At 58.0% G+C, this 57,671-nt stretch carries 49 protein-coding genes (2 of these 49 running past the window's edge); 36 read left to right on the top strand and 13 right to left on the bottom strand.

Going from position 1 to position 57,671, the window contains the following annotated elements; all coding sequences use genetic code 11:
- From PD282_RS20460 to PD282_RS20445, 4 genes are all read right to left on the bottom strand, one after another.
- Positions 1-795, bottom strand: the 5' portion of a protein-coding gene (locus PD282_RS20460; RefSeq protein ID WP_274652693.1) for a phosphotransferase. Its footprint begins 111 nt before the window's first position; 795 of the gene's 906 nt are visible here — the first part of the coding sequence; the start codon lies at positions 793-795; the stop codon falls past the left edge of the window.
- Between the two features lie 479 nt (positions 796-1,274).
- The gene (locus PD282_RS20455; RefSeq protein ID WP_274652691.1) at positions 1,275-2,594 is read right to left on the bottom strand and encodes a hypothetical protein; all 1,320 of its coding nucleotides are present in this window, start codon (positions 2,592-2,594) and stop codon (positions 1,275-1,277) included.
- A 447-nt stretch (positions 2,595-3,041) separates the two neighbouring features.
- Positions 3,042-4,313 carry a nickel pincer cofactor-dependent isomerase, group 22 gene (locus tag PD282_RS20450; RefSeq protein WP_274652689.1) on the bottom strand — a complete coding sequence of 424 codons (1,272 nt, stop codon included), beginning with the start codon at positions 4,311-4,313 and terminating at the stop codon, positions 3,042-3,044.
- Between the two features lie 124 nt (positions 4,314-4,437).
- Positions 4,438-4,998: a cysteine hydrolase family protein gene (locus tag PD282_RS20445; protein WP_274655386.1), complete on the bottom strand. Its 561-nt coding sequence runs from the start codon at positions 4,996-4,998 to the stop codon at positions 4,438-4,440.
- Between the two features lie 178 nt (positions 4,999-5,176).
- Here PD282_RS20445 and PD282_RS20440 point away from each other — a divergent pair, with 178 nt between their 5' ends.
- Complete coding sequence (locus tag PD282_RS20440) at positions 5,177-5,605, top strand: DUF2243 domain-containing protein (protein WP_274652687.1); 429 nt, start codon at positions 5,177-5,179, stop codon at positions 5,603-5,605.
- 133 nt (positions 5,606-5,738) lie between these two features.
- On the opposite strand, the gene PD282_RS20435 is transcribed toward PD282_RS20440, so the two are convergent.
- On the bottom strand, positions 5,739-6,905 hold the full coding sequence (locus PD282_RS20435) for a hypothetical protein (protein ID WP_274652685.1): 1,167 nt from the start codon (positions 6,903-6,905) through the stop codon (positions 5,739-5,741).
- 415 nt (positions 6,906-7,320) lie between these two features.
- Here PD282_RS20435 and PD282_RS20430 point away from each other — a divergent pair, with 415 nt between their 5' ends.
- The 10 genes from PD282_RS20430 (at position 7,321) to PD282_RS20385 (ending at position 18,267) form a co-directional block, all read left to right on the top strand.
- Positions 7,321-9,630: a helix-turn-helix domain-containing protein gene (locus PD282_RS20430; RefSeq protein WP_274652683.1), complete on the top strand. Its 2,310-nt coding sequence runs from the start codon at positions 7,321-7,323 to the stop codon at positions 9,628-9,630.
- Between the two features lie 168 nt (positions 9,631-9,798).
- Complete coding sequence (locus PD282_RS20425; protein ID WP_274652681.1) at positions 9,799-10,755, top strand: ABC transporter permease; 957 nt, start codon at positions 9,799-9,801, stop codon at positions 10,753-10,755.
- A 55-nt stretch (positions 10,756-10,810) separates the two neighbouring features.
- Entirely contained in the window at positions 10,811-11,695 is an 885-nt protein-coding gene (locus tag PD282_RS20420) for a carbohydrate ABC transporter permease (RefSeq protein WP_274652679.1), read from the top strand.
- 34 nt (positions 11,696-11,729) lie between these two features.
- Positions 11,730-13,313, top strand: coding sequence for an extracellular solute-binding protein (locus PD282_RS20415; protein WP_274652677.1), 1,584 nt, complete (start codon positions 11,730-11,732; stop codon positions 13,311-13,313).
- A gap of 39 nt (positions 13,314-13,352) precedes the next feature.
- A complete protein-coding gene (locus PD282_RS20410) occupies positions 13,353-14,438 on the top strand; it encodes a mandelate racemase/muconate lactonizing enzyme family protein (RefSeq protein ID WP_274652675.1) in 1,086 nt (361 codons plus the stop codon).
- A 73-nt stretch (positions 14,439-14,511) separates the two neighbouring features.
- On the top strand, positions 14,512-14,688 hold the full coding sequence (locus PD282_RS20405) for a hypothetical protein (RefSeq protein WP_274652674.1): 177 nt from the start codon (positions 14,512-14,514) through the stop codon (positions 14,686-14,688).
- Positions 14,689-14,948: 260 nt separating this feature from the next.
- Positions 14,949-15,575, top strand: coding sequence for a fumarylacetoacetate hydrolase family protein (locus PD282_RS20400; protein WP_274652672.1), 627 nt, complete (start codon positions 14,949-14,951; stop codon positions 15,573-15,575).
- A 384-nt stretch (positions 15,576-15,959) separates the two neighbouring features.
- Positions 15,960-16,838: a basic amino acid ABC transporter substrate-binding protein gene (locus PD282_RS20395; RefSeq protein WP_274655384.1), complete on the top strand. Its 879-nt coding sequence runs from the start codon at positions 15,960-15,962 to the stop codon at positions 16,836-16,838.
- A gap of 54 nt (positions 16,839-16,892) precedes the next feature.
- Positions 16,893-17,558 (top strand): amino acid ABC transporter permease, encoded by a 666-nt coding sequence (locus PD282_RS20390; protein ID WP_274652670.1) that lies wholly within the window; start codon positions 16,893-16,895, stop codon positions 17,556-17,558.
- Positions 17,545-18,267, top strand: a complete 723-nt coding sequence (locus PD282_RS20385) for an amino acid ABC transporter ATP-binding protein (RefSeq protein WP_274652668.1) — start codon at positions 17,545-17,547, stop codon at positions 18,265-18,267. The genes PD282_RS20390 and PD282_RS20385 overlap by 14 nt, the downstream gene beginning before the upstream one ends.
- 219 nt (positions 18,268-18,486) lie before the next feature.
- Here PD282_RS20385 and PD282_RS20380 read toward each other — a convergent pair whose 3' ends face one another.
- Positions 18,487-18,690 carry a hypothetical protein gene (locus PD282_RS20380; protein WP_274652666.1) on the bottom strand — a complete coding sequence of 68 codons (204 nt, stop codon included), beginning with the start codon at positions 18,688-18,690 and terminating at the stop codon, positions 18,487-18,489.
- A 41-nt stretch (positions 18,691-18,731) separates the two neighbouring features.
- Entirely contained in the window at positions 18,732-19,379 is a 648-nt protein-coding gene (locus tag PD282_RS20375) for a cell wall hydrolase (RefSeq protein WP_274652664.1), read from the bottom strand.
- A 145-nt stretch (positions 19,380-19,524) separates the two neighbouring features.
- On the opposite strand from PD282_RS20375, the gene PD282_RS20370 reads away from it, so the two are divergent.
- The 3 genes from PD282_RS20370 (at position 19,525) to PD282_RS20360 (ending at position 22,452) form a co-directional block, all read left to right on the top strand.
- Positions 19,525-20,403, top strand: coding sequence for an aminoglycoside 6-adenylyltransferase (locus PD282_RS20370; RefSeq protein ID WP_274655382.1), 879 nt, complete (start codon positions 19,525-19,527; stop codon positions 20,401-20,403).
- A 308-nt stretch (positions 20,404-20,711) separates the two neighbouring features.
- A complete protein-coding gene (locus tag PD282_RS20365; RefSeq protein ID WP_274652662.1) occupies positions 20,712-21,497 on the top strand; it encodes an HAD-IIA family hydrolase in 786 nt (261 codons plus the stop codon).
- Positions 21,498-21,642: 145 nt separating this feature from the next.
- The gene (locus tag PD282_RS20360) at positions 21,643-22,452 is read left to right on the top strand and encodes a transglutaminase domain-containing protein (RefSeq protein WP_274652661.1); all 810 of its coding nucleotides are present in this window, start codon (positions 21,643-21,645) and stop codon (positions 22,450-22,452) included.
- 120 nt (positions 22,453-22,572) lie between these two features.
- Here PD282_RS20360 and PD282_RS20355 read toward each other — a convergent pair whose 3' ends face one another.
- Positions 22,573-23,706: a conserved virulence factor C family protein gene (locus PD282_RS20355; protein WP_274652660.1), complete on the bottom strand. Its 1,134-nt coding sequence runs from the start codon at positions 23,704-23,706 to the stop codon at positions 22,573-22,575.
- A 284-nt stretch (positions 23,707-23,990) separates the two neighbouring features.
- Here PD282_RS20355 and PD282_RS20350 point away from each other — a divergent pair, with 284 nt between their 5' ends.
- Both PD282_RS20350 and PD282_RS20345 read left to right on the top strand, forming a co-directional pair.
- The gene (locus PD282_RS20350; RefSeq protein ID WP_274652658.1) at positions 23,991-24,995 is read left to right on the top strand and encodes an MBL fold metallo-hydrolase; all 1,005 of its coding nucleotides are present in this window, start codon (positions 23,991-23,993) and stop codon (positions 24,993-24,995) included.
- 152 nt (positions 24,996-25,147) lie between these two features.
- Positions 25,148-26,770, top strand: a complete 1,623-nt coding sequence (locus tag PD282_RS20345) for an ABC-F family ATP-binding cassette domain-containing protein (protein ID WP_274652656.1) — start codon at positions 25,148-25,150, stop codon at positions 26,768-26,770.
- 141 nt (positions 26,771-26,911) lie between these two features.
- On the opposite strand, the gene PD282_RS20340 is transcribed toward PD282_RS20345, so the two are convergent.
- Both PD282_RS20340 and PD282_RS20335 read right to left on the bottom strand, forming a co-directional pair.
- A complete protein-coding gene (locus PD282_RS20340) occupies positions 26,912-28,564 on the bottom strand; it encodes an S-layer homology domain-containing protein (protein WP_274652654.1) in 1,653 nt (550 codons plus the stop codon).
- A 49-nt stretch (positions 28,565-28,613) separates the two neighbouring features.
- Positions 28,614-30,800 carry an amidase family protein gene (locus tag PD282_RS20335; protein WP_274652652.1) on the bottom strand — a complete coding sequence of 729 codons (2,187 nt, stop codon included), beginning with the start codon at positions 30,798-30,800 and terminating at the stop codon, positions 28,614-28,616.
- A gap of 467 nt (positions 30,801-31,267) precedes the next feature.
- Here PD282_RS20335 and PD282_RS20330 point away from each other — a divergent pair, with 467 nt between their 5' ends.
- The 11 genes from PD282_RS20330 to PD282_RS20280 all read left to right on the top strand — a co-directional run bounded on the left by PD282_RS20330 (position 31,268) and on the right by PD282_RS20280 (position 44,012).
- The gene (locus PD282_RS20330) at positions 31,268-31,843 is read left to right on the top strand and encodes a cob(I)yrinic acid a,c-diamide adenosyltransferase (RefSeq protein WP_274652650.1); all 576 of its coding nucleotides are present in this window, start codon (positions 31,268-31,270) and stop codon (positions 31,841-31,843) included.
- Positions 31,840-32,811 carry an RluA family pseudouridine synthase gene (locus PD282_RS20325; protein WP_274652648.1) on the top strand — a complete coding sequence of 324 codons (972 nt, stop codon included), beginning with the start codon at positions 31,840-31,842 and terminating at the stop codon, positions 32,809-32,811. The genes PD282_RS20330 and PD282_RS20325 overlap by 4 nt, the downstream gene beginning before the upstream one ends.
- Positions 32,812-32,892: 81 nt before the next feature.
- Positions 32,893-34,107, top strand: coding sequence for a hypothetical protein (locus tag PD282_RS20320; protein WP_274652646.1), 1,215 nt, complete (start codon positions 32,893-32,895; stop codon positions 34,105-34,107).
- A 71-nt stretch (positions 34,108-34,178) separates the two neighbouring features.
- Complete coding sequence (locus PD282_RS20315; RefSeq protein WP_274652644.1) at positions 34,179-34,541, top strand: Spx/MgsR family RNA polymerase-binding regulatory protein; 363 nt, start codon at positions 34,179-34,181, stop codon at positions 34,539-34,541.
- Between the two features lie 20 nt (positions 34,542-34,561).
- A complete protein-coding gene (locus tag PD282_RS20310; RefSeq protein ID WP_274652642.1) occupies positions 34,562-35,764 on the top strand; it encodes an aminotransferase class I/II-fold pyridoxal phosphate-dependent enzyme in 1,203 nt (400 codons plus the stop codon).
- Positions 35,765-35,790: 26 nt separating this feature from the next.
- The gene (locus PD282_RS20305; protein ID WP_274652640.1) at positions 35,791-36,672 is read left to right on the top strand and encodes a 5'-3' exonuclease; all 882 of its coding nucleotides are present in this window, start codon (positions 35,791-35,793) and stop codon (positions 36,670-36,672) included.
- Between the two features lie 204 nt (positions 36,673-36,876).
- Positions 36,877-37,770: an ABC transporter permease gene (locus tag PD282_RS20300; RefSeq protein ID WP_274652638.1), complete on the top strand. Its 894-nt coding sequence runs from the start codon at positions 36,877-36,879 to the stop codon at positions 37,768-37,770.
- Positions 37,771-37,772: 2 nt separating this feature from the next.
- Positions 37,773-38,669, top strand: coding sequence for a carbohydrate ABC transporter permease (locus PD282_RS20295; protein ID WP_274652636.1), 897 nt, complete (start codon positions 37,773-37,775; stop codon positions 38,667-38,669).
- Between the two features lie 65 nt (positions 38,670-38,734).
- Positions 38,735-40,420 carry a type 2 periplasmic-binding domain-containing protein gene (locus PD282_RS20290; protein WP_274652634.1) on the top strand — a complete coding sequence of 562 codons (1,686 nt, stop codon included), beginning with the start codon at positions 38,735-38,737 and terminating at the stop codon, positions 40,418-40,420.
- 115 nt (positions 40,421-40,535) lie between these two features.
- A complete protein-coding gene (locus PD282_RS20285; protein ID WP_274652632.1) occupies positions 40,536-42,398 on the top strand; it encodes a cache domain-containing sensor histidine kinase in 1,863 nt (620 codons plus the stop codon).
- On the top strand, positions 42,399-44,012 hold the full coding sequence (locus tag PD282_RS20280) for a response regulator (RefSeq protein WP_274652630.1): 1,614 nt from the start codon (positions 42,399-42,401) through the stop codon (positions 44,010-44,012).
- Between the two features lie 149 nt (positions 44,013-44,161).
- On the opposite strand, the gene PD282_RS20275 is transcribed toward PD282_RS20280, so the two are convergent.
- On the bottom strand, positions 44,162-44,446 hold the full coding sequence (locus PD282_RS20275; protein WP_274652628.1) for a hypothetical protein: 285 nt from the start codon (positions 44,444-44,446) through the stop codon (positions 44,162-44,164).
- Between the two features lie 48 nt (positions 44,447-44,494).
- A complete protein-coding gene (locus PD282_RS20270) occupies positions 44,495-44,791 on the bottom strand; it encodes a DUF3055 domain-containing protein (RefSeq protein ID WP_274652626.1) in 297 nt (98 codons plus the stop codon).
- Positions 44,792-45,043: 252 nt separating this feature from the next.
- On the opposite strand from PD282_RS20270, the gene PD282_RS20265 reads away from it, so the two are divergent.
- Positions 45,044-46,243, top strand: coding sequence for an MFS transporter (locus PD282_RS20265; protein ID WP_274652624.1), 1,200 nt, complete (start codon positions 45,044-45,046; stop codon positions 46,241-46,243).
- Positions 46,244-46,427: 184 nt separating this feature from the next.
- Positions 46,428-47,420 carry an HRDC domain-containing protein gene (locus tag PD282_RS20260; RefSeq protein WP_274652622.1) on the top strand — a complete coding sequence of 331 codons (993 nt, stop codon included), beginning with the start codon at positions 46,428-46,430 and terminating at the stop codon, positions 47,418-47,420.
- Between the two features lie 11 nt (positions 47,421-47,431).
- Here PD282_RS20260 and PD282_RS20255 read toward each other — a convergent pair whose 3' ends face one another.
- Positions 47,432-48,469: a hypothetical protein gene (locus PD282_RS20255; RefSeq protein ID WP_274652620.1), complete on the bottom strand. Its 1,038-nt coding sequence runs from the start codon at positions 48,467-48,469 to the stop codon at positions 47,432-47,434.
- A gap of 153 nt (positions 48,470-48,622) precedes the next feature.
- Between PD282_RS20255 and PD282_RS20250 the strand changes: the two genes are divergently transcribed.
- The 7 genes from PD282_RS20250 to PD282_RS20220 form a co-directional block, all read left to right on the top strand.
- Positions 48,623-49,084, top strand: a complete 462-nt coding sequence (locus PD282_RS20250) for a chemotaxis protein CheX (RefSeq protein WP_274652618.1) — start codon at positions 48,623-48,625, stop codon at positions 49,082-49,084.
- Between the two features lie 119 nt (positions 49,085-49,203).
- The gene (locus tag PD282_RS20245) at positions 49,204-49,974 is read left to right on the top strand and encodes an SDR family NAD(P)-dependent oxidoreductase (RefSeq protein WP_274652616.1); all 771 of its coding nucleotides are present in this window, start codon (positions 49,204-49,206) and stop codon (positions 49,972-49,974) included.
- A 102-nt stretch (positions 49,975-50,076) separates the two neighbouring features.
- Positions 50,077-51,666, top strand: a complete 1,590-nt coding sequence (locus PD282_RS20240) for a DEAD/DEAH box helicase (protein ID WP_274652614.1) — start codon at positions 50,077-50,079, stop codon at positions 51,664-51,666.
- A 488-nt stretch (positions 51,667-52,154) separates the two neighbouring features.
- A complete protein-coding gene (locus PD282_RS20235; protein WP_274652612.1) occupies positions 52,155-54,389 on the top strand; it encodes an AraC family transcriptional regulator in 2,235 nt (744 codons plus the stop codon).
- Positions 54,390-54,721: 332 nt separating this feature from the next.
- Positions 54,722-55,678 carry an ABC transporter permease gene (locus tag PD282_RS20230; RefSeq protein ID WP_274652610.1) on the top strand — a complete coding sequence of 319 codons (957 nt, stop codon included), beginning with the start codon at positions 54,722-54,724 and terminating at the stop codon, positions 55,676-55,678.
- Positions 55,679-55,991: 313 nt separating this feature from the next.
- Positions 55,992-56,891 carry a carbohydrate ABC transporter permease gene (locus PD282_RS20225; protein WP_274652608.1) on the top strand — a complete coding sequence of 300 codons (900 nt, stop codon included), beginning with the start codon at positions 55,992-55,994 and terminating at the stop codon, positions 56,889-56,891.
- A 136-nt stretch (positions 56,892-57,027) separates the two neighbouring features.
- A protein-coding gene (locus PD282_RS20220) for a type 2 periplasmic-binding domain-containing protein (RefSeq protein WP_338045210.1) crosses the window boundary here: on the top strand, positions 57,028-57,671 show its 5' end (the start). Its footprint extends 1,024 nt past the window's final position; the window shows 644 of its 1,668 coding nt (coding positions 1-644); its start codon is at positions 57,028-57,030; the stop codon falls past the right edge of the window.

Below are 57,671 nucleotides of genomic sequence, written 5' to 3'. Positions count from 1 at the left end.
ACAGGCCAACTCAATGAGCCCCGCCCACCACAGTGGCGTGAGCAATTCCCATTCCTCCGGCTCAAGTGCCGACACTTCATGGTATCCGTAAACGACTTCATCGTACTTCCCACGCCATGAAAGTGCAAAATCACCAACCCGGTAATCCCAATGCGCAAGCTCGAAGTCAAGAATACCGGTGAGTCTCCCGTCTTGGAACCGTAAATTCCAAGGCGTGAAATCGCCATGGACAATCATACCTGGCCGATCCTGAAGCTTTAGTCCAGCCAACCGCTCGCGTGCTCGCTCTAGGTGCCATCGCAAGATTCGTACTTCCTCGGGTCTCCTTCTATCATGCTCATCCAGCAATCGGTCCAGTGCCGGGTCGCAAACAATATTCTCGCATCGCCGCCAACCACCACGCTGCCCAAACCCTCTCAGTTTGACAAGATCAGCATGGAACTGAGCCAAAAGCCTCCCACGAGCACGCTGTTCAGCAATCGGGTCATCCGTCGTAAGCAGATCACCGGGAAGATACGGGAATAGACACCACATATGCCCTCCCAACTCGATTGGCCCTTCGACAACTGGAGCAACCGGCCACCCCAGTGCAGCGACGTTTCTGAGCAGACGCACTTCATAATCGATATCATCCTTTTTGTGTAATGGTGACCACTGCCGTAAAACAAACCGTTCATTCTTTACGTTTACATGCCAGTGTTTATTAAATCTACCTCCAAGAGAAGTGAGTACTTGGGCACCGAAATGTTCCAATACCTCGTTACTAGGAGAGTTAATTCCAATACTCTCAGGCAAAATTCTTCCTCCTTCGTTTTGCAGCCCTAATCGAGGCTTTATATTTTATCATTATTTTTGGAATTGTTGTTCAACTTTCCACTTTCACAGATGAAAAGTTGCAATTTTTCCGTTAGTTCAATATCGCTTCAAGTATCCTTTCAGACATCTATCCTATTCGTGACCTAGAGCCAAGACCCCTTTCGTGCCTTGAAGGACAATGATATGTTTATTACAACTGTCCTCCACGCTTCTTCATGATCTCATCAAAGAGCAGGCTAAAGTCAAGAACACTGTAAAATAGGTGCGCTTGTTGAAGTCCAACATTCAGGAGAGAGAGCCATGACTGTTTTAAAACGAGCGACCTTTGGGTTGTCGATAAAGGGCCGGACGCGCGAGGGTATCCGTACGTGGACGGAGATTGGCGGTCAGACGTCTCGGCAAACAAAAAAATAGGCAGCCCCTGCAGGATATTCGCGGGGACTGCCTATTTTGATGGGTTACGGGTTATAGGCGATGCTTTCGGTGCTGCCCGAAAGTGCGTTGACGTACGCGAGCGTAACGCCTTCTACGCCAGTCACGGGAATTTCGTACACGAGTTTGCCCTCGTGAATCTCGAGCTTGGGAGAGCCGGCGGCTCGCAAGTTCGGACTAAGCGCTACGGTTGCTTGCTCCGCGGTCAGCTTCGGATGAAGCGGGAAGCTTTTATTGTAATCGTTAAAATAGTCGGATGCATCGAAACTGCTCAGCTCGCCCGTGCGCGGGTCGAATCGCCATACGACCTTCATCTGCGAAATAGGTATTTGCTCACGGACCGGGATATAAACGAGTTGGATCGAGGCATCCGATTGCTCTTTCGTCACGAGCGTGAGGCGGTCATCGGACCAACGCTTCATCCATTCGTCCGCGAGCGCGACGGCTTGTTGCTCGTTCATCGTTTGATGGGAGGTTTCGCTTTGCGTGCCGCTGCGCGTCACCCGAATGATATGTCCGCTTTTGCTTAGCGTTACGACGTACGGACTGGTTTTTCTCCCATTGGCGTCCGATAACGTGAAATCCATGACCTCGCCAAATTCGGGGCTGACTCCGCCAGAGACCATGCGGACGATTTGTTTGCCCCGTCCTTTGTTCCAAGCGTTGCCCATGAAGGTTTTGGCTTTGGCTGCCAGTTTCGTCGCCTCATAGGTCGGCTCACCGGCAAACACGGAACCCGGCTTCGTCGGATTGTAAGGATGCAGGTTGTACTGGAACTCGTTGAAAGCTTTATTGCCGTAAATTGAAATTTCATCGAGCTTGGCGAGCGCCACCTCCATTTCTGCTGATATCTGCTGAATATCCGTGAGGGAGACGCCGTTCACTTTCATACGGTCGACGTAAGGCATGGCCGTGCGTGCGAATTTCCGCATCCGCCGAATTTGCTCCAATTGATCAAAAAGGAGCGACGGCCCTTTCTCGCTGGCGGGATAGGCCAAGTATCGACTGCTGTCGATTGTAAATGATTCGTACGAGGGCCAGTAAAACCCGTGAAAGTTCATCGTAGCCGATGCGTTTGCAAGTTCGTGCATGATGAGGCTTGCGTCCTCGATCGCATTCTCGATGGCCTCTTGTCGCTTTACAGGAGAGTTGGCCGCAAGCGCCTCCGCGAGGGAGAAGTCGAAGCTTCTCAAGTACATCGATTGCATTTGAACCCAATATATGGCGTTTTGATACTGCTGCTGCTCCCATTTCCGATTGTGCTGATGTTCCTTATATCCGTAAATCATGCCTGCGATCGTCGTTGCACCGAGCAGGCCGATGATGGATTTGGAGAGAACGTTCATGTCTTTTAAAGCTCCCATCTTCGTCTTCGCGAGTCTTATCCACTTTAACAAAGACGGGAACGCAGTTAAAGCGTAATTTTTTCCGATGCCCAGCGCCGGCCCAATTGGCAGAGAAGTGAAAAGGTGAAGGATGGTCGGATTCAGAGCAATGGCGACTTTATGCACAAACCTTATTAGACACAATATGTATTATGTCTAATAGGGCGAAAACCCGCAATCCCTTGTGCAGCAAGGCTTTGCGGTTTTTTTGTTTCAATACTTTTTTTTGTTTTGTATTTTAATTAAACATAATATAGTCTTCAATAGAGATATGTTCAATAGGTTGGTGATTGTGCAGTTCTAGATATGGGCTGCCGCTTCCGAGGGGGAGAGGAGCAACGGAACAAAATTAATAAAGGCGAGCGTCAGGGACAATATCCCGGCCGCTCGCCTTCCGATTATACTTGATTAATGAATCAAATCTCCGTTCCCGTCGAATTTCAGCTCGTACGGCTCTGTCAATATCTCAATGTCCGGATGCTTGCGCGCTTCTTCCAGCAGCGGCTCGGAGATTTCGATTTCTCCCAGATGCAGCGTATCCCGAATGCGCACCATTCGGCAATCGGCATAATTCAAAATATTGCACGTCTTGACCGCCGCCTTGATCGCATCCCGGTCGCTCGGAAGAGTGGTCGCAATTTTGGTCGGCGCAACGACGGTTGAAGTGAGACCGTTCGCATAGGTCGCCGGCCAGTCGGCTTTTGCGACGAGTCGTGAGGTCGTGAAGTCCGCGGCTCCGACGCCATTTGCATTCCCTTCGGTTTCGGGGGTCAAATCAAGCACGACAATTTTGCTTACCTCGGGTCCGCCGTGCGCGAAAGGCGTCGGGTAGCGGCCGGTAATGTTCGGATCCGCCCCGTCGCCGCTGATGTTTTTGCCGATGTTGTCGATAACGAGCACATCCAGCTGCGGGAACAAAATTTGCGGAAGCCGACGCTTCGCTTCGATCAGCAGAGAAGGCTCCTGCGATTCGATCTCGTCAGCCGCAAGCACTTCAATGCGGCACGTCTCGTCATAGGCGTTCTCGACGAGCGCGACGCCGAGCAGGATCGGCAATTTTGCGAGCATGATTTTCGCCATCTTCGGCACATTTTCCGCCATGTGGCCGAAGCCCAGCTGATGACAGGCCTCCGCTCCTTTTTGTTTGCCCAGCCCGATAGCAATCATTTTCATGACGCCGCTTTCAAAAGTTCCGCGAAACGCCGTGTGCGGTTTAACCCGGTTCAGAACGACGATGGCATCCGCCTCGGAGGCAAATTTGTCCGCATACACGGGCAGGCCGTTCTCCAACACGTCCAGCTGGACAACCTCCATGGAGGAACGAATCGGCGCCCCGACGGACGCTTCCGTAACGCCAAGATGCCGGAGCACGTCCTGCTGTCCTTCGGCGGTCGCTCCGCCGTGACTGCCCATGCAGGGTACGATAAACGGATGGGCCTGACGCGCTTTAATGGCGTCGACCATCGTTTTCGTAAACAGTGCGATGTTGGCGACGCCCCGGCTGCCTACCGCGATCGCGACCTGTTGTCCGGGCTGGATCCGGTTCATGACGGGAGCCTCTTCAAGCTTCCGGGCCAGCTCGCCGGCGGGGTCGTCCAGCTTCGTGCCGTCGAATTTCTGCCTGATCCGTACCATTCTCGGAATGGGGATCGGCTCAAGCAGCTGACTAAGTATATTCATCGATTAAGTCCTCCCAAATTTTGATTTCGGCTATACCTCCAGTTTATCCGCAATATCTCCTCGGGGCAATTGAAAATCCGCGATCCTTTGCGGTTGTTAAAATGGATGATTGTGAGGACGTTCATTATGTATTGAACGGGGAGCATGGGCGAGACTCGCCGAATTCGATATCCGACGCTTTGCAAGTTGTCGTCATGGAGCGGAACGACTCATTATAACGGGAGACGGTTTCGGCCGCTGTGCTGTTATTGGTGCTGTGCGCATCTTCGACGACGATGGTTTGGTAGCCCAGACGGATAGCCCCTCGGCATGTCGCATCGATGCAGTAATCGGTGGCCATGCCCGTCAACACAAGCCGCTCAATGCCGCGGGCGGCAAGCTCTTCCTGCAGGTTCGTATCGTGAAACGCGTCGGGCGAACGCTTCTGAATGATGGTTTCACCGGGGGCAGGCGCGATCGAGGAATGGATTTCCCAGCCTGAAGTATTCGTTTCAAGCGGTTCGCCTTCGCCTTCGTTGTGCTGGACATAAATAACGGGAACATGGCTCGCTCTGGCTTTCGCGATCAATCCTCTGATGCGTTCCAGCAAGCCGTCGCCGTCGTAGACGGGGTACGCTTCCATAAACATGCCCTGCTGCACGTCGACGACGAGAAGGGCGGTTTGGCCATTCGTCAGCTTTTCCATCACATTTACTCACTCTCCCGACAAATTGAGGTATTTCAAATATATACGAACGAATGTTCCGGTACAAGCGTAATTTGCAGGTTTGTGCCAGGTCGTTTCGGATGTTCGAATGCTTGAATACCGATGCGAAAGAGGGGGATGCTTAATATTGGAAGCAAAAAAACGAAGGGGCAGATCGATGAGAACGTTTTGGGGAGCATTTTGGCTCGGCGTAGGCATCGTCGGCATGCTGGACGGCATCATTTTCCACCAGATTTTGCAGTGGCACAGCGTCTACATGCATACGGACCGTTTCCACCAGATTGTGAGCGACGGCTTTTTTCATCTTGGCGTGACCGTCGTCGTCGCCATCGGAGCCTGGCTGTTGTGGCAGAGCAGCCCGGACGATTTCCGCCATCGTGCCGGAACCTTAGGGAGCGGGCTGTTCGTCGGAGCCGGATGCTTCAATTTGGTCGAAGGCGTTATCGACCATCATTTTCTGCGCATTCATCACGTAAGGCCCGGCGCCTACCAAATGCTGTACGACCTCGCATACGATGCGATGGCCATCATCATGATCGGAATCGGGCTGCTGCTGTACAATTCGGGCAAGGTGCGAGCGCGATAAAATGCAGTTGCTCGTGAATCGCGGGCAGCATGAGATTTCATCAAATATAGCTCGCGGTTCAACCGCTAATACAGCAGCAACCCGGCATCAAAATCCGGGTTGCTTTTCCATATTTCTGGCGCCGTCCCGCCGGTTAGAATCGAACGGCATATAGCGAATCTTTGGCTTGCAAGTACCATGCGCCGACCCGGTACTCGGAATCTCCTGGCCCGCCCAATACTTGCTCCCGGTATTGGAACATCGCCGGGCTTCTTTGGATGCTTACCGTTTTGTTCGCTTTCGTATAATAAAGGTATGTTTTGTCGTTAAACGTGAACGCCACCGTGCCATCCGGTCCCAGCTCGTCGATGGATAGGGGGGCATATCTCCACGACCACCAAAACGGAGATTCAAAAACCCGCTTTACCGTGCCTTCCGGTGACCGGACGTTTACGACCTTACGTTTGATTTCTTTATCGTATTCGATATAAGCAACCCATCCATTGTTGATCCGATAGGATTCGTTTGGATAATAACGTCCGATTATGTTAGGGTTCACCGACAAAGTGGTGACCGTTTGGTCCGCATTGCGTAATCGGAGCGCCCAGACCATCTCGGAATAATTATTTTTTACCATGAGCTCTCGGTAGACGATGTTTTTCCCGTCCGATAAGGGTCCGTAATACCCTAAAGTCGAGCCGTACCACTTCGATGCCAGCTTATTGGAAGGCGATGCGAGCATGTCCACAGTGCCGTCCGGAAACGACTGATAGAGAGAGAATGCGCTGCCGGGCGCACTAGGAGCCGTGTAAATCATGGATCCGTCGGCCAAAAAATCGGCACGGTCAAAGCCGGGCACACGGGTTTGTCCCGTCGTAAGATCCACGGTATGCAGACCGAGCCTCACAATATTTCCGTTTCTTCTAATGTCGTAAAGACTATCGTCGTTTGCAATTTTTACGGTCTGGCCGTTCTTCCAACTGTATACCAAAGAAACGTAAGGTATATCCATCCAGGGTTCGTTGTTCAGGTCGTACACAATGCCCTGCGCAGACAGCTTCGCTGCACTAATGATAAAGGTTGAACCGGTACCATCGTAAACCTTTATTTGACTGCCGTCCGTGCGGTTATATAACCACAGCACTTTGTCGTTCGCTTTCCAAATGATGCGGCTCGCGTCAAAATCGAGGATGGTTCCGTTAAACTTGTGAAGGAGCAATTTCGTTGCTTGGTCATTTACATCGGCAGCCGCTTTATAAGGAAGCAGAACCATCAATGGCAATAGGAATGCAAAAACAAAAGGAATCCATCGTCGCTTCATCGGAAAACCCCTCACTTTTATTTTTTGTCTTGCTTCTAGCGCATTCGGTTCGAAATAAATGGCATGTCCTTTATTTCACCCCCTCGTATCCGGTGTGGATGATGTCGACAAAAAACGGTATATACCACCGAAAGCCTCGATATCGATGATGTTCTTTCGGTAAGAAATAACGTTTGACGATGATATGATTCGAATTAAATATCCTATTTATGGCGGTGACCCAAAAAAATATAAGTTGAGGGATTTCATAGGAGGTTCTTGCGAGGAAGATTACTCGCTATTTTAATCTCGCATCGTTTCTTCCTTAGAAGAAACTTGCTCGTCATCACCCTCGCATCGTTTCTTCTTTAATGACGTTCCATTTAAAATAAGTTAAAATGAACTCACAATCCCGATGCGAAGCAGGTGGTATGGAATGTTCCGGCTGAACAGGTATCAAACCAAACTGCTCCTCTTCAGCACATGCGTGAGCACGCTGCCGATATTGGTGCTCGGCATATTGTTTTACCTGAAATTCTCGGAATCCATTCAGGACAAGGTGAACGAAGGCAACCGGCACATCCTGGAGCAAACCCGCCTCCGGGTCGAGCAGGTGCTGCAGGGCGTCGACCTGTCGCTGCAGCGGCTGGTCGATAACGACGATGTCCTGAAGGCGATGAACCGCGATCTGTCGCCGGCGGAATTCCAGCTGACGATGGGGCTGGCGTCGGACCTCAATCAAGTGCAGCGCTTCGATTTCGGCCTGCAGGACGTCGATTTGATCGGACTTCGCAAAGGCTGGATTTTAAGCAATTACGGACTGCAGCGTGTAAGCGCTATCACGAATAAAACCCGGATTTCGCAGTATGTTAATATTTCAGCCAACTCTTACTGGTCGACGGATCCGAGCAGCCTGGCCCGGAACATCTCAAGCCCCGGCGAACGCACGGTCAGCCTCGTCAAGAAAATTCCGGCGATCTCGGACGATCCGGACGGCCTGCTCGTTGCGGAATTTTCGACGCGGGAGCTGTACCGGCTCATTTCGCAAAACAACTCGCTCGGCGAAATTTTTATTTTCGACGGCGAGCACCGCTTATTGACCAAGCAAAACCAGCAATCCGAGTATCCGGCGGCCGCGGTCGTATCGGCGATCAGCCGGCTGAATCCCGCGGACGGGGCGTCGGGCAGCGTGCCGGCCGTGCTGGGCAAGCTCAAGGTCGGCATTGAATATCAAAAATCAGCCTACAACCAGTGGCTGTACGTTTCGGTCGTGCCGGTCGAGGAAATCCGGAAGGAAGCGTGGCGCACGAGCTGGATCATATTGGCGCTCTGCCTCGGCTTCCTGTTTCTGGCCAATTTGTTCGCCATTCAATTCACGCGGCGGCTCTATTCGCCGGTCCGGCGGCTGTATGAGCTGTGCTTCAGCAGTGCCGGCCGGTCGCACGACGGCAGGATGAACGAGTTCGACGCCATCAGCGAAAACATCACGCACATGCGCGATTTGCAGATCCAGATGACGCAGCAAATCCACGGACAGGTCCGGCAGCTCGAGGAGCTGTTCGTCTTGAAGCTCGTTCAAGGCGAATTCCCGCCGCCCGACATCGACGGCAAGCTGGCGATGATGGTGTATCGTCCGCCGGCCGGCATCAAGTGGATGAGCGTGCTCGTCCTGCAGATCGACACCGTAGAGGGCACCCGGTTCGCGGAAAAGGACCGTGAGCTGCTGCTGTTTGCGATCAATAACATCGTCGGCGACATTATTCCGGCGAAAATGAGCCTGCTGCCGATCATCGCCCGGGACGATCAGGTCACGGTCGTGCATACCGACGACGAATCGGCGGAGCGTTTTCAAGCGTTCCTCGACGCCATGACGGACAAAATCGCGAAGGAAGTCCGCCGGTATCTCGAGCTTTCCGTCAGCATCGGCGTCAGCCGGGCCTATCCGCAGCTGAAGGATGCGGTACAGGCTTACGGCGAAGCCAAGGAAGCGCTGAAGCACCGGCTGCTGTCCGCCGAGAAAGCGGTGATCCGCTATGGCGATATCCGGCATGAGGACACGAGCCGCACAACCGAGTTTCCCGAAGAGACGGAGAAGCGGCTCATTCAGGCGATCCGTTATGCCGAGACGGAGGAGATCGATCCGCTGATCGACCGGCTCTTTCAGGAGATGGCAAGCCAAAGCGCGAGTTATATCGACTACCAGGCGAGCTTCGTTCGGCTCATTGCCGATCTCGTCAAGCTGCTGCAGGATGCCGGCCTTTCGTTCCATGCGGTTTACGGCGAAAGCAGCCCTCCGCTGCAGCAGCTGTTCGAGCTTCATACGGTCGACGAAATCCGTCACTGGTTCAAATGCAAACTGATTCAGCCGCTTGTCCCCCTGTTCGAGCAGCGCAGACAAACGAAATTCGAACGCCTTTCCCAGGAAATCGTGCGCATGATTCAGACCGAATACGACACGGACATCACGCTGGAAACGTGCGCTTCCCGTCTCCATTATCATCCTGCTTACATCAGCCGGGTGCTGAAAAACGAAATCGGCATGACCTTCAGCGAATATTTGGCCCACTACCGGCTGAACGTCGCGAAAAGCATGCTGGAGCAGTCCGATGCCAAAATCGCCGAAATCGCGGAGAAGCTGCGCTATAACAACTCGCAGAACTTCATCCGTTACTTCCGGAAAATGGTCGGCATGACGCCCGGCGCCTACCGCGAGCTGTGCATGAAGCAGCCAGCGCGATTGGAATAAGGTTCGCTGCGGATTATTTGCCGATCGCCAAATGATTATCCTTTTGCCCGGTATGCGGTGCTGCCGGGCTTTCGAGTTCGTTGCCGGCGGATTCTGGCCCGTTATCCCGAAGCGGTGTTACTCTTGAAGGGCGGAAGCAGCCGTTCCGACAAGATGAAGAAAAGGGGGATGGGTTTGATCGCAGAAGCCGCCAGTGAATTGAACAGCCGGCAGCGCTTGCGTTCCGCCGCCGTCAAAAGACTCCTGAAAAACCGCTGGCTTTACCTTATGCTGCTGCCAGGCGTGCTTTATTTTATTTTGTTCAAATATTTACCGATGTGGGGCGTACTGATCGCGTTTCAGGATTACTCGCCGTTCTCGGGCTTTTTGGGCAGCGCATGGGTCGGGTTCGACAACTTTTTGCAGTTTTTCCGGGACGATTCGTTCGGCATCGTCTTTCGCAATACGATCATTTTGGCCGTGTATAATCTGGTCTTCTTCTTTCCGCTGCCGATCGTCATCGCGCTGATGCTGAACGAGCTGCGGATCGAAATGTACAAACGGTTCATTCAGACGCTCATTTATATCCCGCACTTCATTTCATGGGTCGTCGTCGTCGGGATCGCTTACATTTTCTTCACGCCGGAAGGCGGGCTCGTCAACAACCTGCTTGTTCAGCTGGGCGGCCAGAAAATCAACTTCCTGCTCAGCAACGAATGGATCCGGCCGCTGATCATCGGGGAAGTGCTGTGGAAGGAAACGGGCTGGGGCACGATTTTATTTTTGGCAGCGCTTTCAGGTGTCGATCCGCAGCAGTACGAAGCCGCGCGCATCGACGGCGCGAGCCGCTGGCAGCAGCTGTGGCACGTGACGCTGCCCGCAATTAAGAGCACGGTTATCATCCTGCTCATCCTGCGGCTCGGCAATTTCCTCGATTCCGGCTTCGAGCAAATTTTCTTGATGCTGAACGCAATGAACCGCGATGCGGGCGAGGTGTTCGACACGTTCGTGTATACGAGCGGCGTGCAGCAGGGGCATTTCAGCTATGCGACGGCGGCGAATCTGTTCAAATCGGCCGTCGGCATCGTGCTCGTCGTCGGAGCCAATTATTTGGCCAAAAAAGCGGGCGAAGAGGGCATCTACTGATGCGGCGGCGGGTCATTCATTCGAAGCCGGGGGTCCGTTCTACGGAAGAGAGGGGATGCGCATGAAAGACCGGACGTTCGGAAGCCGGGTATTCGATTCCGTTAATATCGCGTTATTGTTTTTGTTTGGCATGATCACGCTGGTGCCGTTCATTTACATCGTCGCCGGGTCGTTCACGTCGCCGGAGGAGTTTATTTCAAAGCCGTTCCTCCTCTTTCCGACGCATTTTTCACTGGACGGATACCGGTACGTTTTTTCCTCCAACATCATGTTCCGAAGCCTCGGCGTAACGGTGTTCATTACAGTGGCGGGAACGCTGATCAATCTGATCTTTACGTCGCTGATGGCTTATCCGCTGGCCAAAAAGGATTTGGACGGGCGCCGGACGATCATGCTGATGGTCACGTTCTCGATGCTCTTCAGCGGGGGCATGATTCCGACCTTCCTCGTCGTCAAAGAGCTGGGACTGTTGAACAGCTACTGGTCTCTGCTGCTGCCGAACGCAATCAGCGCCTTCAATCTGATCGTGCTGAAAAATTTTTTCCAGCAGCTGCCGGAGGGGCTCGAGGAAGCGGCGAAAATCGACGGATGCAACGATATGCGCATCCTGTGGCAGATCGTCATTCCGCTGTCGCTGCCCGCGATGGCGACATTTACGCTCTTTTACGCGGTGGGGCATTGGAACGCATTTTTTCACGCGGTGCTGTACATCAACGACAACACCAAATGGCCCGTGCAGGTTTGGCTCCGGCAAATCGTCATTTTGTCGCAGGGAGGCGTCGGCGATTCCGATGCTTTCGACAGTTCCTATGTGACGCCGCCGGCACAGATTGTGAAAATGGCCGTTATCGTCGTATCCACCATACCGATCCTGTGCGTCTATCCGTTCCTGCAGAAGCATTTCGCCAAGGGCGCGATGCTTGGCTCCGTCAAAGGGTGAGCACTCCAACATACACGAAACAGGGGGTATTTCCATGGAAGGTTTGGTCAAACGTTTGAGAATGCCGGTCGTCTCGCTGACCGTCGCCGGCCTGCTGGCCGTCTCGGCCGGCTGCAGCGGCGGCGGGTCGAAGAGCCCGGACGCCGCAAGCGGCACGGGCGATGGAGCGGGAACCGCGGGCAGCGGGCAAAGCACGGATTCCTCCGCGTCCTCGGCGCCGTTCCAGATCACGATGATGAACCAAAGCATCCTCGCGGAGCCGCCGCGGGCGGATGATCCGATCGTCCAGGCGATCGAGAAATATACGAATACGAAGCTCGATATTCAATGGGTGCCCGGAACGACCTACACCGACAAGCTGAACGCCACGATCGCCTCCGGTTCACTGCCGATGGTCGTGCTGCTGCAGGACCGGCCGGCAACGGTCGTCAACGCGATCCGTTCGGGCTATTTCTGGGAGATCGGCCCATACCTGAAAGATTATCCGAATCTCGAGCGCGCACAGAACAAGCAGGTGCAGAAAAACCTGTCGCTCGACGGCAAAGTGTACTCGATCTTCCGCAGCCGCTCGCTCGTCGGCGACGGGATGATTTACCGCAAGGACTGGCTCGATAACCTGGGCATGAAGGCACCGACTACGATCGACGAGCTGTACAATACGCTCAAAGCCTTTACGCAGAACGACCCGGATAAAGACGGGAAAAACGATACGGTCGGCGTTGCCGAGGAATCGTCGCTGCGCGGCTTTAACTTTATCCTGGCGGCGTTCGGCGGCGGTAATCAGTGGGACGTCAAGGACGGCAAGCTGGTATCGACCATTTTCAGCCAGGAATACTTGGATGCGCTGAACTTTGACAAGAAGCTGTATCAGGAGAAGCTGATCAACCAGGATTTCGCCATTGCGACCAGGCCGCAGAACATCGACAACATGAATAAGGGAACGTACGGCATGCGGCTCGGCGATCCGGACCAGATCACGCGGCATTCGCAGCTGTTCAAGATCGAGCCGAAGGCGCAGCTGGACGTGTCCGCGTCGATCAACGGCAAAAAAGGCGTCCGGGTGCTGATGGACAAAGGCTATACCGGCGAGTTCGTCTTCCCCAAATCGAGCGTGAAAACGGAAGCCGACCTGCGGAAAATTCTCGGGTTTTTCGATAAAATTTCCGACGACAACGCGCAGAACATTTTCGAATGGGGCCTTGAGAACGTCCATTATACGCTCAAGGACGGCAAGCCGACGCGCACCCAGGAGCAGATGGACAAATACAATTCGGAGGTCGTGCAGATCGAGCAGACGCTCGAGGTGGCCGACGGTTCAAGAGCGATGCCGGGCCAAATCGATCCCTACGTGCAGAAATACAAGGATGCGAAAAACGCGGTCATGAACAACCTGGTCGTCAATCCGGCGGCGGCTTACATCAGCCCGACGTTCAACCAGAAGAGCGCCGATTTGAACAAAATTATCAACGACGCGCGGATTCAGTACATTATGGGCCAAATCGACGAAGCGGGCTGGAAAAACGCCCTGGACAACTGGCGGAAATCCGGCGGCGACCAGGTAACCGAGGAACTGAACGAACAATACGCGAAGGATCCGAACAAGGTTCAGGTTAAATAGAGGGCTTGCACGGCAGTCTTGCCCCCGGGAGGATAAGAAATGAAAGTAACCGATATCACCTGTTACATTGCAAGCGGACTGCTGTACGTGAAGGTCGACACGGACGAAGGCGTGTCCGGCTTCGGGGAAAGCAGCCCGATGCGCTCGGAAATTTTGGCGGACATCATCCTGCAGGTCGTGAAGCCGCAGGTGATCGGCCGCGACCCGTTCGACATCGAGCGGATCGAGGAAGACGTCATGCGCCGGCATTACAAAATCTCCGGTCAAATGCTGGCGGCCGCCTACAGCGGCGTGGAAATCGCGCTCTGGGACGCCAAGGCGAAGTACCTCAAGCAGCCGCTGTACAATTTGCTCGGCGGGAAGTACCGGGAGACGATCCCGCTTTACGGCTCCAGCATGAGCCGCGATCTTACGCACGAGCAGGAAGTCGAGAAATTGAAGGAAGGGATCGAGCGGTTTCAATTCGGCGCGGTGAAAATCAAGGTCGGCCCGCGCTACGGCACCGGGCTGCCGGTAGATCTTCACGACGACGCGGAGAAGGTGCGGCGCGTCCGGGAGGCGATCGGTCCGGGCATTCGCCTCATGATCGACGGCAACAGCTCCTATTCTTACATCCAGGCGGTGCAGCTCTATGAGAAGGTGAAGGACTGCGATATTCATCATTTCGAGGAGCCGTGCCCGTATTTTGATATCGAGGCGTACGTGAAGCTCGCGAACACGCTGCCGGTGCCGATCCACGTCGGCGAGCAGGACTGGAACCTGTTCACGTTCCGCGATTTTATCGCTCGCGGGGCGTGTCACCTGTATGCGGCCGACCCGATCAAGTGCGGCGGGCTGCTGAGCGCCAAGCGCGCCGCTACGCTGTGCCGGGCGTTCGGCATCCATTACGTGCCGCACAACACGACGCGCGGGGTCGGCTTCGCCGCCGCCCTGCATCTCGCCGCCAGCACGCCGGAATGCAACAGCTATTACGAGTACTCGATCGAAAAAAATAATTTACGCGGCCAAATGCTGACCTCGTCGTTCGACGTCGGCGAGGGCCGGATTCGGGTGCCGGACGGCCCCGGCCTCGGCATCGAACTCGACGAGGAGAAAATGAACGCCGTGCTGACCGTTTTGAAATAACCGGCTTGAGCGAATGCGAGGTAATGTGCCGCTCCCTGGACCGCAGGCTCCCTGTGGATCAGGGAGCGGCTTTTTGCCGACTACGCAGGAGGAAAACGGCGCTTCGGGGGCGCTGGCTGCGCATCTGAATGCCAGGCTCGGGCGGAACGCGGAGGCGCAGGAGGCGTACGACCGCGCTATCGGCCTGTGCGGAGACGCCGCCATGCGCGATTTTTTGGCCGGGCGGGCGCGGCAAATACGGCAGCTCTAATTGATCGGTGCCCATTGTGCTGTGCCGTCAAATCCTCGCGGCTTCTTTATAGGCTCGGCGGGACTTTTTGTCGGGGATATCGCCGAGGGGATCACCCAATTGCTCCTTGTCCCGTATCTGGAGTATGATGGATACAACATTGCTGGAGCCGCTCGTACACTGCAATTTTGCCGCTTCCGATGAAGCCTCGTTTATTACAGGGGCGGCTTTAGCGGCGGACGGCGGCTATACGGCATGGTAAAAAGAGCGAGGTGTACGGGATGAACTTTATTCGTAACATTTATTGTGTCGGCCGAAACTATGCGCTGCATGCCAAGGAATTGAATAATGAAGTGCCGGCGTCGCCCTTCCTGTTCTCCAAGCCGACGCACGCGCTTGCGGAAGCGAACGGCTCCCGAATCGCGCTTCCCGGGGACCGGGGCGCCGTTCATTTTGAAACCGAGCTTATTGTGCGCATCGGCAAGCCTTATGAACAAGGAATGACGGTCGACGAGCTGGCGGACGCGATGGCCATCGGCATCGATTTTACGCTGCGCGACGTGCAGGACGAATTAAAGAAAAAGGGATATCCCTGGCTGCTGGCCAAAGGGTTCCCGAATTCCGCCGTCGTGAGCCCGTTTTTTGCGTTCCCCGGTGTGGAACGATGCAAGTCGATTAATTTCGCGCTCATCAAGAACGGCGAGGAAGCGCAGCAGGGCAATATCACGCAAATGATATTCGATTTGCAGACGATCGTCGATTTCTCCGCGCGTCATTTCGGCCTGGGCGAAGGAGACATTATTTTTACCGGAACGCCGGCAGGCGTAGGACCGGTTGCCGACGGAGACCATCTGGCCTTGCTTTGGGATGGGAACCAAGTGGGCGAATGCACGGTTAGCCTGAATTAACTCGGCGGCATCAGATTCAGATATATCGAAAATCAAGGATCGCGAAATCCGGTCAGTCCAACCGGATCGTTCGCGGTCCTTTTTCCGATTGTTCGGAAAGGTGAACCCTTCGCCTTGCTTTCGCTAACAGTAGAAGGGAAGAACTTGCATCGCCGTGACGGCGCCAACCGGTTCTTTTCCTTCCGGTCTGGACACCTCTGCAGCTTGCGAAAAGAGACTTCAAAAAAATTTTAGAAAAATTGGATAAAACATGTTTCAATGCAGGCGAAAAAGGGTAATATTGGATCGCCGCCGCCGCTTGGCGGTCCGGAATGAAGCCGGACCGCTTATCGTATGAATGATTTTATAGTCAAAAAGTGAGGAGGAATAATGAAAGTGGCAAAAATGAAATGGACAGCGGTCGGTATAATCCTGGCGCTTGCACTTACGGTATTGGCGGGATGCGGGAAGAACGCGTCAACAGGGAACGGTTCTTCCGCGGGGAATGGCACTCCCGCAGCAGGCGATTCGACGGCCTCGGGGAACGGCCAATCGACAGGAGACAGCAAGGTCACCGTTAAAATCGGAGCGGATACGACCTTTCCGCCTTTCGAGTCGCAGGTGAACGGCAAGCTGGTCGGGTTCGATATCGATTTGATCACAGCCATTGCCGAGAAGGAAAATTTGACGCCGAAATTTTCCACGATGAATTTTACGGGTCTGATCCCGGCCATTCAAACCGGCCAGATCGACGTGGCGGTAGCGGGCATTACGATCAAGAAATCCCGGATGGCGGCGGTCAATTTCTCCAACGCGTATTACAAATCGGGCCTGAGCATTCTCGTCAAGAAGGAGCTGGCCGGTTCCGTCAAGTCGTTGGCCGACCTGAAAGGGAAAACGGTCGCCACCAAGAAAGGGACATCTTCGGTCGATCTGGTGCAGTCGGCGGGCGGCATCAAACTTCGCCAGTTCGATAATATCGACGATGCCTACAACGAGCTGCTGAATGGCGGTGCCGCCGCGGTCGTTTTCGACAATCCGGTCAACACCAACTTTATGAAATCGCACGATCAGGTGCAGACCGTCGGCGACTTGCTGACCGGCGAATATTACGGCTTTGCGGTCAATAAGGACAATGCTGATCTGCTGAAAAAAATTAACGACGGACTTGATCAGGTCCGCAAGGACGGCACCTACGACAAGCTGTTCCAGCAGTACTTCGGCGACACGCCGGGGAAAGTGACCGACGTCGTCGCTCCTTCGGACGCGGCTTTGGACGATTAAACCGCTTGGTCCGGCAAGCGATGGACTGATCTTCGGCTTGGGGAGTGAAATAGAGTGCAGGTCATACTGGATGCGATGCCCCAGCTGTTGAAGGCGCTGCTGGGAACGATTGAATTTTCTGTCGTCGGCATTATTTTGGCCATCATCATCGGACTGATTACGGCTTTTTTTAAGCTGTCCAGGTTCATAGTGCTGCGGGCGGTTGCCAATGTGTATATCGAGCTGTTCCGCTGCACACCGCTTTTTATCCAAATTATGTTTATCTATTTCGGCTTGGCGAACGTGCTGCCGCTGAACCACTGGTTCGGGGATTCATATGTCTGGGTTGCCGCTGCCGCCTCGCTGGCGCTGAATGAAGGCTCTTATATGTCGGAAATTATCCGGGGCGGCATCGTCTCCATCGACCGCGGCCAGAAGGAGGCGGGGCACAGCATCGGGATGACGGGCTTCCAGACGATGGTCCATATCGTGCTGCCGCAGGCGTTCAAACGGATGATTCCGCCGCTCGTCAACCAGTCGGCCCAGACGATCAAGGACACGTCGCTGCTCGCGATTGTCGGGATCGGGGAATTGATTTATAACGGGCAAATTATCGTATCGAACACGTTCAAAGCTTTCGACATCTACGGCGCGATCGGGCTGCTTTATTTCATCATCATTTTCCCGCTGACGCGGGCCGCGGCGCTTCTGGAGAGGAGGCTGCAGGTTGATAAGCGTTAACAGCTTGACCAAATCGTTCGGCAGCGAGGAAATTTTGAAGGGGATCGACCTGACGGTCGCCGAGCGTGAGGTTGTCGTCGTCATCGGGCCGTCCGGCAGCGGCAAAAGCACTTTTCTTCGCTGTCTGAACGGGCTCGAGAAAGCTTCCGGCGGGCAGATCGTCATCGCCGGCCACGAGCCGACCCGGCCGAAGGCGGATATCCCCGGGCTCTGCCGCGATGTCGGGATGGTGTTCCAGCGGTTCAACCTGTTTCACCATTTGTCGGTGCTGGACAACATCACGCTCGGCCCACGCAAGGTATTGAAGCTCTCTCGCGAAAAAAGCGAGGAGACGGCCCGGGAGCTGCTGGCCAAGGTCGGGCTGGCAGGCAGAGAGGCCAGTTATCCCGACGAGCTGTCGGGCGGCCAGCAGCAGCGGGTCGCGATCGCCCGGGCGCTGGCGATGAAGCCGAAGGTGATGCTGTTCGATGAGCCGACCTCGGCGCTCGATCCGGAAATGGTCGGCGAGGTGCTGCTGGTGATGCGCCGCCTGGCCGAAGAGGGAATGACGATGGTTGTCGTCACGCATGAGATGGGCTTCGCCCGTGAGGTCGGCCATCGGGTCGTCTTCGTCGATGAAGGGCGAATCGTCGAGCAGGGCGTTCCCGCCGAACTGTTCGAGCATCCGAAGATGGAGCGCACGAGAGCTTTTCTGAGCAAAATTTTGTAACGCGGATGGGACGGACCGCAGGCCGAAACGGCCTCGGACCGTCTCATTTTTTTGCCGGGACGCCTCCAGAAAGGACGGAAGACGCCGCGGTTTTCTGAACGTGGGAGTTGATTTGGGCTATGGAGCGATTTATGATGGTCGGTAAGATATCCGGATCAAAATCGCCGCAAGCGGCGGCGATGTATATGGGAACGCAAGCGGGGCGAGGGAGCGGCCGAATTAACATTCAAGCGGCCGCAAAAGGTCGTCCGCCGTCCGGGACGACGAAATACGCATCACCAGCGTGCCCAGCTCCTCGAAGCTCATCGCGTTCAGTTTGGCGATGCAGGCATCCGGCACGAGATCCTGCCCGGTGACCGCCTTTATAATTTCGACGACCGCCTCAACCCTCTCTTGGTGCCGGTTGCTGCCGAACGTATGCATGGGTCTCGCCCTCCTTCCCGGAATAGATGTTGGACCTTAAGTTAAACGAAAAATTCATGGTTACCGATGCGCGTCGTCGCGCTGAGCGTCCGGAACCAGGCTGATTTGGATATTTTCGGATTATAATAAAACAGCGCATTGCCGGTCGGGTCCCAGCCCAGGATCGCGGCCTTGGCCGCCTTGAACGCCGTATTGTCCGGAATCAGCCAGTACTGCCCGTCGTTGACGGCGGTAAACGCTTTCGGCTCGAAAATGACGCCCCGGATCGTATTCGGAAACTGCGGGGATGCGCGCCGGTTCAGCAGAACCGCTCCGACGGCGACCTGGCCCTCGTAGCTTTCGCCTCTGGCTTCGCCGTAAATGACGCGCGCCATCATGGCGAGCTCCCGTTTGTTGACGGTCAGCTTTTTCAGTATTTTCCACGTCCGGGGGCCGGCGATGCCGTCGGCGGGAAGGCCGACGTGCTGCTGAAACCGTATCAGCGCTTTCACGGTAGCTGCCGTGAATTTGTCCGTAACCGGACCGGTCAAATAGCCAAGCGTATGCAGCCGAAACTGCAGCTCCTCCGTCAGCTGGCCTTTGCTGCCCAGCTTCTGGTAAGGGTACGGGGCGGCGCCTGCATCCGGAGCCGGAACGGCGGCCGCAGCGATCATCGAGAACAGAACGAGCAGAGCAGGAAGCTTGTACATGATGTCTGAACTTTCCCTCCAATTCGTTAACGGGTTCTTCTTCGATTTTCGATTCTAGCACAGCGGGGCGGCTTCGGCCGTATTCCTAAAAAAATTGTAATCTACTTAAAATTTTCTCAGAAAGGCTGGCGAAGACATGTCGAAAATGCGGAGCGAGCAGGAAATGCTGCGGCTTATTGTCGATTTTGCGCGGGAGGACGAGCGAATCCGCGCCGTTATCATGAACGGATCGAGGGTCAATCCGGATGCGCCGCGGGACTTTTTTCAGGATTACGATATCGTTTATATCGTGGCCGAGGTCGCTCCGTTCGTGCGTGATCGGGAGTGGGTCCGCCGCTTCGGGGACATGATGATTATGCAGACGCCGGACGAAATGGACGAGCCGTCGATTGCGCCGGAGGAACGAACGAGCTTCGCTTATTTGATGCAGTTTGCGGACGGCAACCGGATCGATCTGACGCTGTTTGCGAAAAGCGCGCTGCCTCGTCTCGGGCGGGACAGCTTAAGCCGGCTGCTGCTCGACAAGGACGGCTGTATCGAACCGTTCCCCGAGCCCCATCGCGGCGATTATGCCGTAAAACCGCCTTCTGCGGCGGATTTCGCGAACTGCTGCAACGAGTTTTGGTGGGTCAGCACCTATATCGCGAAAGGGCTGTGGCGGCGCGAGCTTCCTTATGCGAAAGCGATGTTCGAAGGACCGGTGCGGGCGATGCTGATACGGATGCTCGAATGGCATATCGGCGTGTCGTCCGATTTTACCGCGGATTCCGGCAAAAACGTCAAATATGCCGAAAAGCATCTCGCCCCGGAGCTGTGGCGGCGGCTGCTGCGCACGTATCCGGACGGAGATTACGAGCATATGTGGGCATCGCTGTTTGCGATGGGCGAGCTGTTCCGGGATCTGGCGGCCGATGTGGGGAACCGTTTCGGCTATGCGTATCCCGAGGAGGACGACCGCAAGGTGACCGCGCATTTGAAACACGTGCATGCGCTTCCGCGGGATGCCGCCGTCATGTATGAATGATTGCGGACGTTGTCCGCAAGGGCGGACCGCAGGACGACGTGTTATGCAGGAATGGCCGCGGACCAGGGGATGGCGCGTACAGAAATGATCGCGGATGCGGACCGCAGGATGACCGTCCTGCATGATCTAACACTGCCGCGGCTGCGGGCGGATTGCGGTTGTCGTTTGGCGCCGGATGCTGCGTTTTGGCCTTTCGTTTATTATTACATGAAAACGCCAATAAAAAGAATCAAACGTTGACAAACGGCGATAAACGATAAGAAAATGGAAGCAGCAACAGACTAACGGAAACGATGGGCGGGGGAAGCATGCTGCAGCAGACGGAAGGCTTCATTATTGATTTGGACGGCACGGTATATAAAGGAAAGCGGCTGATCGAAGGGGCGGCGGAGACGGTCGCGCGGCTGAAGGAGCGCGGCAAGAAAATCGTCTTTCTCAGCAACCGGGGCAATATTTCGCGGCAAATGTGCCACGACAAGCTGACCGGCATGGGGCTGTCCGCAGCGCCGGAGGAAATTATGCTGACCTCGACCGTGACGGCGATGTATTTGCGTGACGAGCAGCCGGGCTGCCGGGTATGGGCGCTCGGCGAGCAGGGGCTGAGAGACGAGCTGACCGCGCACGGGGTAGAGCTGGCGGACAAGCCGGAGCATGCCGACTGGCTGGTCATCACCCTGCACGAAACGCTCACTTACGCGGAGCTGAATATGGCGTTCCGGGCGGTCCGGCACGGTGCGGGGATCATCGCCACGAATGAGGACAAAACGTTTCCCGGCGACGACGGCGACGCCATCGACGTCGCGGGCATGATCGGCGCGATCGTTCATTCAACGGGACGGGAGGTCGATCTGGTCATCGGCAAGCCGTCGGCGCGCATGGCGAAGGCGGCGCTGGATACGCTCGGACTGCCGCCGGAGCGATGTATGGTGATCGGCGACAGCCTGGCCAGCGATATTACGCTCGGCCGCCGGGCCGGCATACAGACGGCTCTCGTGCTGACCGGCTCGGTCAAACGAAAGGACGTACCGGAAAGCGGCGACAGCCGGCCGGATTACGTATGGGAGTCGCTTGCGGATCTGCTGCGTTACCTGTAACATCAGCCCGCCAGCCGCAGTGTACGGCAGCTGAGGGAAGCGGAAGCTGCGGCTGCGCCTGGACTGCGTCGGGAAGCGGAGACGCTGGCGATACGCTTCTTTATTACAGGTCGAGCTTTCGATATAATGGAGGAAATAGAAATAAATGGGGGCAGGGCTTATCCGCTTGCTGACCAAACTTGCGCTGATCGGCATCATTTTTGCCTGGATATTCGGATTCGAATTCAAACCGGTCAAGGCGATGGCGGGCGACCTCGCGCTGCAGGCGCTCGGGTCCGATCTCGTCAGCCAGCTGCTCGCGCAGCGGGAGACGATCGAAGTCCGTTATTCGGGGAACAAGAAGGAGCTGTCGTCCCATTTCGCGGCGCTGCTGCGCGATGCCGTTTCGTCCAATGACTATATCGCTTATATCGTCGATTCCTATATGTATACGGTCCGGACGTGGGGAACGGCCGCCGATATTAAGGTGCGCGTCACTTACCGTGAAAGTGCGGTGCAGACGCAGGAAGTCGACAGCCGAGTCGGGCTGCTGCTGAAGCAGATCGTGAAGCCGGGCATGTCGCAGGCGGATACAGTCAAGGCGATTCACGACTGGATCGTGCTTCATACGGCATACGACGTCACGCTGAAGCGGTACACGGCCTATGACGCGCTGACGTCGGGTACGGCCGTTTGCCAGGGCTATGCGCTGCTGGCGTACCGGATGCTGCAGCAGGCGGGGATCGAATCGCGCATCGTCGAGGGCTCGGTCGATTCGGGCAGCCATGTGTGGAACCTGGTCCATATCGGCCGGCAGTGGTACCATATGGATGTCACCTGGGACGACCCGGTACCGGACCGCAAAGGGAACGTCAGTCATGCCTATTTTCTGAGAAACGACGCGGAGATGCGGCGCGACCACACCTGGTCGAAACCGTATCCGGCCGCTTCAGGGTTGCCGGAGCCGACGATATAACGGAAAAGGCTTCCGAACGCTGCATGCGCGCTCTGCGCATCGGCATTCGGAAGCCTTTTTGAGCATAACGGAAGCCTGGAGATTCGCGGATACCCGGCAGTGCGTGTACCGGCCTCGGGGCTACTCCCGCTTGCGGGCGGTGATTTGCTGCCATACCGAGCCGGCCGCTTCCTCGCCCCGCTCGATCCGCTCGAGGGCGATGCGGGCCTGCAGGCTGACCTCGAACTCGGGATCGCCGCACGCCTCGCGCAGCGCATCCACGGCCGTTTCGTCGCCGGCCTCGTACAGGAAACGCGCCGCCCGCCAGCGGACGAGCTTGTTGCGGTCTTTCAGCGCCTCGATCATCGGACGGGTAGCGGCCGGATCGCCAAGATCGGACAGCGTGTCGCCCGCCGTGCGGCGCACCGATGCCGAAGGGTCGCGCAGCGCTGCAAACAGGTGCGGCAGCGCCTCGGGCACGCGCAGCTCGCCGAGATAGACGACGGCCAGTCTCCGGATGGAGACGTTCTCGTCGGCCGATGCTTTGGCGAGCAGCGGCAGCATTTCCGGCGCCGGCGCCGTGCGCGAAAGCGCCTCGTAGCGGACGCTCCAGTCCGGCGACGCCAGCCGTTCCGCCAGCTGTTCAGCCGTAAGCGGCGCAGGGCGCGCCGGCGGGGCCGCTTCCGCGCCGGCATCCGGCTGCTGTCTGGCCGCTTCGGCCAGCTCGTCCAGCCGCTCCTGCGGGTATGCGGCATCGAGCTCCCGGACGAGCTCGGCGGCGATGTCCTCCGGCTCGCCGTAACGGACACCGAGCTCCTCCAGCTTCCGCTCGCGAATCATCGAGGCGCCGGCCGCCGCGCTCACGGCCTCGCCGAATTTCGCCGGCAGCGCCTCGCGCACCTCGCGGTCGCCGAAGCGGACGCGCACCTGGATCGGGATGCCCCGATACAGCTGCACGAACGCGTGTGCCTCGCCGAAGCTTTCGCGCGGCGCGCCGCCGCCGTCCGCGGCGCCTTCGCCGCTCTGCAGCGCGGCCCGCGCCTCCGCCAGGATGCGCTCCCAGTCCGCGCCGGGCTTGCGGTCGAGTGCGATAAAATCGGCGGTGCGGAACAGCCCCCGCACGCCGTCGATCGCGAGCAGCGCCCGCAGCGGCTCGGACGCCGCGCCGGCTTCGGACGGCGCGTAGCTTTCGCGCCGCCCGGGCGGGAGCTTCTCGTCCACGTTCAGCTTCATCGTATTCGGGCTGGGCGTCGGTTCGATCGAAACAAGCTTCATAGGGTTATCCTCCGTTCGTGAACGTTTTCTAACAATTCTTTTTTACCGGGTGTCCCCGTCAAGCAGCCGGAACCGCTTCAGAAGGCCCGCGACGCTTTATTCGGAGAGGGTTACGATGCTATTTAGTGTATACGAAACCGGCGCAGAAAGGAAATTTCGCCTGGAGCGGGCCGTTGGGCTTGGTACCCCCTGGGGGTTTGCGTATTCCGGCGCCGATTGATATCGTAGACAGTAAGGATAAGAAGAAGATCGATGGGGAGACGAGAAGGAGGACATTTTGCGGAATGCGTTATGAAAATCTATATCCGGCGGCCACCGTCAAGACGTTCAAGGAATTGCGAAAATGGAGGCAGGAGCGGGCGCGGAAAATGAAAGCCAAGGACTATTCCTTCACGATTCCGTCCGTGCCGCCGGATATTGCTTATTTGAAAGGGAATTTCCGGGAGCCGTCGCTCACCTGGGTCGGGCATTCGACCTTTCTGCTGCAGCATTCCGGCCTTAATATCGTGACCGACCCGGTGTGGGCCGGGCAGCTGGCGATGCAGCGGCGGCTGTCGCCTCCGGGCATCCCGGTCGAAGCGATGCCTCCGGTGGACGTCGTGCTGATCTCGCATTCCCATTACGACCATCTGCACATAGGCTCGCTGCGGCAGCTGTCGGGCGGCAAGACGCTGATCGTACCGGCGGGTCTGGCGGATAAGCTGCGGCGCAAAGGCTTTTCCTCCATTATCGAGCTGAACTGGTGGGAGGCGGCGACGATCGGCGGCGTCCGGTTTACGTTCGTGCCTTCCCAGCATTGGACGAGGCGAACCCCATTCGACATGAACCGTTCCCATTGGGGCGGGTATATCATCGAGAGTGCCAGAAAAATGACAGGCTTAAACGGCGGCGGAGCCGGGGAGCGTGAGCATGCGCAAAGCGGGGAGCGGGTGAGACCCGCGGCGGGCCTAAGCCCCACCGTCTATTTTGCCGGTGACAGCGGGTATTTCGACGGTTTCAGAACGATCGGCGAACGATTTGCGATCGACTTGGCGCTGATGCCGATCGGGGCGTACGAGCCGGAATGGTTCATGAGCCCCCAGCACGTGACGCCGGAGGAGGCTTTGCGCGCGTTCCTCGAAACCGGGGCGCGCTGGTTCGTGCCGATGCATTACGGCTCGTTCCGGCTCGCCGACGATACGCCCCGGGAGGCGCTGGACCGCCTGGAAGCCGGCCGCGCGAAGCTGGGGCTCGCGCCGGAGCGGATCATCCTGCTGCCGCACGGCGAGACATGGCGCCTGAACGGTTGAGGCCGGCCGCCGCTGCGGTGCCCGCTGCAAGCCTCGACGGCTGCCCGTGTGACGGCAAAGCCGATTTGACCGCTATACTCGGCAAGAAAGGCGCCGCTGTGCTATAATGAAGAGATGAACGAAATTGAGAGACAAGGACGGGATCCGAAGAAATGATCAGCACGAGCGGCGTGACGCTTCGCTACGGGAAGCGGGCGCTTTTTGAAGACGTGAATATTAAATTTACGCCGGGCAACTGTTACGGCCTGATCGGAGCGAACGGCGCGGGCAAATCGACGTTTCTGAAAATATTGTCCGGCGAAGTCGAGCAGACGAACGGCGAGGTGCACATTACGCCGGGCGAGCGAATCGCCGTACTCAAGCAGAACCATTACGAATACGACGATTATCGGGTGCTCGAAACGGTCATTATGGGCCACAAGAAGCTGTATGACGTGATGAAAGAGAAGGACGCGATCTACGCGAAAGCCGAGTTTACCGACGAAGACGGCATGCGCGCGGGCGAGCTCGAGGCCGAATTCGCGGAAATGAACGGCTGGGAAGCGGAATCCGAAGCGGCCGGCATGCTGAACGGCCTCGGCATTCCGCCGGAGCTGCACGACAAGCAGATGGCGGAGCTCTCCGGCAACGAGAAGATCCGCGTGCTGCTGGCGCAGGCGCTGTTCGGCTCGCCGCACATCCTGCTGCTCGACGAGCCGACCAACCATCTGGATATGCAGTCGATCGAGTGGCTGGAAAACTTTTTGGCCGGCTACGAAGGCACTGTTATCGTCGTCTCCCACGACCGTCACTTCCTGAACACGGTCTGCACGCACATCGCGGACATCGATTTCGGCAAAATCCAGCTGTACGTCGGCAACTACGATTTCTGGTACGAGTCGAGCCAGCTGGCGCTGCAGCTCATGCGCGACCAGAACAAGAAGAAGGAAGACAAAATCAAAGAGCTGCAGGCGTTCATCCAGCGCTTCAGCGCAAATAAATCGAAGGCGAAGCAGGCGACGTCCCGGAAGAAGCTGCTCGATAAAATTTCGCTGGACGACATTCGTCCGTCGAACCGCAAATATCCGTTCATCAACTTCAAGCCGGAGCGCGAGGCAGGCAAGCAGCTGCTGCTCGTCGAAGGCTTGACGAAGACGATCGACGGCAGTACCCTGATCGACAACCTGACCCTTACGGTGAACAAAGGCGACAAAATCGCCCTGGTCGGCCCGAACTCGCTGCCGAAGACGGTGTTGATGCAGCTGCTCGTCGGCGAGCTTACGCCTGACAGCGGCACGTATCAATGGGGCGTGACGACGGCGCAGGCTTATTTCCCGAGAGAGAACTCCGCTTACTTCGACGGGGTGGAGCTCAATCTGGTCGACTGGCTGCGCCAATATTCGAAGGATCAGGACGAGAATTTCATCCGCGGCTTCCTCGGCCGGATGCTGTTCTCCGGCGACGAGGCGCTCAAGAAGGCGAGCGTGCTCTCCGGCGGCGAGAAGGTGCGCTGCATGCTGTCGAAAATGATGCTGTCCGGCTCCAACGTGCTGCTGATGGACGAACCGACGAACCATCTCGACCTCGAATCGATTACGGCGCTCAACAACGGCCTTATCGACTTCGACGGCACGTTGATCTTCACTTCGCACGACCATCAATTCGTGCAGACGATCGCGAACCGGATCGTGGAAATTACGCCGAACGGCGTCATCGACCGGATGATGACATATGATGACTACCTCGAGAGCGCAGAAATCAAGGCGATCCGCGAACGGATGTATCCGCCGGAATAAGCCCTCGCTGCCCGTTCCCGCCATCGTCGGACCGCGGTCAGTGGAAGGCGGCTTACCGGAATTATGAAAGACGACAAAGGCGTTCCCAGCGGCAGCTTTCTGCCGGGGAACGCCTTTGTCGTGTGTAACGCTGGCGGCGTTTTACTTGTCGTTCAACTTATGGATCATATTGTCGATCAACTGTGCGGCTTCGGCGCGGTTTGCCGTCCCGTGCGGAACAAACGCGGCCGAGGTGCGGCCTTTCACGAGCCCGAGCCCGGTCGCTTCCTTCACATATGCGATCGCCCAGGATGAGATCGACGCCTCGTCCTTGTATGAGGCCGGAACAGCGGCTTCGGCCGGTTTGCCCTTCGCCGCCTCATAGCCTCGCATCGCCATTGTGACCATCTCCTCGCGGCTGATCGCGGCGCCGGGAGCGAATTTCGCGCCGCTTACGCCCTGCACGATGCCGGCTTGAACGGCGGCGGCGACATCCTGCGCGTACCAGGCGCCCGCCGGAACATCGCCGAATTTCAGCGCCGCCTTGTCCGTCAAGCCAAGCGCCCGTACGAGCAGCGCGGTAAATTCGGCGCGGGTGACGGTGCGGAGCGGTTCAAACGTCGTATCGCCGGTGCCGGTGACAATCCGCTTGGCGTACAGCTCCTTGATCGCGGGTGAGGCCCAGTAGCCTTCCGGCACGTCGAAGAACGTCTTGTCGATTTCCATGACCGCGTAAGCGCTGAAGTGTGTAATCGGGGCAGTGAATATGCCGTCCTCGTACACGCCGCCGATATATTCCGGCGCTCCGCCGTCCGGGAAGTAGTAGATTGCGGACAGCTTCGAATCGGCGTCCTCATCGGAACGGAGCCGCAGCGTCACCGGCTGGTTAAACTGATGCAGCTCGTAGACTGAGCCGTCCGCGGCCATCCACTGCAGCGCGAACGTGTAGACCGGGCTGGCCAGGGCGGCATCCGCTCCGGGCTTGACCGTGTCGTCCGCGGCCGTCTTGACCGTAAGCGCAATCGTTCCGTCCTTCCGCTGCCCGCTCGTCAGCTGATCGGTCAGCTGCGTGAACATGCCGGGCGGGATTTCGAGCTCGGCGCTGCCCGCGGTCACGTACAGAGGCGCATTCCCCAGCAAAGCGGCCGTATCGGCCGGCAGCTTCAGCGTCGTGTAGCCTTCCGCCAGCGAAACGGTCACTTTGCCGCTGCCGTCCGGCTTCAGCTCCTCCGCCCCGACGGTCATGACGCCGTCCGGAGCGGCCGGCGAGACCGGCGCCGTGGGAGCTCCCCCGCTGCCCGATGAGGAACCGCCGCTCGGCCCGATGAGGACAATCGCGTCGGAATCAGTGTCGATCGTGCTTGACGCAAGAGACGAGCTGACCGTCTTGACGGCGGGGAGCTTCAATTCGGCGCTGCCGTTCGTCAGCGCCTCGAACGTAAAGGTCGCCAACGTAAGCGATTCGCTGTCTCCCGCCGTATTCCCGGTCTTGGTGTGGGCGAAGACGACATGCGTTCCGCCGTCCTGCGATACGGCGGCCTGCGTGGAGAAGCCGACCGCCGAAGTCGTTTCGCTGCCCTTCTTGAAGGAGAGCAGCCCCGGATCGTAATACAGATCCACCTCATACGCATAAACGTCTTGCAGATCGTTCCCCTGTACGGTGACCGTAAATTCGTCGCCGGCGTTCACGGCGCTTTTGGAGGTCTGCAGGGTAACGGAGGGCGTGCCGGCGGCTGCAGCCGCCGGATGACCGGGCAGCATCGCCGCGATCGCCAGCCAGATCGTCGTAAACAGCGTCAGCTTTGTACGCGCCATGTGCAGGTTCGTCCTTTCTCGTATAGTGAAGCGGATTGACGCGGCACGGTTATTCGCCTCCGGGCAGAGCCGGAACGCTTGACGGAGCGACCCGGTTGTGCGTCGCCTGCTCGTAGGAATAGCCCAGCTTGATCAGTTCGCCTTCATCGTAAGGACGGCCGAGCAGCTCGATGCCGATCGGGGTGCCGCTGGAGACGAATCCGGCCGGCAGGCTGATCGCCGGGAAACCGGAGAACGGACTGAGCCGATTGGCATTGCCCGAGCTCGTTCCCGTTGGGCCTGTCGTCGACGGATACAGAATCGCGTCCAGATTGTTGTACGCCATCAGTCCGAGCAGCGACTGCTGGGTGGTGCGTGTCCGGAACAGCAGGATGTCTTTATAATCCTCGGTATCGAGCGATTCGACCGCATTTCGGGTTTTCAACGTATTGGCCAGCGACGGCAGGAAATCCGTGCCGGACGCGATGATGTCCGAAAGCGAATGATAGCGGACCTTATTCGGATCGACCAGTCGCGGATCGCTCAAATAGTCGTTCAAGTTGAACTTGAATTCGTACCCACTGAGGCTCGGGTACTGCAAAATCGCCGAAATGTTCGGGATGTTCACGCCGATAACCGTGGCGCCCTGCGCCCTCATGTCGTCGGCGGCTTTGTTCAGCAGCGACAGCACTTCGGGATTGTTCCCCGTGACGGACGTATCGAGCACAAGGCCGATGCGGGCGCCTTTCAGGCCGTCTTTGACCAAATATTGCGTATAGCTGGCCGGCTTGCGGCCGACGCTGCCGGCCGTCGCGATATCGTGCGGATCGTAGCCGCTGATCGCGTCCAGCATGATGGCGGCGTCCGAAACCGTCCGGGCCATCGGACCGCCGACGTCCTGGGAAAGGGCGAGCGGAATGATGCCGTCCCGGCTGGTCAGGCCGATGGTCGGCCGGATGCCGACGACGCTGTTGTACGAGGACGGGATGCGGATCGAGCCGCCCGTATCGGTACCGAGTCCCGCAACGGCAAAGTTGGACGCGAGCGCCGCGCCGGTACCGCCGCTGGAGCCGCCCGGATTTTTGGTCAGATCGTACGGATCCTTCGTCTGGCCGCCGAGCGAGCTGTTCGTATCGGTGTTGATGGCGAATTCGCTCAGGTTCGCTTTCGCCAGGATGATCGCGCCGGCATCCTTGAGCTTTTGAATCATATAAGCGTCGCTGACGGTCTGGTTGTCCGAAAGACAGGTACAGCCGGCGCTTGTCGGCATGCCGACCGTATCGTAGTTATCCTTGACGATAATCGGGATGCCGTGCAGCAGGCCGCGCGGGCCTTTCTCCTTGCGCTCCTTGTCGAGGCTTGCCGCGATCGACAGCGCGTCGGGATTGACCGTGATGATCGAGTTGATCGCCGGTCCCTGCTTGTCGTAGGCGGCGATCCGGTCCAAATACATGTGGACGAGCTGCACCGACGTCAGCTTGCCGGCGGCCATTGCGTTTTGAATCGACATAATATCCGTTTCCATCAGATGGAACGGCTGGCCGTTGTCGTACAGGACGATTTTTCCGAGCGACGCGAGGTCCGGCAGGTCGATAACGCCGTTATGGTTGAAGTCGCCTGCGGAAACGCCGCTCCACCCGGCATCCTGCGAACCGGTTCCGAAGCTTTTAATCAAAAGGGTGAGGTCGCCGACGTCGATGACGAGATTGCCGTTCAGATCGCCTTCGGGAGAGCCGGAAATGTGGACCGCAAGCTCATCCTCCGGCGTGGCCGAAGTGCCTCCATTGTCGAGCCCGAGCTCGACGGAGCCCGCGATGCCGCTTGGATCGGCAGCCGCTTTGGCCGTGAAGGCGAGCGTCAGCACGGTGCCGCCGTCCGTCAGGCTTCCCGACGTTTTCGCCGCGACGACGGTCACTTTGCCGGGCTCGTCGTTTTCGCCGAGCATGCTGACGGAGGCGCCGGGCGCCGCATGGTTGTAGTCGAACAAGGTCGGATCGTATGTAAACGTAAATTTTCCTGCGCTTGCGGCGTAGGTTGCTCCGGTTACGGTGACGTCAACGTTGAACGGCTCGCCGATGCTGACGGAAGATGGGCCGGACAGCTGGACCGCACTGGATTGGACGGACGTCTGCACGGTCGAATCCGCTGCGCCCTCGGCGTAAGCGCCGGATGTTAATACGGGCGCGTTCATTGCCGTAAAGACCAAGGAAAGACTGATCATCAGCAGGCCCGTAAATTTGGATAATGTTCGAAGCATGACTACCTCCCCGTTTCTTCTAGCAGAAAATGTTTTTTAGTATGACGTGCAGCTTACAGGCGGATCAAAATTTCGACGGAATCCTGCAGCACCCCCTGGAGTCTATCTTTTAATGTTAGTAAACCTAACATAATAATAGGGAGTTCCTTATTTTTCGGCAAACGGTTAATAGCCGCAAAAAATCGCTTACAACCCGTGTTTTTTCCTTTTTTTCCCCGATTACCCTCATGATGCTGTGCTCTGTAACATTTGCGATGCTTTACGGGAATTGTGTCATGATAGATCACATTTTCGCGGTCGGAGGTTTCTTCACGGGCGGTTTTTCAAAACAGGACAGGAGGTTGGACAAAAGAGGCAAGCGGCTGTGCGCCAAATCGGTCCGCTTCTTCTTGCATGCGTCCGAATGTGCTATAGTTGAGGGTAACGAGAAGGTTCCGCGTTAGATTCGAAGGGGTGGAAAGTCAGCGATGAAACTGTATACGAGAACGGGAGACGGGGGCAAGACCTCCGTCAAAGGCGGCCGCGTCCGCAAGGACGACATTCGCGTCGAAGCGTACGGCACGATCGACGAGCTGAATGCATTCGTCGGCCAGGCTGCGGCTGCGGCAGCGGCGGATGGGAATTTAGAACAGCTGGCGGCCGAGCTGCTCGAGATTCAGCAGGAGCTGTTCGACTGCGGCTCGGACCTGGCTTTTGCGGATCCGGAAGGCAAAGCGTACAAAATGACCGCCGAGCCCGTACAGCGGCTCGAAGCGTGGATCGACGCGCACATTGCGGCCGCTCCGGAGGTGACGCGGTTCATTCTGCCGGGCGGAAGCGCCGTCTCGGCTTTGCTGCACGTCTGCCGGACCGTCTGCCGCCGGGCGGAGCGCCGGGCGGTGACGCTTGCCGCCGGGCTGCCGGTCAACGAGGATGTGCTCAAATATATCAACCGGCTGTCCGATTATTTCTTCGCGGCCGCCCGGTCGGCGAACGCGAAGCTCGGCGTGGCGGACACGGAATACGTGCGCAGCGCAGAAGTATTTCGCAAAAACCGCAAATGAGCGAAACCGTCTATTACGAGCCGCTGGCGGTTCGGATTACGGAGCGCGAAGAGGGCCTTACCGTCCGCACGGCGCTGGAGCGGCGGCTGGGCGTATCCCGCAAGCTGCTTTCCCGGCTTAAGCTGACGGAGGAGGGAATTACGCTGAACGGACGGCGGGTCTACACGAACGAGCGCGTACATGCCGGCGATCTGCTGGCGGTGCGGATGGAGCAGGAGCGGTCGGACGATATTTTGCCGCAGCCGATGCCGCTCGATATCGTGTACGAGGACCGCGATCTGCTGGTTGTCGGCAAGCCGCCGGGCATGGTCGTGCATCCGACGCACGGCCACTACACGCATACGCTGGCCAACGGCGTCGTCTGGCATTGGCGGGAGCGGGGCGAAACGGTCCGTTTCCGCCCGGTGCACCGGCTGGACGAAGATACGTCGGGTCTGGTGGCCGTCGCCAAAAATCCGTACGTGCACCAGCAGCTGTCGGAGCAGCATCGGGATGGAGGAATGGATAAGGTGTATATCGCCTTCGTCTACGGCTGCCCGCCGGCGGAATCGGGAACGGTGGACGAGCCGATCGACCGGAATCCCGAGGCGCCGCATATCCGCATCGTTACTCCGGACGGTTATCCGTCCGTTACGCACTATACGCTTGCCGAGCGGTACGGCAGCCGTGCGGCGTCGAAGGTGAAGCTGAGGCTGGAAACCGGCAGGACGCACCAGATTCGCGTTCATATGAAGCATATCGGCTGCCCGCTGATCGGGGACGCGATGTACGGCTTCGCGTCCGATCCGGCAGCGTGCGGCCCGTTAGCGCCGGAGCTGGAAGCGGCAGCCTCCCGCCAAGCGCTCCATGCGGCCGAGCTCGGGCTTACGCATCCCGTGACGCGCGAACGGATGCGCTTCACCGCTTCGCTCCCTCCGGACCTGCAGACGCTCGAAGCAAAGCTTCGCGAGCTGCCGAAGAAGATCTAGCGGGCGCAGGACTGCTAAGCGGACTTTTTGCGAAAAACGCGGCAGGCGATGATCATCTTTTTTGGGGGAAGGTGAAACAGAGTGCGCACGTTTACGAAAACCGGTCGGCCGGCATCGCGCCGGCCGACCGCGGAAGACCGGGAGCTTTCCATCGGCGGAGCGAACGTCCGCGCCGGCCGTCAGGCGCCGGCGATGTCGCCCGGCCATGTCCTGCAGCTGCAGCGTTCGATCGGCAACCGCGCCGTCACACACCTGCTGAGCCGCGGAGGTCAGCCGGTGATCCAGCGGGTCATCGACATCGGCGGCGAGACGATTACGCACGGATCCCGCAAGGTGAATGCGCTCTTTACCGGCGTCGTCATGCCCGAAATGGAGCGGCTCGGCTTTAAAACCTACGGCATCAAGTCCCGGCTGGTCGATTATATCAAGAACAACGATTTGACATTTCGATCGAACCAAGAGTTTCTTCAGCAATTCGGCGCTTGGCTCGGGACGCAGACGCGCAATGTCAAAGGCGGCAAAACGACGCCGGTATTAAAGAAATTCGATATCGGTTCATTGGCCCGCCCGAAATGGTCCGACGCGCTCAAAGGGAAGCTCGGGTTCCAGGGCGGCGACAACATCCGGCACGTCATCCGCAACGCGACGCTCAAAAGGGCGCTGCAGATCGAATTTAACAAATACGGCGGCGACCTCGGCACGCAAAAGAGACGGATGGAAGAGATTGCGGCCGCGCTTGGCGTGAATTTAACGCCAACCGATACGATCGATAAAATTTCGGCTCAGATTTATAACCACGTTTATTTGAACGAAGCCAACCTGTTTTCCGGTCAGGGCCCGTACAATCAGATTATCGGATTCTCCGCCGATACGGTCAAAAACTACGGCGAGGAATTGATCGGCATGGGAGACGATATGGTATCGCCGGCGGAAGTGTTTGAAACGGTCCGGCGCCGCGTGATCGACGCCAGCCTAAAGGTCGGAATCCCGGTGCCGAATCCCGTTACGGACGATTTGACCAGCGTTTTGCAGGCGGTGATCGTGCAGACGACGGAGAGCGGCCAAAAAATCGATTTTATCGAAGCGGAAGAGCTCGGCGATTTAATTGCCGATATCGGGCTCAATTTTGGATTCGACCTGATCGACGGCAGGGTGCCCGAGGATCAGGGAAACGTCTCGAAGCGCCAAGGCATGCTGATCAAGGTCGAGACGGCGCTGCAAACTTTTATCGGATCGGATGGCGGGCAGGGCGACTTGAAAACGATTTTCGCCGAGTTCATGTCGATTACGCGATAGCGGTACCGGATCGAAACGGTATATCGCGATCTGACATGCATTCTGCTGGAAAAGCAAGGAGCGGGTAGCGAATGAATAAATTGACCGTCTACGGGTATCCGAAATGCGGCACCTGCCGCAGCGCGGTCAAATCGCTGGAAAGCAAAGGATACGAGCTCGAGCAGCACAATTTGTTCGAGCAGGCGCCGCCGGCGGAAGTGCTGGCGAAGCTGATCGCCCTCAGCGGTCTGGAAGCGAAAAAGTTTTTCAATACGTCCGGAGAGGCGTACAAAGAGATGAAGCTGAAGGATAAGCTGACGGGCCTGTCCGAACAGGAGCGCATCGAGCTCCTCGCGTCGAACGGCAGGCTGATCAAACGACCGATCGTCACGGACGGCAAGCGGGCGACCGTCGGCTACAAGGAAGACGAATACGACCGCGTCTGGCGCGGTTAGAGGCCGGAAGGGGACGGACATTGAACGACAAAACATGGCGGGCGGCCCGGCTGTCGCGGCTGGGCTCGTCGATTTTCGCCGAGGTGGCGGAGTGGAAAAGAGAGGCGGTCCTCGCGGGGACGGACGTGATCGATCTCAGCATCGGAAGCCCGGACCTGCCCCCTTCCGAGTCGGTAAGGCGGGCGCTTGGCGAGGCAGCTCAGCGGGCTGACGCCTATGGCTATCCCGGCTCGAGGGGAAGCGCGGCGTTTCTGGAGCAGGCGGCGGAATGGCTCGCTTTCCGTTTCGGCATCCGTATTGATCCGGGCGACGAGCTCGTCTCGCTGATGGGCTCGCAGGACGGGCTGGGCCATTTGGCTCTGGCACTATGCGACCCAGGCGATATCGCGCTCGTTCCAGACCCGGGCTACCCGGTTTATATGGCCGGGCTTGCGCTGGCGGGCGTTGAACCGCACCCGATGCCGCTGCGCGCGGAGAACGGATTTCTTCCGGACCTGGATGCCATTCCGGAGGCCGTCTGGAAACGGGCGAAATTCATGCTGCTGAACTTTCCGAGCAACCCGGTATCGGCGGTGGCGGGACTCGAATTTTTCGCCAAAGCGGTCGAGGCGGCGAAGCGGCACGGCGTGCTGATCGTCCATGACCTCGCATATTCGGAGCTGGCGTTCGACGGCTATCGGCCGCCGAGTATCCTGCAGGTCGACGGAGCCAAGGAGACGGCCGTCGAGTTCCATTCGCTCTCGAAAAGCTTCAACATGGCCGGCTGTCGGATCGGTTTTCTGGCCGGCAACCGGACGGCGGTCGCCGCGCTTCGCGAGCTGAAGGCGAATATCGATTACGGCGTGTTTCTGCCGGTGCAGGAAGCGGCCGTGACCGCGCTGAAGGAAGATATGGCAGGCGCAGGCGTCAAAGCGGCGTCCGTATACGAGCGCAGAAGGGACGTTTTTCTCGAAGCGCTCGCCGCCGAAGGCTGGCGGGTTAAGAGGCCCAAAGCGACCATGTTCGTCTGGGCCCCGCTTCCCCCGATGCGCTGGGAGCAGGACATCCCTTGGGACTCGAGGCGCATTTCCCGGGAAATGCTGAGCCGGTCCGGCGTCGCCGTCGTTCCCGGCGATGCGTTCGGCGCGGAAGGCGAAGGGTATGTCCGCATCGCGCTGGTGGAACGGGAGGAGCGGCTCCTGGAAGCGGCGGGCAGAATCGGGCGTTTTATCAGGGGAGAATAAGTTCACGAATGCGGGAGGAGAACAGGATGAACGGCAACGAGAGTTCAGGGAAAAGACTGCTGCTGGTGGACGGGATGGCGCTGCTGTTCCGGGCGTTTTTCGCCAATTCCTACGGCGGCACCGTGAGGCGGACAAGCGCCGGCGTTCCGGTGAATGCGATTTACGGCTTCGTCAAATATTTTATGGATGCGGTGCAAAAATTCGAACCGACCCACGTCGCCTGCTGCTGGGATATGGGCAGCACGACGTTCCGGACGTCGCAGTACGAGGGCTACAAGGCGAACCGGCCGGAAGCCCCGGAGGATTTGATTCCGCAGTTCGACCTCGTGAAGGAGGTCGTGAGCAGCTTCGGCGTTCCGAATATCGGAATCGCCGGCTTCGAAGCGGACGACTGCATCGGGACATTGGCTAAACGGCACAGCACGGACGCCGAGGTGTTCGTGCTGTCGGGCGATCACGACCTGCTGCAGCTGGTCGACGAGCGGATCACGGTCGTCATCATGAAGAAGGGGCAGGGCAACTATGCCGTCTATACCCCGCAATTTTTGATGGAGGAGCGGCAGCTGACGCCCGAGCAGGTGATTTGCGTCAAGGGGCTGATGGGCGACACGAGCGACAATTACCCCGGCGTGCGCGGCATCGGCGAGAAAACGGCGCATAAGCTCGTGCAGGAATTCGGCTCCGTCGACGGCATTTTGGCCAACCTGGACAAGCTGTCCAAAAGCGTCCGGGCCAAAATCGAAGCTGATCTTGACATGCTCCATCTGTCGCGCGACCTGGCCCGCATCCGCTGCGACGCGCCGGTCGAGCTGGAGCTGGGCGAATGCGGCTGGGCGGTCAACCGGGCGCAGGTGATGAATAAATTCGAGGAGCTGGAATTCCGCAGCTTGATGACGTTGATCGGCTAAACGAAAACAGAAGCGAAACGAATTAAAACCCTCAGGGACGAGCGCTTGAAAAAAATAGCGCCTGCTTCTGAGGGTTTTTCGTTTTACGAAGCCGTGTGGATTGACCCCCGCCTCATTCCCCAATCATCGCAATAGAAATCCAATCGTTGTCTCGTAGCTGACGACTTCGCCGCGTCCGTATAATGGACGTATTGAGGTGATCGAATGCTTGACCGCTTGTACAAATACCGCTGGCAATACGTGATGATCGCGCCGGCCGTCGTTTTATTGTTTCTGTTCAGCTATATCCCCATGGCGGGCATCCAGGTGGCGTTCAAAAACTTTCATATCGGCAATACGATGTGGACCAGCCCGTGGGTCGGGCTGGACAACTTCGCCTTCCTCCAGGACGACCAGTTCTGGTCGGTGGTGAAGAATACGATTTATATCGCCGTCCTGAAATTCGTGTTCGGGTTTCCCGCTCCGATCGCGCTGGCGCTGCTGATCAATGAGGTGCGGCACAGCGGCTTCAAACGATTCGTGCAGTCGGTCAGCTACCTGCCGCATTTCTTCTCCTGGATCGTCGTGGCCTATATTCTGCAATCGCTGCTGACGCTGGACGGCGGGCTCGTGAACCAAATGATCGCGGGCTTGGGCGGCCAGCCGGTTTTCTTCCTCGGCTCGACTGATTGGTTCCGGCCGATGATCGTGGCGAGCGGCCTGTGGAAGGAGGTCGGCTGGAACACGATCCTGTATCTCGCGGCCATCACGACCATCGATCCGCAGCTGTACGAGGCCGCGAGAGTCGAAGGCGCGGGCCGGTGGGCGCAAGTCCGGCACATCACGCTGCCCGGCATCCTGCCGACGATCTCGATCGTGCTCATCCTGAGCATGCCCAGCCTGATCGCAGTCGGCATGGATCAGATTTATCCGCTCATGAACCCGGCCAATCAGCCGGTGGCGGACGTGCTCGACACGTATATTTTGCGGAGCGGGCTTCAGCAGGGATATTTCGGCATGGCGACGGCCGTCGGCCTGCTGTCCTCCGCGATCAGTCTCCTGCTCGTGCTGATCACGAATAAGACCTCGCGCAAAATCAACGGGGAGGGGCTCTGGTAAGCATGAAACGTTCCGCATCGGACCGAATCGGACAAACCGCCATCCATGTCGTGCTCCTTCTCTTATGCTTGTCGGTCATTTACCCTTTCCTGTACATGCTTGCGATTTCCTTGAACGTAGGCAGCGATGCGGCCAAAGGGGGCGTATATCTATGGCCAAGGCAGTTCACGCTGTATAACTACGAGGTCGTGCTGGGCAACGTCGTGATCCGGCACGCCTATCTGATCACGATCGCCCGGACGATTGCCGGGACCGTGTCCGGTCTGCTCGTGACGCTGCTCGCGGCGTTCGGCTTGTCTTACCGGCTGCTGCCGGCCAGGCGCGTCCTGCTCGGCTACGTCCTGATTACGATGCTGTTCAGCGGCGGACTGATTCCGTTCTATATTCAGCTGTTCCAATTGTCGCTGCTCAACACGTTCTGGGTGTACATCATCCCGTCCGCGTTCTCGGCCTGGAACATGTTTGTCATGATGAAGTTTATCCAGGGCATTCCCGAGGCGCTGCTGGAATCGGCCGAGATGGACGGCGCAAGCGCATGGCGCGTGCTGCTCTCCATCGTCGTCCCGCTGTCCAAGCCGATGCTGGCGGCGCTCGGGCTGTTCACCGCGGTTATGCATTGGAACGACTGGTTCGCCGGCGCTTTCTTCGTCTCGGATCAGGACTTGATCCCGGTGCAGACCTTCCTGCAGCAGCTGCTGTCGGCGCAGGACATCTCGGCGGTGCTCGGCTCGAACAACAATGCCGAGGCGATCGCCCGCGGCAACATGCTGTCGACGGTCACCCTGATGTCGATCAAAATGTCGACGGTCATGGTGAGCGCGATCCCGATTCTGTGCGTGTATCCGTTTCTGCAGCGGTATTTCGTCAAAGGCGTTCTGATCGGCTCGGTCAAAGGCTGATCGCTACCAAAGGGTATCAGGCAGCACCACATACCAATTGAAAGAGAATGAAAGGGGAGGCTTGCATGAAGTTTCATCGGTTATCATCGAAAAAGCTTGCGGCAGGGGCGCTGGCGCTCATGCTTGGGCTGACGGCCTGTTCGGGCGGAAGCGGCTCGGGCGGGAGCGGTACCGCCGGGAATGCGGAGACCGGAGCCGCTGCCGGATCCAATTCCGGGGGCTCCAAATCATTCAAGCTGTGGCTTGGCTGGTCGGCGACGATCAACAACGACAGCATGGTACAGAAGTATTGGCGGGAAAAGGAGCCGGGCATCGACGTTCAGCTCGAAGCGACGCAGGGCGATGCGCTGACGGCGCTCAACCTGAAGCTGAACACGGGCGGCTTCGAGGACGCCGCGATTTTCTCGCGCGGCGACGTGGTCAATTCCGCGATGGTCAATTCGGGCACCATTTTGCCGCTGGAGCAGTATTTCAACATGCCGGACAAATACCCCGGGCTGGCATCGATTCCGAAAAAATATTTGGATGCCATGAAGGACAAGGACGGGCATATCTGGTCGATTCCGTCGTGGTTCGATCAGAATCCGGACGATCCGTGGCCGGGCTGGGCGTCTCTCGGCTGGTTCGTACGCTCCGACGTGCTGGAGAAAACCGGCATGACCAAGGACGATTTGAAGACAATCGACGGCGTGGAGAAGTTTCTGAAGCTCGCGGCCCAGCAGAAGGACGCATCGGGCAAAAACTTGATCCCGCTCAGCTTTCTGTCCGACGCAAACGACGAGAACGTCATTTTGAGCACGTTCGGGGTGACGACGGCGACGGCCGGCGGCGTTATTCCGGTGGAAAAGAAAGGCGACAGCTATCAGTTCATTTATGACGATCCTCAGTACAAAGCCGCTTACAAGTGGATGAACAAACTTTACCGGGAAAACCTGCTCGATCACGAAGCGATTACGGACAAGTCCGAGCGCTACCGGGAGAAAAGCAAATCCGGACGTATCGCCGTGAACGCCGGGGGATTTTTCAACATGGACGCGCATATTTGGGAGGTGCTGAACGGACCGACGGAGCCGGCGTGGTATTACGAAACCATTCCGTACCCGAAGGTTGACGGCGTAAGCGCGATCGGCACGAATCAGATCATCAATCCGTATCCGGGCAACGACACCTACATCAGCAAAAAGACGAAAAATCTCGACGCGATTTTGAAATTTTACGATTATACGCTGACGCAGAAGCCGGAGATGCAGCAGGTCGTCAACGAAGGGCCGGCCGGCGTGTATTGGAACTGGACGGATAAACCGCTCGGCAAATGGAAGTTTACCGATTCCAATTACCAGCAGCTGCACGATTCCGGAGACGCAGCGAAGGTCGCGAGCACAAACCCGGGCTTGTATATGACGTCGTCCTACAGCAACGAATGGTATCCGTGGTGGAATTACGACGTCACCGAGCCGAAGGGCCGCCAGAAAACGATCGACTTCACGCAGGCGATCGGCAAAATGGGCGGCGTCCGCGTCGCCGAGCCGCAGGATATGGTCAAGGCGAAGCCGGGCGGCCTGTGGGAGAAGTATTTGCCGGAGCTCGAAAACGTGCGCAAGGAGTTCAAAGCCAAGCTCATCATGGCGAAGGACGCCGCCGCCTTCGAAGCGGCCTGGAACGACTTCCGGTCCGCGCTCGAGAAGCGCGCGCATTGGAGCGAGCTCAAGAAAGAATGGTTCGATACGCTCAAGGAATCCAGCAATTCCTGATCATGCTGCGATGCCAGGGGAAGCCGCCGGTAAAGGCAGCTTCCCCTTTCGGGCGAATAAACGCGTTTGGCCGGGCTTGTGATATACTCCACCTGTATGAAAGGGGTATGACAACTTGCGTCTGCAGCTGGAGAAACTGATTATCGGCTTTACGCGCCGATTGAACCTGAGAAGCAAAATTTTGACCCTATACGTCCTCATTTTGCTGCTTCCGACGCTCGCGCTCGGGAGCGGCGCCGTTTATATGATCATGCGGAGCTTCCACCACAGCTATCTGGTCGCGGCGGACGAATCGGTGCGGCAGACGGCGAAAATCGTGGATTTCAGCAAAATGAGCTACGAGCTGCTGGCCGTCCGGTCGGCGACCGACGGCGAGCTGATCGCCCGGCTCTCGCGGGACTATACGGATATGGCCGACATCGTCGATACGGTCAATTACGTAGACCGCACCTTTCTGATCACGAGCAAATATTTGCCCGGCATCGCGGACTTCCGGATCTATCATACGAACGAGACGCTCGTGCAGGACGGCCAGCTGCTGTGGCGCCCGGAGGCAAGAATGGTATCCGGCATGGACGAGCGCGCCTGGTACAAGGAAGTATCGGAGGACCCGCATTCGCTCCGCTGGAGCACCGTGCCCGGCAACCCGAACCAGATCATTCTGACGCGCAAAATAATCGACAATTCCGGCACACTGCTCGGCGTTGTCTACATCCTGCTGAATTACGACGCCGTATTCGGGGAGCTGTTCGATCATCCGTTCGACAACGGCGGCAGCCTGTACATCGTCGACGACAACGGGCGCGTTCTCGCCGCGACGGAGCGGGAGCGGATCGGCAGCCGGATTAAGGCCGACTGGCCGGACGAAGACGCGAGTCAGGAGCCGCAGGCGGCAACGGCGGACGGCGGCAAGGAGCAGGGGACGGACACGGCGCAGGCGGGAAGCGGCGCGAGCGGCGGAACACCGGTGCTGGACCTTACCGGCACAAAGGAGCTGCTAATCGCAAAGCCGCTGTCCTCCGGCTGGCACGTCGTCGCGCTGATCCACATGAAATATATGGACGATCAGAACCGCGCGATTTTGCTGCTTATCGTCGGCGTGACGGCCTTTTTCCTGCTGCTGTCGATCTCGCTCATGATGACGATCGTCAAAAATATCGTGTACCGCATCCGCAAGCTGGGTACCCGCATGAGCGACGTGTCCCGCGGGGATTTCGAGGTGACGGTGCGCAATTGGGAGCAGGACGAGCTGGGCGAGCTCGAAAAGCTGTTCAACTCGATGTCGGAGCGGCTCGGCCGGCTGGTGGAGGATATCACGCAGGCGGGGCTCGTCGAGCGGGAGCAGGCGTTCAAGGCGCTGCAGGCGCAGATTAATCCCCATTTTATTTACAATTCGCTCGGGCTTCTCCGCTGGCGCGCGCTGAGTGCGCAGGACGAGGAGCAGATCCGGATTATCGACGCGCTCACGACCTTTTACCGGCTGACGTTGAACAACCGGATCAGCGCGATCCGCATCCGCGACGAGCTCGAGCACGTCAAAGCGTATTTGGACATCTGCGAGTTCCGTTATCCCGGACGCGTGCGCGTGGAGTGGGATATCGATGAGGCGGCGCTCGATTATTATACGATTAAGACGATTTTGCAGCCCATCGTGGAGAACTGTTACGTTCACGGCGCTATTTTTCGCAAGCCGGACGCCGTGATCCGGATATCGGTTCGAAAGGCGGGGGACGAAATCGGGATGTCGGTTTTCGATAACGGGAAAGGCATTCCCGCGGACAGGCTGAAGGAGCTTGATCAGGGAACCTATATCGGTAAAGGCAACGGCTTCGGCACGGCCAACATCAAGGAAAGGCTGGCGCTGTATTTTGGCGGCGATGCGTCTTTCCTGGTCGAGAGCGTCAGCGGACAATGGACGCGGGTTACCGTCAAATTCCCCGCCAGCTTCGCCGAGCCGGCGTTAAGGAGGGAACCGTAAGTGCCGCTTAAGGTATTGATCGTCGACGACGAGCCGTCCAACCTGGCCGGGCTCGTCCGCAATATCGACTGGAATAAGCTCGGCTTCGACGTCCCGGCTGCATGCGAATCGGGGGAAGAGGCGCTGGTGCTGCTGCGGCAAACGGCGTTCGACGTGCTGATCTCGGACGTCGCGATGCCCGGCATGAACGGCATCGAGCTCGTAGCGGAGGCGAAGAAACTCCATCCCCATCTGCAGGTGCTGATGATCAGCGGCTACAACGAATTCGAGTTCGTCCAGGATGCGATTCATGTCGGCGCCCAAGCATACGTCCTGAAGCCGCTGAAGCCGGAGGAAGTGACGAGCCGGCTGACGGCGTTCCGGGACGCGCTGGAGCGGATGCGCAGCGTTGTCGAGCAGACGAGGGAGCTGGAGGAGAAAGTATCGGGAAGCCTGAAGCTGATCAAGGAGCGGTTCGTGCTCGACCTGATTGCGGAGGAAGCGCAGTCGGAGGAGACGCTCGCCTCCTGGAACCGTCTGATGGAGGTGCCGCGGATCGGACAAGGCTTTCATCTCTTAGTTATCGGCTTGGACCGTTATCAGACGTCCGGCAGGGAAGCGCAAGCGCGCATGCGCCTCGGAAGCGGGTTTAAGAAAACGGTGGAGATCGGCTTCTCCGATGTCGAATCGGTCTTTCTGGCTCAGTCCGCGCCGGACGAATTCATCGCCATGCTGGCGAATCCGACGCCGGAGGAGAGGGTGCTCGCGGAGAAACGGATGCAGTTCGTGCAGGAAATGATGCAGGAGCAGCACGGCGCGACAGTGACGATCGGCTGCAGCCGGACGGGAAGCCGCTGGGACGAGGCTCCGCTGCTTTACCGGGAAACCAAATTCATGATGGCCAAGGCGCGCCTGGTCGCGGAAGGCCAGATTGTCCGGTACGACGGCCACATATCCGGCGAGTTCAACGATTACCGGCTGCGCGAGGAATGGATGCCGAAGCTCGTGCAGCTGATGGAAGCGGGCGATGCGGAGAAGGCCGGCGGCTATTTGAACCGGATGCTGGACGTCCTGCTGACGCGGGAGACGGTCTCCTTTTCCTATGCGCAGGCGTTTGGGATGAATTTCCTGAGCGAGCTGTTCCGCCATATGAAGCCGGGGGAAGAGCCAGGCGGCGAGACGAGCATCCTGATGTGGCGGCGGATGCTGGATTGCGGCAGCGCGGGGCAAATCGCCGGGCTGCTGACGGAATACGTCGAGCGCTGCATGCAAAACGCGGGGAAGGAGCGCGCGGGCCAGCAGCATCACCTGATCCGCAACGTCTCCGCCTTCATCGCGGAGCGGCTGAAGGAGAATTGGACGGTCAAGCAGCTGGCGGAGCAGTTTAACCTGAACGCCAGCTACCTGAGCGTGCTGTTCAAGCGCGAAACGGGGAAGACGATCTCCGAGTTCGTCCAAGCGACGCGGATCGAGCGGGCCAAGGCGCTGCTGCAGGACCCGGGCATCAAGGTGTACGAGGTCGCCGATGAGGTCGGCATTCAGACGTCGGCGTATTTCACGTACCTCTTCAAGAAGCTGGTCGGCTGCACGCCGCAGGAATACCGGGACTATCATTATTCGGCGGAGGGTGAATGAGTGCGGCGGAGCAGGCGGCGGCCCAGGTTACCCGGCTCGACTCTGCAAAGTGCATCGTCTAAGCGAACGCGGACCGTTTCGAATGTCCGGCCTGATAAAAGAACGAAAGCCTCCGAGTTCCCTGCGTACGGGAATCCGGAGGCTTTCGTTCAAGACTGGTCAAGGTCCTTGCCGTCAAGCACGGCATTGCCCTGGCCGCTGTCGCCCGGGTAGCCGCGTTCCATATCGGCGTGCAGCTCCCGGTTCTCGTAATCGAACCGGTTCGGCGGCCGCTGGTCGATCCGCCACGGCGAGCTTTTGCCGAGCGATTCCGTCAGCAGGTCGGAGCCGTACGGGCCTTCCGGAAATTCTTCGGCCGTCAGGTCGTTCCGCTGCGATTCAACGGTTTTCAAATCCGTGTAAAGACGGCGTTTTTCGCCCTTGAATCCGTCCATGTCCGCCCTCCTGCAACGTAATTGCTTTCCGTTACAGTGTGTCCCGGGTCAATCGGTAAAATTCACCGTACCTACCACAAGGCTCAGAAACTGGTTCAAATCCGCCGCTTCTTCCTCCGTCAGCTTGAACACATGCTCGAGGTATCCTTCCTCGTCCAGGTCGTCCTGACCGATAATGGCGGTGATGCCCTGCTGCAGGTCGGTGACGAGCTTTTTGCCGTAAAACCGGTTCGTCGTCATTACGGCCAGATCGAACCGTTTGTAGCTCGGCGAAATGAATGTCACGAACCGCGTCGTCGTTTCTTCGGTCGTATCGGACATAAAATCGTAATCGGGCAGATGCATGCCGGGAATTCCTCCTTGGGGATGCGCCCCGCCGCTGGCGGCCGGACGCTCCTGTCGTCCGCTTTATCATAGCATCCATCGGCTAGGGGGAGCAACATAGCGATAATCGCAATGTATCGGCCTCTTATGGCGCTATGCGGACAAATACCGGAATCGGTAAATCGCTCCTTTTCTGATACACTAGTAGACGACGGTTAAGAACGGTTTCAGGGACTCCGCGAGGAGTCTTCTTTTTTCGAGGAGGATGCGTGCATGGAACGTTGGAAGCGTAATTTGTGGCTGCTCTGGTTCGGCTCATTCGTCACGGCGGCGAGTTTCTCGATGGTCATTCCTTTTCTCCCTTTGTTTCTCATTCAGATCGGCGAGACGCAGCATGTCGAGATGTGGTCGGGGCTGCTGTTCAGCAGCGCTTTCTTCGCCGGGGCGATTGCATCCCCGTTCTGGGGGGCGGTCGGCGACCGTTACGGGCGCAAGCCGATGATCGTCCGCGCCGGCTTCGCGCTCTTTGTTATTTATATACTGACCTCGCTCGTTACGAACGCTTACGAGATTCTTGCGCTCCGCCTGCTTCAAGGGCTGCTCAGCGGATTCATTCCCGGCGCGATCGCGCTGGTCGGCACGAATACGCCCGAGCATAAGGTCGGCTACGCGCTGTCGGTCATGTCGACGGCAACGGCGACCGGCAGCATTATGGGCCCGCTGCTCGGCGGCATCATCGCGCGGCTCGTCAGCACCCGGATCGCCTTCGCCAGCGCCGGCATCCTCGTCCTGCTGGCCACGCTGCTCGTGCTGTTCTGGGTGAAGGAAGAGAAATTCGTGCCGAGCAAAACGCGAAGCTCCGTCTTCCAGACGCTGAAAATCGCCTCGCGCAACCAGACGTTTTTCCTTGTACTCGTCTTGTCGCTGCTCACCCAGTTTTCCGTCATGACCATCGAACCGGTTCTGCCGCTCTATATCGTGCAGATAGGCGGGTCCGTCAAAGACGCCTCGCTGCTCGCAGGCATCGTGTTCTCGCTGGTGGGCATCGCCAGCATTATTTTTGCGCCGAGGTGGGGGAAGCTGGCGGACAAATACGGCTTCAACAAAATATTGGTCATCGGCCTGCTTGTCGGCGGTCTCGGCAATATCGCGCAAATTCCGTTTCACAACATATGGGGCTTCTCGATTATCCGGTTCATTTACGGCGCCTTTTTCTGCGCGGTGTTCCCGGCGCTCAACGGCATGGTCGTACGCTCGACGCCGAGCGATTTCCGCGGCCGTGCGTTCAGCCTGAACCAATCGGCGGGGCAGATCGGCGGGATGCTCGGACCGCTCGTCGGCGGAGCGATCAGCGGAGTCTTCTCCATCCACAGCGTCTTCTGGGTGACCGGCCTCCTGCTGCTGGCCACGACGGGGCTCGCCTACTGGTCGGGACGGGAAACGCTGCAGACGGCCGCCGTCAAGCGCGTTTGATGATTCAGGCGTTCGCTATTGCCTTTCGCTCGCGCCCTGTGCTATGATGATAGCAATCAAAAACGTTGAACGTGAGGAAGCACCTCTTTCGAGCCGCAGGCCGGCCGGAAGAGGTGTTTTTTTGTGTCCATTCGGCGGCAGACGTTCATCGTCGTTTGATATTTATTGCGGAGGTGCACAGCGGATGCAGATCGTATTTTTGAACACGTTTGAGAAAACCGGAGAAGACGGGCGCACGGCTTCGGCGCAGCTGTCGATTTGCGAGCAGAACGGCGTCTGGTCGGTCATCTGGACGGAGGAAGAGGGCGGGAAGGACGAATCCGTCTGGTTTGAAGGCGGCTCGTGGGAAGAGATGATCACCTCGTTCCGGCACGGCGTCGCCGTCAGGATGGGGGAAGGCTACCGGCCGCTTGTCGACGGCATGCTCGACGACCGCCGACGGAATACCGGCGCCGGCAGCCTGTATACGATGCTGCAGTGCTACGGGGAGCTGCACGGTAATGCGGAGCTGTTCGAGACGCTGCGGGACTGGCGGCGCGGACGGGCAATCGCGGACAAGAAATCCGCCTATCTGGTCGCCACCAACCGGCTGCTGTGGATGATCAGCGCCTTCGTGCCGTACGAGCTGGAGGAGCTGCGGCAAATTCCCGGCTGGGGCGAGGCGAAGCTGGCCGTTTACGGCGAAGAGGTGCTGGCCATCACGCGGACGGTCGAGCGAGCGACGTCGTTTCCGCTGCAGTGGGTTGCGGAGCGGCTGGACCCCGGCGCGTATTCGCAGTGGCTGTTCAAACAGAAAGAAAACAAATACAAAACGCAAATGGACCGGCAGCACGTGAAACGGATCCTGCTGAGCGCCATTTCGGAAGGGAAAACGCTCGATGACATGCAGGCGGAGCTGGAGCTTCCGCGCCGCGAGCTGATGGAGCGGATAGAAAGGCTGGAGACGGAAGGCTACGACGTCGAGCCGCTGATCGAACGGGAGCTGAAGCAAATGCCCGAATCGGAGCAGCGGCTCGTTTGGGAAGCGCTGACAAGCGAGGGAGACCGGTACCTGAAGCCGGTGCTGTATAAGGTGTATGGGGAAGAGGCCGTCCAGGGAAAGCCGCTCGATCTGCTATATGATAAGCTGCGGCTTATCCGCCTTCGCTACCGCCGCTCGAAGCCGGAGGCGATGTAGGAGCTTAAACGTCAATCCAGCGCAGCGCCGGACGGCGGGTTAACCGCTACGCCGCCGTCCGGCCAAATCGGCTCGGCATAGCGGATGCCCGCGCCGCTGCTGCAGGGAAGACCGGTTTCGTAGGAGCGGTCGTCGATGAGCGAGGCGGCCGTTTCGCGAAGCTGAACCGTCGCCAGCAGCTTTTCGTCCCCGGTCGGATCGAACGATGCCTGCTCAAGCGCCCGCAGCCATTCCAATACGGCGCGCATGACCGCTTGACCCTCCTCCATGGCGGCCTCCCACAAATCCCACACGCTTTCCTGGTGACGGTCCTTCCCGTTCGCCGGGTCCAGCCAGCTTTTGCGTTGTTCGTTCATAATATCGAGCGGCGGGATGTCCCGGCGATACACGAACGGTTCGATCTGCCGGAAGGTCAGAAACCGGCGTATGCCCGAAGGGTCGAAGAAAAGCCGCTGCGCACGGACCATATCCTTCATCGCCATTCTCCAATGCTCCCTTTCGATATACGGCGCATAGGCGGGATAGTGGACGGCGACGATTTGCTCGAACGCATCCACGATCCCATCCGGCACGGCTCCCGCCGCGTCGATCTCGCGCCAAATTTCCGTCTTCCACGTTTCAATCCCGGCCAGCTTGCGGGCGATAATCGTATCCATCATGATTTCCAGCCGCTGATGATCCCACTTGCGAAAGCCGGCTTTGCTGAAAATATAAGGATGCAGCTTGCGGTCCAGCAGATGATGAAGCACGAAACCGAGCGTGTACAATACTGCCGGATCGGGAGCCTGGGCGGCTGCCGGCCGGCCGGCTGCGGCATCCAGCAAATCCATAAGCACGGGTCCGCACTGCTTGCTGTGCATCTCGCCGCCGAGCAGGGTCATCGTCTTGTTCTTTTGCCAGGGCAGAAATCGATGGTAAAAGAGGAAGTCGGGACCCTGGCAGCCTAAAAAAAACAGCTTGCGGTCCTCCGAAGCTGCGATCATCGTTTGCTCGCCGATGGACTCCAGTACTTTTTGCCCATAGATGATATGCGCCCATACGTTCGGCATGCCGTTCCTCCCTAGGACTGTAGTTCGACAAAAACAAGCTTTTTTCAACAAATACGTGGAAAGAAATAGTATACTTGTCCTAGCTATTCCTGTATAATGGGCTTACAAAGTTCTGTCACTCGATACTTATGTAAAAAGGGGCGCTGCGTTGCGATGAAGGCCGAATATATTAATCCCTTCCTGGAATCTGCCAGAATCGTTATCGAGCAAGTGGTTCAAATCCGGCCGGCTACCGGACAGCTCAGTGTGAAGGACGTCAAGTTTATCGAAAATTACGTATGGATTCAAATCGGCTTGAACGGCCAGATGAATGGCGATATCGTCTTCGGCCTCAGCGAAGACGTCGCGCTCAAAATGATCTCTGCGATGATGGGCGGATACGCCATTTCCGAGCTCGACGAGATGGGCAAGAGCGCAATCTCCGAGCTGGGCAACATGATCAGCGGCAACGCGAGTACGATGCTTTACAATCAAGGCGTCAAGGTGGACATCACTCCGCCGAAAGTAATGCATTCCGCGCAATCGGCCGGCTTCGCGATGCAGAAAGCGCTCGCGATACCGCTAATTATGGAGGGAATTGGCGAATTGGACATTCAAGTATTAATTGCATCGTAACACGTTTACAGCTCCTGCGGGAGCTTTTTTTCATTTTCAAGGGGACGACTGGGCCGGTTGGTCTTTGCTTCCGGAGGGCCGATTGAAGTAAACTGTGGGTACGGGAGTTGAGCGAAACGATGAAAGGGAAAATCGTCCTGATAACCGGGGCTTCCAGCGGGATCGGAGCGGAAACGGCGAAGCTGCTTGCCGAGCGGGGAGCGGTGCCCGTCTTGACGGGCCGAGACGAGCGGAGACTGGAGAGCTCGGCAAACGCAATCGGCGGCCCGTGCCGCCGCTACCGGCTCGATGTGACCGACGACGGCGACGTCGATCGGGTCGTGCGTCTGGCGTTCGACGAATTCGGCCGGATCGACGTGCTGGTGAACAATGCCGGCTTCGGTGTGTTCGAGCGCTTCGAGGATGCGCCGCTCCTGCATTTTTCGGAAATGATGGACACGAATTATATGGGCATCGTCCGCTGCGCGAAGGCGGTGCTCCCGCTCATGAGGCAGCAGGGCGACGGCCATATTGTGAACGTCATTTCGCTGGCGGGCAAAATCGCCACGCCGAAGTCGGCCGGCTATGCCGCCTCGAAGCATGCGGCGCTGGGGCTTACGAATGCGATGCGGATGGAGCTTGCGCCTTACGGCATAGCCGTCTCTGCCGTTAACCCCGGACCGGTCGACACGCCTTTTTTCGACAAGGCGGATCCCGGAGGCGCGTACAAGACGAGCATCGGCCGGTATATGCTGCCGCAGCGCCGTGTCGCCGAAACGATCGCGCGCGTCATTGAGCGGCGGACGCCGGAGGCCGATCTGCCGCTAGCCTTGTCGCTCGGTATCCGGCTGTACGGCTTGATGCCGAGACTAGCGGACCGGGTGGCGGGACGAATGTTCAGCCGCAAATAGCTTCCTGCCGAACAATGGGAACGAACGGAGCTTGATCCGCCGTGCGGCGCGTCTGAAACGCTCGCCGGCTATATTGAAGATGCGAAATGAGGACGAAACAACATGACTTGGGAATCACTGGGAATAGACGCGCGGCTCGCCGCGGCGCTGCGGGAGCATCGGATCGAGACGCCGACGCCCGTGCAGGCGGAGGCGATTCCGGCGCTGCTCGGCGGACGGGATATAAGCGCGAAATCGCAGACGGGCAGCGGCAAGACGCTGGCCTATCTGCTGCCGGCGCTGCAGCGAATCGATTCGGACAGCTCCCGGCTGCAGGCGATGGTGCTCGCGCCGACGCAGGAGCTGGCGATGCAAATCTTCCGCGTGGCGGAAATATACTGCCCGCCGCTCGGATTGCGCGCGCAGCCGCTGATCGGCGGCGCTTCGATGCAGCGCCAGGTCGAGAAGCTGCGGCAGCATCCGCACATCGTGATCGGGACGCCGGGACGTATCCACGAGCTGGCGGCGGCCGGCAAGCTGAGGCTGCATCATATCCGCGTTCTCGTCATCGACGAAGCGGATCAAGTGTTCAGTCTCGGCTCCGGCCGGGAAGTGGAGACGCTGCTCAAAGGAATGGTACGCGACCGTCAGGTCGCTTTCTTCTCGGCTACGCGCCCGCAGACGATGGCGGACGTGGAGCGGAAGTGGATGACAAATCCGGAGCGGATCGACGTGACGGCAGAGCCGGGCGCCGGCTCGAACGTGGAGCATTTTTATCTCGTGTGCGACAAGCGCGACAAAGTGGATACCGCCCGAAGGCTGATGCGGCTGATGAATCCGGCGTCGGCGCTCGCCTTTATTAACGATACCGACGAGATTGCGAATTACGAAGCGAAATTCGGCTACGAAGGCTTCGCCGTCGAGACGCTGTACGGCGATGCGGACAAGCAGCGGCGCGCCGCAACGCTGACCCGCTTCAGGGACGGCCGCTGCCGGCTGCTGCTGGCAACGGACGTAGCTGCACGCGGCCTTGATATCGAGAACCTGCCGCTCGTGCTTCACTTGGACCCGGCCCTCGATGCGGACATTTATGTGCACCGTTCGGGCCGGACGGGCCGCATGGGCAGGCCGGGCACAGTCGTGTCGATCGTGACGCCGCAGCAGCTGTTTATTATGGATAAATTCGCAAGGCAGCTCGGCATCCCGATTATACAGAAGGCCATGTACCGCGGGCGCCTATGGAACCCGGACGAGCTGCAAACCGGCCGCGGCGGACGGCACATCAGTCTGGCGAAAACGAAGGAATCGCCGTCCGGCATGGACGGCCGCACAGATCAAGCGGGAGTGCGAGGGCCGGAATCGGGTTCGAGCCACCGCAGTACCCGGATTGATGAAACGTCAAAACCCGGCTATAACAGCGATAACAACGGGACGAGACCCGGTGCAGGCAAGAAGAGAGCGCGCCGGATGCCTGCCTCTAGCCCAAGTGTCGCAGCGGGCGGCGAGCCGTCAGTGGGCCCGCAGCCGAGCGCTGGCGCCGGCGGCCGGCATGACGGTCAGAGCACCGGCAGAACGGAGCGGCGCGCAAGCGGCAAGCCTGCCGCATCCAAGCCCGAAGCCCGGAAAACGACAAAGAAACGCGAGCGCGACAACAAGGACAAAGGCGCGCCGAAATGGCTCAAGGCAAAGCGCGAGGAGCAGCGGAAGCCGTAAATAGGCAGGGCCGGAAGTTCACCTTTTTCGCCCGCTTCGGCGGATTTGCGAAAAAGGTGAACTCGCGCTTGGCCCGATTTGAACGGCTATTCCGGCATTCGGGTACCGCCTTTGCGGCATCGGCCAAACGGCCTTCCGGCAGCCGGCGAAAAAGGGTAACTTTTCGAAAAATGACGGTTGAAGCCGGGGCGAATATACGGTTATGTTCATTTCAAGGAAAAGATGACGTTTTGATTCTTCGCCGATTTACAGGGAAGAAACCGGCTTCGCCGCCGAGGACGGCGCGAGCCGCTCCTTCCGGTTTGAAATGAAGACGGCTTTGAAAGCGCTTTTGGCATGCGGACAGTGCGGTTGCAGACAGGTCATTATGGAAGCCGGCGAAGCGGTATAATCGTCGGCTTCCTTGTTCTTAAGGGGGCGATGCGATTCACGTTGAAAGACGGCAACCGGAAGAGCTATGAAGAGAACAACCGCTGGGGGGATTCGTCATGAACAAAAGCTGGTTCCGCAGACTCCTGCTTTCCTACCTTCCCGCTTTTTTCGGCATTACCATGCTCCTGTTTTTCCTCTTTTTTCAATCGCTCAACGAACAAAACCGCAAAGAAGCGGCAAGGGCCAACGAATTTCTGGCCCAGCAGGCCATTCTGTTTACGGATAACGCCTTGAAAACGATCGATTACAGCGTGGTCAGGGAGATTTTAACCGATCCGGCCGTGACCAAATTTTTCAGCCTCGACGAAAACGACGTGTATGCGAACATTCAAGCGTTGAAGGTGATGGACAACCTGAAGGCGGCCTATCCGATGATCGATTCCGTCTATTTCGTCCGCGCCGGGGACCTTTTTCTGCTCGGGAGCGCACCGAAGGAGATGAACGATTTTCCCGATAAAACGTTTATCGAGCCGTATTTGAACGGAGCGTTGCCGGAGCGGTGGACGGGCGTCCGGATGTTCAAAACGATTCCGGACGGTACGGGCAAGCCGGTCGTGACTCTGGTGCGGAGCGCACCTTATTTCACCGGTCAGAAACGAGGGCTGTTCGTCGTAAACGTCAGCGTCGCCGGCCTGCAGAACGCGGTCAGGCAAATGTACAATCCCGGCATCAGCTTTGTGCGGCTGATCGATGCGGACGGACAAACCGTGCTCGGCGGCGGCACAGACGCCAAAGGACGGAACCCGGTTTTTTCCGCCTATACGTCGCCGTATACCGGTTGGAAGGTGGAAAGCGGCCTGCTTCATCAGGACGGGCTGGCGTTCACCCTCCACCTGTACAATCTATGGACTCTGCTGGCAGTCGCGACCGTTGCCGCCGGCATCCTGTGGTTCATCCATGTCACCCGAAAAAACTGCAAGCCGATTCAGCAGATCGTATCGCTGATCCGCACCGGCTCGCCGGGTGAGCTGCTGGCGCGGGAGGCGGACGGAGGCGGGAGAAACACCGGCGAGCTCGGTTTCATTCAGCATACGCTGGAGCGGCTGATGGAGCAGACGGAGCAGTTCCGGAAGCAGCATCAGCAGGACCTGATCCTGCTCAAAAAGGTGCTGTTCCAGGAGCTGCTGGAGGGGACGCGTCCGAACGGGCAGGAGGACTGCGAAGCGGAGCTTGCCAAGCTTGGGTACGAGGTGAAGGGCAGAATCCCTTTTGTCCAGGTGCTCGAGATCGACGGCTACCGTCTGTTTACGAATGCCTACAGCCCGCACGATCAGAGGCTGCTTAAATTCACGCTGTACATCGTGCTGCATGAAACGGCGCAGCAGCACCATGCGGACGTCTGGGCCGAATGGACGGCCGACAACCGGCTGACCGCCATCCTGTGGGAGCGGGACAGCGCTGCGTCGGGAGCGGCGCGTAATGCCATCATGGAGGCGGTGCGCGAATGGACGGAGCAGAATCTGAAGTTCACGGTGACCATCGGCATGCCGGGCGAGGCTTCCGGCTTGCGCGGCATTCGCGGCGCATACGAGAACGCCCTGCAATTGCTCCAGTTTAAAGCGGTGCTCGGCCCGAACCGGGTGATCGCTCCCGGGCATACGGCCGGACGGACGCAGGCGGAGACGAACGAATGGGCCTACACCGCCTGTTCGCTGGCGCAGACGCTGCGGCTTTGCGGCAGCGAATGGCCCGGGCAGCTCGGGCTGTTGTTCGCGCAAATCCGGGATGCGTTAACTCCGCGCAGCGAAATTGACGGCATGCTGCAGTTTTTGTGCCGGCATCTGGAACGCGAATTTGCCGAGCTGTCGAAGGAATACCGCCGGATTTGGAAAACGGCGCAGGCGGAGCTGCAGGCGCTGCAAAAGCATTGGGAAACGGCCGGCGAGCTGGAGGACGGCTGCAGGCGCATATTTGCCGCGATGGCGTCGCAGATGGACGAGCTGAAGGATTCGTACGGCGCACGCGCTATTGTGACGGAAATACGCAAATTTATTATCGGGAACTACGCAAATCCGGATCTGTCGCTCGATTTTTTGAGCGATAAATTTCAACTGAACGCCAAGCAGGTCAGCAAAATGTTCAAGGAGGAATTCGGCGAGAACTTCGTCGACTTTCTGATCGGCATCCGGATGAGCAGGGCGAAGGAGCTGCTCGCCGAAACGCAAAAATCGATGCAGCAGATCAGCCTGGAGGTCGGCTATTACAATTACAATTCCTTCAATCGCGCCTTCAAAAACACCGTCGGGCTGTCGCCGAGAGATTTCCGCAAGCAGGGCAGCCAGTCCGCTTAATTCGCCAACCTCTCTTTTTTGCCCGCTGAGGCGCCGTTTATGAAACATCCTTGCCCGAGCGGCTGCCGCCTGCGGGTAAGGATGTTTTCATCAGCGGATAGGAAAGGCTGCCTTTTCGCCTTCTCACGATCGAAGGGAAGAAATTTGTTCCGCCGCCAACGGATGGCGTCAGCCGTTTCTTCGAGGTGCGGGCACCGTTTCCGGGGGGTCCTGGCGAAAAATGCGAAATGCACGAATCTTGCAAATTGCTGCGAATAACGGGCCTCGGTTACGATCGTTTCACAGCCGGAATGCGAAGCTCCGGCAAGTTCGTCGGCAAGGGAGACGTGCCCATGAATCGAAGCCTGCCATTTCGCCGAAGCCAGGCCGTAAAACTAAGCCGCAGCGGCCGCACGATGAATCGAATGAAGCGCCATTGGGAGCTGTATCTGCTCGTGTTTCTTCCAGTGCTCTATCTCATCATTTTCAAGTACGTACCGATGGCCGGTGTGCAGATCGCGTTTAAAGATTTCAACGTCGTCAAAGGCATCTGGGGCAGCCCTTGGGTGAGCTTCAAGCATTTCGGGACGTTCTTTCATTCGCCGAACTTCTGGCTGCTCATTCGGAACACGATCGGCATCAGCGTCTATTCGCTGCTGGCCGGCTTTCCCGTCCCGATCCTGCTGGCGCTCGCGCTGAACGAGGTGCGAACGGGACCTTTCAAACGCTCGGTGCAAATGATCACGTACGCGCCGCATTTTATTTCGACCGTCGTTATGGTGTCGATCATCATCCTCATCCTGACGCCTCATGTGGGCGTCGCCGACCGGCTGTTTTCGCTGCTCGGTATGAAGCCGACCAATTTTCTGGGCATCCCGGAGTTTTTCAAGTCGATCTATGTCTGGTCCGGCGTCTGGCAGGAGATGGGGTACGCCTCGATCATTTATATCGCCGCCCTGGCCGGCGTCGACCCCTCCCTCTACGAAGCGGCGCGTATCGACGGGGCGACCAGATGGAAGAAAATCATTCATATCGATCTCCCGTCGCTTGCTCCGATCACGATCATTATGCTGATTTTAAGCCTCGGCAGCCTGATGGGCGTCGGCTTCGAGAAAATTTATTTGATGCAAAATCCGCTTAATTCGAGCTCCTCCGAGGTCATCTCGACCTACGTGTACAAGGTCGGCCTGCTCGGCGCCAATTTCAGCTTCTCGTCCGCGGTCGGGCTGTTCAATTCGGTCATCAATTTGATCTTGCTGCTGTCGGTTAATTTTGCGGCGCGCAAATGGTCGGAAACGAGCTTATGGTGACAACCTAACAGAACTAACAAATTTGGCAGACCTTAAATCCTAACAATCCTAACACAACTGACGAAAATGGCGACCTAACAAACCTAACGTTACAAGTGCCCCTAGCTCACTTAGCGAACCCAGCATACTTAGCTTACCTAACGTACCCAGCATACTTAGCCTAGCGCACCTAGCGCACCTAACGTACCACGTGAACCAAGTGCACCTAGCGCACCTAACGTACCACGTGTACCAAGTGCACCTAGCGCACCTAACGTACCACGTGTACCAAGTGCACCGCGCACTTAGCGTACGGTGAAGGAGGAGAACCCTTATGAACAGCCGGAACCGCATCCGGGAGCCGATCGGAGACCGCCTGCTGCTGGCCGTCCTTTATGTCGCGCTGATCGCCGTCATGCTCGTCGTGCTGTACCCGATGCTGTATATTTTCAGCTCGTCGCTCAGCTCGCCGAACGCGGTCGTGTCGGGACAGGTATGGTTGTACCCCGTCGGTCTGTCCTTCCGGGCCTACGAGTCCATTTTTCACAGCTCCCAGCTTATGCTGGGCTATTACAACAGCATCGTTTACACCGTGGTCGGCACGTTCATCAACGTCGCGTTCACCGTGCTGCTGGCGTTTCCGCTGGCGCAGAAACAGTTTCCCGGGCGTAAAATCATCACGCTGCTGATGCTGTTCACCCTGTTCTTCGACGGCGGGCTCATCCCGACCTATCTGCTCGTCAAAAACCTGCACATGCTCGATACGCGTTGGGCGCTGTGGCTCCCTGGGGCGCTGTCCGTGTTTCAGGTCATCGTGGCGCGAACCTTTTTCCAAACCTCCATTCCGGAAGAGCTTTCGGAAGCGGCCCAAATCGACGGCTGCCGGGATTCGCGCTATCTGATCAGCGTCGCGCTCCCGCTCTCGAAGCCGATTCTTGCCGTCATGACGCTGATGTACGCGGTCGGGCACTGGAACGCATATTTCGACGCCCTTATTTATTTGCGGTCGGAAAGCCTGTTTCCGCTGCAGTATGTGCTGCGAAACGTGCTCATTCTGAACGCGGCCGACCCGGAGATGCTCGCCAATACCGCCCAGAAGCTGCGCGATCAGGGCTTCGAGCAGGCGCTGAAGTATGCGCTCATCGTCGTGGCCTGCGTCCCGGTGCTCATTATGTACCCGTTCGTGCAGAAGCATTTCGTCAAAGGCGTTCTGGTCGGATCGCTGAAGGGATAACGGGAAAGGCCGGTCAATTCGGACTGGAGGTGATCGATCGAGATGCCGCGCGCCGCGCCGACAGAGGCGAACGGCAGGCATCCCCGAACCTGTAGCAAAACCCTGTCAAGGTTCTCACTAAAAGGAGGAGTCGAGTTTGAAAAAATCATTGTGGCTGATGCTTGTTGCCGTGCTGTCCTGCAGTCTGGCGCTGTCCGCATGCTCAGGCGGCAAAAATGCGGGATCCGGCGATGGAAACGGAGGCACGGGCGCTGCAGCCGGCAGCGGCACCGGAAGCGGTCAAGATACGAAGCCGGTCGACATTACCTTTTTCGCGCCGCAGGGGAAAGCGCCGCTCGAGGACAACGATTACACGAAGCTGGTCGAGAAGAAGTTTAATGTCAACATCAAGTGGGACCTGGCTCCGGCGGATGCGCTGACGGACCGGCGGCAGCTGCTGCTGGCCAGCGGCGATTACCCCGAAGTGTTCCTGGAAGGAAAGTTCACGAACACGGATTTGCTCACATACGGCATGCAGGGCGTATTTATCCCGCTGAACGACCTGATCGACAAATATGCGCCGAACATTAAGGCGATGATGGCCAAGAAGCCGTATTTCAAGGACGCGATGACGGCGCCGGACGGCAACATTTACGGGATTCCGCGCCTGAACGAATGCTACCACTGCACCTTTTCGCAGAAGTACTGGATCAACAAGGATTGGCTCGACAAGCTCGGGCTGAAGGTGCCGACGACGACGGACGAGCTGTACACCGTGCTGAAGGCGTTCAAGACGAAGGA

Origin of the sequence: Paenibacillus humicola, from assembly GCF_028826105.1 — a bacterium.
Lineage (GTDB): Bacteria > Bacillota > Bacilli > Paenibacillales > Paenibacillaceae > Paenibacillus_Z > Paenibacillus_Z humicola.
This window is presented reverse-complemented; position numbering and strand designations above follow the sequence as displayed.

What these genes read in the sequence shown, in the direction of transcription:
- PD282_RS20395 (WP_274655384.1), top strand. Translation starts at nt 15,960, where the DNA reads ATGAAATGGACAGCGGTCGGTATAATCCTGGCGCTTGCACTTACGGTA.
- PD282_RS20330 (WP_274652650.1), top strand. Translation starts at nt 31,268, where the DNA reads ATGAAACTGTATACGAGAACGGGAGACGGGGGCAAGACCTCCGTCAAA.
- PD282_RS20420 (WP_274652679.1), top strand. Translation starts at nt 10,811, where the DNA reads ATGCGCATGAAAGACCGGACGTTCGGAAGCCGGGTATTCGATTCCGTT.
- PD282_RS20415 (WP_274652677.1), top strand. Translation starts at nt 11,730, where the DNA reads ATGGAAGGTTTGGTCAAACGTTTGAGAATGCCGGTCGTCTCGCTGACC.
- PD282_RS20240 (WP_274652614.1), top strand. Translation starts at nt 50,077, where the DNA reads ATGACTTGGGAATCACTGGGAATAGACGCGCGGCTCGCCGCGGCGCTG.
- PD282_RS20290 (WP_274652634.1), top strand. Translation starts at nt 38,735, where the DNA reads ATGAAGTTTCATCGGTTATCATCGAAAAAGCTTGCGGCAGGGGCGCTG.
- PD282_RS20370 (WP_274655382.1), top strand. Translation starts at nt 19,525, where the DNA reads ATGCGGAGCGAGCAGGAAATGCTGCGGCTTATTGTCGATTTTGCGCGG.
- PD282_RS20260 (WP_274652622.1), top strand. Translation starts at nt 46,428, where the DNA reads ATGCAGATCGTATTTTTGAACACGTTTGAGAAAACCGGAGAAGACGGG.
- PD282_RS20430 (WP_274652683.1), top strand. Translation starts at nt 7,321, where the DNA reads ATGTTCCGGCTGAACAGGTATCAAACCAAACTGCTCCTCTTCAGCACA.
- PD282_RS20270 (WP_274652626.1), bottom strand. Translation starts at nt 44,791, where the DNA reads ATGCATCTGCCCGATTACGATTTTATGTCCGATACGACCGAAGAAACG.
- PD282_RS20440 (WP_274652687.1), top strand. Translation starts at nt 5,177, where the DNA reads ATGAGAACGTTTTGGGGAGCATTTTGGCTCGGCGTAGGCATCGTCGGC.
- PD282_RS20455 (WP_274652691.1), bottom strand. Translation starts at nt 2,594, where the DNA reads ATGAACGTTCTCTCCAAATCCATCATCGGCCTGCTCGGTGCAACGACG.
- PD282_RS20355 (WP_274652660.1), bottom strand. Translation starts at nt 23,706, where the DNA reads ATGAAGCTTGTTTCGATCGAACCGACGCCCAGCCCGAATACGATGAAG.
- PD282_RS20360 (WP_274652661.1), top strand. Translation starts at nt 21,643, where the DNA reads ATGGGGGCAGGGCTTATCCGCTTGCTGACCAAACTTGCGCTGATCGGC.
- PD282_RS20245 (WP_274652616.1), top strand. Translation starts at nt 49,204, where the DNA reads ATGAAAGGGAAAATCGTCCTGATAACCGGGGCTTCCAGCGGGATCGGA.
- PD282_RS20255 (WP_274652620.1), bottom strand. Translation starts at nt 48,469, where the DNA reads ATGCCGAACGTATGGGCGCATATCATCTATGGGCAAAAAGTACTGGAG.
- PD282_RS20350 (WP_274652658.1), top strand. Translation starts at nt 23,991, where the DNA reads ATGCGTTATGAAAATCTATATCCGGCGGCCACCGTCAAGACGTTCAAG.
- PD282_RS20265 (WP_274652624.1), top strand. Translation starts at nt 45,044, where the DNA reads ATGGAACGTTGGAAGCGTAATTTGTGGCTGCTCTGGTTCGGCTCATTC.
- PD282_RS20235 (WP_274652612.1), top strand. Translation starts at nt 52,155, where the DNA reads ATGAACAAAAGCTGGTTCCGCAGACTCCTGCTTTCCTACCTTCCCGCT.
- PD282_RS20305 (WP_274652640.1), top strand. Translation starts at nt 35,791, where the DNA reads ATGAACGGCAACGAGAGTTCAGGGAAAAGACTGCTGCTGGTGGACGGG.
- PD282_RS20345 (WP_274652656.1), top strand. Translation starts at nt 25,148, where the DNA reads ATGATCAGCACGAGCGGCGTGACGCTTCGCTACGGGAAGCGGGCGCTT.
- PD282_RS20230 (WP_274652610.1), top strand. Translation starts at nt 54,722, where the DNA reads ATGAATCGAAGCCTGCCATTTCGCCGAAGCCAGGCCGTAAAACTAAGC.
- PD282_RS20300 (WP_274652638.1), top strand. Translation starts at nt 36,877, where the DNA reads ATGCTTGACCGCTTGTACAAATACCGCTGGCAATACGTGATGATCGCG.
- PD282_RS20225 (WP_274652608.1), top strand. Translation starts at nt 55,992, where the DNA reads ATGAACAGCCGGAACCGCATCCGGGAGCCGATCGGAGACCGCCTGCTG.
- PD282_RS20325 (WP_274652648.1), top strand. Translation starts at nt 31,840, where the DNA reads ATGAGCGAAACCGTCTATTACGAGCCGCTGGCGGTTCGGATTACGGAG.
- PD282_RS20295 (WP_274652636.1), top strand. Translation starts at nt 37,773, where the DNA reads ATGAAACGTTCCGCATCGGACCGAATCGGACAAACCGCCATCCATGTC.
- PD282_RS20435 (WP_274652685.1), bottom strand. Translation starts at nt 6,905, where the DNA reads ATGAAGCGACGATGGATTCCTTTTGTTTTTGCATTCCTATTGCCATTG.
- PD282_RS20380 (WP_274652666.1), bottom strand. Translation starts at nt 18,690, where the DNA reads ATGCATACGTTCGGCAGCAACCGGCACCAAGAGAGGGTTGAGGCGGTC.
- PD282_RS20400 (WP_274652672.1), top strand. Translation starts at nt 14,949, where the DNA reads ATGAACTTTATTCGTAACATTTATTGTGTCGGCCGAAACTATGCGCTG.
- PD282_RS20250 (WP_274652618.1), top strand. Translation starts at nt 48,623, where the DNA reads ATGAAGGCCGAATATATTAATCCCTTCCTGGAATCTGCCAGAATCGTT.
- PD282_RS20315 (WP_274652644.1), top strand. Translation starts at nt 34,179, where the DNA reads ATGAATAAATTGACCGTCTACGGGTATCCGAAATGCGGCACCTGCCGC.
- PD282_RS20375 (WP_274652664.1), bottom strand. Translation starts at nt 19,379, where the DNA reads ATGTACAAGCTTCCTGCTCTGCTCGTTCTGTTCTCGATGATCGCTGCG.
- PD282_RS20275 (WP_274652628.1), bottom strand. Translation starts at nt 44,446, where the DNA reads ATGGACGGATTCAAGGGCGAAAAACGCCGTCTTTACACGGATTTGAAA.
- PD282_RS20425 (WP_274652681.1), top strand. Translation starts at nt 9,799, where the DNA reads ATGGGTTTGATCGCAGAAGCCGCCAGTGAATTGAACAGCCGGCAGCGC.
- PD282_RS20340 (WP_274652654.1), bottom strand. Translation starts at nt 28,564, where the DNA reads ATGGCGCGTACAAAGCTGACGCTGTTTACGACGATCTGGCTGGCGATC.
- PD282_RS20410 (WP_274652675.1), top strand. Translation starts at nt 13,353, where the DNA reads ATGAAAGTAACCGATATCACCTGTTACATTGCAAGCGGACTGCTGTAC.
- PD282_RS20365 (WP_274652662.1), top strand. Translation starts at nt 20,712, where the DNA reads ATGCTGCAGCAGACGGAAGGCTTCATTATTGATTTGGACGGCACGGTA.
- PD282_RS20445 (WP_274655386.1), bottom strand. Translation starts at nt 4,998, where the DNA reads ATGGAAAAGCTGACGAATGGCCAAACCGCCCTTCTCGTCGTCGACGTG.
- PD282_RS20450 (WP_274652689.1), bottom strand. Translation starts at nt 4,313, where the DNA reads ATGAATATACTTAGTCAGCTGCTTGAGCCGATCCCCATTCCGAGAATG.
- PD282_RS20335 (WP_274652652.1), bottom strand. Translation starts at nt 30,800, where the DNA reads ATGCTTCGAACATTATCCAAATTTACGGGCCTGCTGATGATCAGTCTT.